Annotated in this window: 56 protein-coding genes and 2 tRNA genes (2 of these 58 cut by a window edge); 40 read left to right on the top strand and 18 right to left on the bottom strand. The window is 60.5% G+C overall.

Features of this window, described 5'->3' with window-relative positions:
• Nucleotides 1-38, top strand: partial view of a nucleotide sugar dehydrogenase gene (locus ACQZ6J_RS22985; RefSeq protein WP_449085739.1) — the final stretch only. 1,249 nt of this gene lie to the left of the window's left edge; only the last 38 of its 1,287 coding nucleotides appear in the window; the start codon falls outside the window, past its left edge; it ends in the stop codon at nt 36-38.
• A 15-nt stretch (nt 39-53) separates the two neighbouring features.
• On the opposite strand, the gene ACQZ6J_RS22980 is transcribed toward ACQZ6J_RS22985, so the two are convergent.
• Complete coding sequence (locus tag ACQZ6J_RS22980) at nt 54-989, bottom strand: UDP-glucose 4-epimerase family protein (RefSeq protein ID WP_449085738.1); 936 nt, start codon at nt 987-989, stop codon at nt 54-56.
• Nucleotides 990-1,177: 188 nt separating this feature from the next.
• Here ACQZ6J_RS22980 and ACQZ6J_RS22975 point away from each other — a divergent pair, with 188 nt between their 5' ends.
• The 10 genes from ACQZ6J_RS22975 (at nt 1,178) to ACQZ6J_RS22930 (ending at nt 16,659) form a co-directional block, all read left to right on the top strand.
• Nucleotides 1,178-1,753, top strand: coding sequence for a sugar transferase (locus ACQZ6J_RS22975; protein ID WP_163987282.1), 576 nt, complete (start codon nt 1,178-1,180; stop codon nt 1,751-1,753).
• 157 nt (nt 1,754-1,910) lie between these two features.
• Complete coding sequence (locus ACQZ6J_RS22970; RefSeq protein ID WP_449085737.1) at nt 1,911-3,296, top strand: O-antigen ligase family protein; 1,386 nt, start codon at nt 1,911-1,913, stop codon at nt 3,294-3,296.
• A 738-nt stretch (nt 3,297-4,034) separates the two neighbouring features.
• Nucleotides 4,035-4,853 (top strand): ABC transporter permease, encoded by an 819-nt coding sequence (locus ACQZ6J_RS22965; protein ID WP_449085736.1) that lies wholly within the window; start codon nt 4,035-4,037, stop codon nt 4,851-4,853.
• Nucleotides 4,854-4,920: 67 nt separating this feature from the next.
• A complete protein-coding gene (locus ACQZ6J_RS22960; protein WP_449085735.1) occupies nt 4,921-6,213 on the top strand; it encodes an ABC transporter ATP-binding protein in 1,293 nt (430 codons plus the stop codon).
• A 25-nt stretch (nt 6,214-6,238) separates the two neighbouring features.
• The gene (locus tag ACQZ6J_RS22955) at nt 6,239-8,491 is read left to right on the top strand and encodes a methyltransferase domain-containing protein (RefSeq protein ID WP_449085734.1); all 2,253 of its coding nucleotides are present in this window, start codon (nt 6,239-6,241) and stop codon (nt 8,489-8,491) included.
• Nucleotides 8,488-12,258: a glycosyltransferase gene (locus tag ACQZ6J_RS22950; protein WP_449085733.1), complete on the top strand. Its 3,771-nt coding sequence runs from the start codon at nt 8,488-8,490 to the stop codon at nt 12,256-12,258. The genes ACQZ6J_RS22955 and ACQZ6J_RS22950 overlap by 4 nt, the downstream gene beginning before the upstream one ends.
• Nucleotides 12,259-12,548: 290 nt before the next feature.
• Nucleotides 12,549-13,541, top strand: a complete 993-nt coding sequence (locus ACQZ6J_RS22945; protein ID WP_449085732.1) for a glycosyltransferase — start codon at nt 12,549-12,551, stop codon at nt 13,539-13,541.
• A 7-nt stretch (nt 13,542-13,548) separates the two neighbouring features.
• Entirely contained in the window at nt 13,549-14,649 is a 1,101-nt protein-coding gene (gene wecB / locus ACQZ6J_RS22940; RefSeq protein ID WP_449085731.1) for a non-hydrolyzing UDP-N-acetylglucosamine 2-epimerase, read from the top strand.
• Entirely contained in the window at nt 14,649-15,761 is a 1,113-nt protein-coding gene (locus ACQZ6J_RS22935) for a hypothetical protein (protein WP_449085730.1), read from the top strand. Before wecB ends, ACQZ6J_RS22935 begins: the two co-directional genes overlap by 1 nt.
• A gap of 67 nt (nt 15,762-15,828) precedes the next feature.
• Nucleotides 15,829-16,659 carry a glycosyltransferase family 2 protein gene (locus ACQZ6J_RS22930; RefSeq protein WP_449085729.1) on the top strand — a complete coding sequence of 277 codons (831 nt, stop codon included), beginning with the start codon at nt 15,829-15,831 and terminating at the stop codon, nt 16,657-16,659.
• A 203-nt stretch (nt 16,660-16,862) separates the two neighbouring features.
• On the opposite strand, the gene rfbC is transcribed toward ACQZ6J_RS22930, so the two are convergent.
• The 7 genes from rfbC to ACQZ6J_RS22895 form a co-directional block, all read right to left on the bottom strand.
• Nucleotides 16,863-17,411, bottom strand: a complete 549-nt coding sequence (gene rfbC / locus ACQZ6J_RS22925) for a dTDP-4-dehydrorhamnose 3,5-epimerase (protein WP_449085728.1) — start codon at nt 17,409-17,411, stop codon at nt 16,863-16,865.
• A gap of 60 nt (nt 17,412-17,471) precedes the next feature.
• A complete protein-coding gene (gene rfbA, locus ACQZ6J_RS22920) occupies nt 17,472-18,359 on the bottom strand; it encodes a glucose-1-phosphate thymidylyltransferase RfbA (RefSeq protein WP_449085727.1) in 888 nt (295 codons plus the stop codon).
• An 82-nt stretch (nt 18,360-18,441) separates the two neighbouring features.
• Nucleotides 18,442-19,344 carry a dTDP-4-dehydrorhamnose reductase gene (gene rfbD / locus ACQZ6J_RS22915; protein ID WP_449085726.1) on the bottom strand — a complete coding sequence of 301 codons (903 nt, stop codon included), beginning with the start codon at nt 19,342-19,344 and terminating at the stop codon, nt 18,442-18,444.
• Nucleotides 19,341-20,408: a dTDP-glucose 4,6-dehydratase gene (gene rfbB / locus ACQZ6J_RS22910; RefSeq protein WP_449085725.1), complete on the bottom strand. Its 1,068-nt coding sequence runs from the start codon at nt 20,406-20,408 to the stop codon at nt 19,341-19,343. The genes rfbD and rfbB overlap by 4 nt, the downstream gene beginning before the upstream one ends.
• 324 nt (nt 20,409-20,732) lie before the next feature.
• Nucleotides 20,733-20,806, bottom strand: a tRNA-Gln gene (locus tag ACQZ6J_RS22905).
• A 237-nt stretch (nt 20,807-21,043) separates the two neighbouring features.
• On the bottom strand, nt 21,044-21,679 hold the full coding sequence (locus ACQZ6J_RS22900) for an NrsF family protein (RefSeq protein WP_449085724.1): 636 nt from the start codon (nt 21,677-21,679) through the stop codon (nt 21,044-21,046).
• Nucleotides 21,666-22,232, bottom strand: coding sequence for a sigma-70 family RNA polymerase sigma factor (locus tag ACQZ6J_RS22895; RefSeq protein WP_163987295.1), 567 nt, complete (start codon nt 22,230-22,232; stop codon nt 21,666-21,668). The genes ACQZ6J_RS22900 and ACQZ6J_RS22895 overlap by 14 nt, the downstream gene beginning before the upstream one ends.
• 303 nt (nt 22,233-22,535) lie before the next feature.
• On the opposite strand from ACQZ6J_RS22895, the gene ACQZ6J_RS22890 reads away from it, so the two are divergent.
• The 6 genes from ACQZ6J_RS22890 (at nt 22,536) to ACQZ6J_RS22865 (ending at nt 26,720) form a co-directional block, all read left to right on the top strand.
• Nucleotides 22,536-22,802 carry a BufA1 family periplasmic bufferin-type metallophore gene (locus ACQZ6J_RS22890; RefSeq protein WP_163987296.1) on the top strand — a complete coding sequence of 89 codons (267 nt, stop codon included), beginning with the start codon at nt 22,536-22,538 and terminating at the stop codon, nt 22,800-22,802.
• A 46-nt stretch (nt 22,803-22,848) separates the two neighbouring features.
• Nucleotides 22,849-23,133: a BufA1 family periplasmic bufferin-type metallophore gene (locus ACQZ6J_RS22885; RefSeq protein WP_163987297.1), complete on the top strand. Its 285-nt coding sequence runs from the start codon at nt 22,849-22,851 to the stop codon at nt 23,131-23,133.
• 86 nt (nt 23,134-23,219) lie between these two features.
• Nucleotides 23,220-24,071: an MNIO family bufferin maturase gene (gene bufB / locus ACQZ6J_RS22880; RefSeq protein ID WP_449085723.1), complete on the top strand. Its 852-nt coding sequence runs from the start codon at nt 23,220-23,222 to the stop codon at nt 24,069-24,071.
• Nucleotides 24,072-24,081: 10 nt separating this feature from the next.
• A complete protein-coding gene (locus ACQZ6J_RS22875; RefSeq protein WP_449085722.1) occupies nt 24,082-24,837 on the top strand; it encodes an HvfC/BufC N-terminal domain-containing protein in 756 nt (251 codons plus the stop codon).
• Nucleotides 24,838-24,855: 18 nt separating this feature from the next.
• Complete coding sequence (locus tag ACQZ6J_RS22870; protein WP_449085721.1) at nt 24,856-25,341, top strand: DoxX family protein; 486 nt, start codon at nt 24,856-24,858, stop codon at nt 25,339-25,341.
• A 455-nt stretch (nt 25,342-25,796) separates the two neighbouring features.
• Nucleotides 25,797-26,720, top strand: coding sequence for a DUF1003 domain-containing protein (locus tag ACQZ6J_RS22865; RefSeq protein WP_163987301.1), 924 nt, complete (start codon nt 25,797-25,799; stop codon nt 26,718-26,720).
• Nucleotides 26,721-26,860: 140 nt separating this feature from the next.
• Here ACQZ6J_RS22865 and ACQZ6J_RS22860 read toward each other — a convergent pair whose 3' ends face one another.
• Nucleotides 26,861-28,042 carry a TCR/Tet family MFS transporter gene (locus ACQZ6J_RS22860; protein ID WP_449085720.1) on the bottom strand — a complete coding sequence of 394 codons (1,182 nt, stop codon included), beginning with the start codon at nt 28,040-28,042 and terminating at the stop codon, nt 26,861-26,863.
• A gap of 75 nt (nt 28,043-28,117) precedes the next feature.
• Between ACQZ6J_RS22860 and ACQZ6J_RS22855 the strand changes: the two genes are divergently transcribed.
• Complete coding sequence (locus tag ACQZ6J_RS22855; RefSeq protein ID WP_449085719.1) at nt 28,118-28,723, top strand: TetR/AcrR family transcriptional regulator C-terminal domain-containing protein; 606 nt, start codon at nt 28,118-28,120, stop codon at nt 28,721-28,723.
• Between the two features lie 36 nt (nt 28,724-28,759).
• On the opposite strand, the gene ACQZ6J_RS22850 is transcribed toward ACQZ6J_RS22855, so the two are convergent.
• Together ACQZ6J_RS22850 and ACQZ6J_RS22845 are read right to left on the bottom strand one after the other, a co-directional pair.
• The gene (locus tag ACQZ6J_RS22850) at nt 28,760-29,545 is read right to left on the bottom strand and encodes a flavin reductase family protein (protein ID WP_449085718.1); all 786 of its coding nucleotides are present in this window, start codon (nt 29,543-29,545) and stop codon (nt 28,760-28,762) included.
• A 34-nt stretch (nt 29,546-29,579) separates the two neighbouring features.
• Entirely contained in the window at nt 29,580-30,950 is a 1,371-nt protein-coding gene (locus ACQZ6J_RS22845; protein WP_163987304.1) for a GGDEF domain-containing protein, read from the bottom strand.
• A gap of 530 nt (nt 30,951-31,480) precedes the next feature.
• Here ACQZ6J_RS22845 and ACQZ6J_RS22840 point away from each other — a divergent pair.
• From ACQZ6J_RS22840 to ACQZ6J_RS22830, 3 genes are read left to right on the top strand one after another with little or no spacing between them, the layout of a single operon-like run.
• Nucleotides 31,481-32,551, top strand: a complete 1,071-nt coding sequence (locus ACQZ6J_RS22840) for an ABC transporter ATP-binding protein (protein WP_449085717.1) — start codon at nt 31,481-31,483, stop codon at nt 32,549-32,551.
• Between the two features lie 32 nt (nt 32,552-32,583).
• A complete protein-coding gene (locus tag ACQZ6J_RS22835; protein WP_449085716.1) occupies nt 32,584-33,543 on the top strand; it encodes an ABC transporter substrate-binding protein in 960 nt (319 codons plus the stop codon).
• A 12-nt stretch (nt 33,544-33,555) separates the two neighbouring features.
• The gene (locus ACQZ6J_RS22830; protein ID WP_449085715.1) at nt 33,556-35,235 is read left to right on the top strand and encodes an ABC transporter permease; all 1,680 of its coding nucleotides are present in this window, start codon (nt 33,556-33,558) and stop codon (nt 35,233-35,235) included.
• 37 nt (nt 35,236-35,272) lie between these two features.
• On the opposite strand, the gene ACQZ6J_RS22825 is transcribed toward ACQZ6J_RS22830, so the two are convergent.
• On the bottom strand, nt 35,273-35,734 hold the full coding sequence (locus ACQZ6J_RS22825) for a winged helix-turn-helix transcriptional regulator (protein ID WP_449085714.1): 462 nt from the start codon (nt 35,732-35,734) through the stop codon (nt 35,273-35,275).
• Nucleotides 35,735-35,890: 156 nt separating this feature from the next.
• Here ACQZ6J_RS22825 and ACQZ6J_RS22820 point away from each other — a divergent pair, with 156 nt between their 5' ends.
• Together ACQZ6J_RS22820 and ACQZ6J_RS22815 are read left to right on the top strand one after the other, a co-directional pair.
• Nucleotides 35,891-36,811, top strand: a complete 921-nt coding sequence (locus ACQZ6J_RS22820; RefSeq protein ID WP_449085713.1) for an alpha/beta fold hydrolase — start codon at nt 35,891-35,893, stop codon at nt 36,809-36,811.
• A 216-nt stretch (nt 36,812-37,027) separates the two neighbouring features.
• Nucleotides 37,028-37,423 carry a cupin domain-containing protein gene (locus ACQZ6J_RS22815; protein WP_449085712.1) on the top strand — a complete coding sequence of 132 codons (396 nt, stop codon included), beginning with the start codon at nt 37,028-37,030 and terminating at the stop codon, nt 37,421-37,423.
• Between the two features lie 441 nt (nt 37,424-37,864).
• Here the strand turns inward: ACQZ6J_RS22815 and ACQZ6J_RS22810 are convergent, their stop codons facing one another.
• Both ACQZ6J_RS22810 and ACQZ6J_RS22805 read right to left on the bottom strand, forming a co-directional pair.
• A complete protein-coding gene (locus ACQZ6J_RS22810; protein ID WP_449085711.1) occupies nt 37,865-38,071 on the bottom strand; it encodes a hypothetical protein in 207 nt (68 codons plus the stop codon).
• Nucleotides 38,072-38,423: 352 nt separating this feature from the next.
• Nucleotides 38,424-38,513: transfer RNA gene (locus ACQZ6J_RS22805), tRNA-Ser, on the bottom strand.
• Nucleotides 38,514-38,820: 307 nt separating this feature from the next.
• Between ACQZ6J_RS22805 and rplU the strand changes: the two genes are divergently transcribed.
• The 11 genes from rplU (at nt 38,821) to modC (ending at nt 48,431) form a co-directional block, all read left to right on the top strand.
• Nucleotides 38,821-39,138: a 50S ribosomal protein L21 gene (gene rplU, locus ACQZ6J_RS22800; protein ID WP_047634068.1), complete on the top strand. Its 318-nt coding sequence runs from the start codon at nt 38,821-38,823 to the stop codon at nt 39,136-39,138.
• Between the two features lie 32 nt (nt 39,139-39,170).
• Nucleotides 39,171-39,440: a 50S ribosomal protein L27 gene (rpmA, locus tag ACQZ6J_RS22795; RefSeq protein ID WP_163987311.1), complete on the top strand. Its 270-nt coding sequence runs from the start codon at nt 39,171-39,173 to the stop codon at nt 39,438-39,440.
• A 129-nt stretch (nt 39,441-39,569) separates the two neighbouring features.
• Complete coding sequence (locus ACQZ6J_RS22790) at nt 39,570-40,205, top strand: GNAT family N-acetyltransferase (RefSeq protein ID WP_163987312.1); 636 nt, start codon at nt 39,570-39,572, stop codon at nt 40,203-40,205.
• Nucleotides 40,202-40,789, top strand: a complete 588-nt coding sequence (locus ACQZ6J_RS22785; protein ID WP_163987313.1) for a GNAT family N-acetyltransferase — start codon at nt 40,202-40,204, stop codon at nt 40,787-40,789. Before ACQZ6J_RS22790 ends, ACQZ6J_RS22785 begins: the two co-directional genes overlap by 4 nt.
• A 267-nt stretch (nt 40,790-41,056) precedes the next feature.
• Nucleotides 41,057-42,157, top strand: a complete 1,101-nt coding sequence (gene obgE / locus ACQZ6J_RS22780; protein WP_449085710.1) for a GTPase ObgE — start codon at nt 41,057-41,059, stop codon at nt 42,155-42,157.
• On the top strand, nt 42,154-43,323 hold the full coding sequence (gene proB / locus ACQZ6J_RS22775) for a glutamate 5-kinase (RefSeq protein ID WP_449085709.1): 1,170 nt from the start codon (nt 42,154-42,156) through the stop codon (nt 43,321-43,323). Before obgE ends, proB begins: the two co-directional genes overlap by 4 nt.
• The gene (locus ACQZ6J_RS22770; RefSeq protein ID WP_449085708.1) at nt 43,316-44,599 is read left to right on the top strand and encodes a glutamate-5-semialdehyde dehydrogenase; all 1,284 of its coding nucleotides are present in this window, start codon (nt 43,316-43,318) and stop codon (nt 44,597-44,599) included. Before proB ends, ACQZ6J_RS22770 begins: the two co-directional genes overlap by 8 nt.
• 37 nt (nt 44,600-44,636) lie before the next feature.
• Nucleotides 44,637-45,218, top strand: a complete 582-nt coding sequence (locus ACQZ6J_RS22765; RefSeq protein WP_246725775.1) for a nicotinate-nucleotide adenylyltransferase — start codon at nt 44,637-44,639, stop codon at nt 45,216-45,218.
• A gap of 557 nt (nt 45,219-45,775) precedes the next feature.
• Nucleotides 45,776-46,573: a molybdate ABC transporter substrate-binding protein gene (modA, locus tag ACQZ6J_RS22760; protein ID WP_449085707.1), complete on the top strand. Its 798-nt coding sequence runs from the start codon at nt 45,776-45,778 to the stop codon at nt 46,571-46,573.
• Between the two features lie 86 nt (nt 46,574-46,659).
• Nucleotides 46,660-47,361, top strand: coding sequence for a molybdate ABC transporter permease subunit (modB, locus tag ACQZ6J_RS22755; protein ID WP_449085706.1), 702 nt, complete (start codon nt 46,660-46,662; stop codon nt 47,359-47,361).
• Nucleotides 47,358-48,431: a molybdenum ABC transporter ATP-binding protein gene (modC, locus tag ACQZ6J_RS22750; RefSeq protein ID WP_449085705.1), complete on the top strand. Its 1,074-nt coding sequence runs from the start codon at nt 47,358-47,360 to the stop codon at nt 48,429-48,431. The genes modB and modC overlap by 4 nt, the downstream gene beginning before the upstream one ends.
• 6 nt (nt 48,432-48,437) lie before the next feature.
• On the opposite strand, the gene ACQZ6J_RS22745 is transcribed toward modC, so the two are convergent.
• Nucleotides 48,438-48,821 (bottom strand): winged helix-turn-helix domain-containing protein, encoded by a 384-nt coding sequence (locus tag ACQZ6J_RS22745; RefSeq protein ID WP_163987321.1) that lies wholly within the window; start codon nt 48,819-48,821, stop codon nt 48,438-48,440.
• Nucleotides 48,822-49,222: 401 nt separating this feature from the next.
• Between ACQZ6J_RS22745 and rsfS the strand changes: the two genes are divergently transcribed.
• From rsfS to ACQZ6J_RS22715, 6 genes are all read left to right on the top strand, one after another.
• Nucleotides 49,223-49,669 carry a ribosome silencing factor gene (rsfS, locus tag ACQZ6J_RS22740; protein ID WP_163987322.1) on the top strand — a complete coding sequence of 149 codons (447 nt, stop codon included), beginning with the start codon at nt 49,223-49,225 and terminating at the stop codon, nt 49,667-49,669.
• A gap of 171 nt (nt 49,670-49,840) precedes the next feature.
• Complete coding sequence (gene rlmH / locus ACQZ6J_RS22735) at nt 49,841-50,323, top strand: 23S rRNA (pseudouridine(1915)-N(3))-methyltransferase RlmH (RefSeq protein WP_449085704.1); 483 nt, start codon at nt 49,841-49,843, stop codon at nt 50,321-50,323.
• 190 nt (nt 50,324-50,513) lie between these two features.
• A complete protein-coding gene (locus tag ACQZ6J_RS22730) occupies nt 50,514-51,953 on the top strand; it encodes a murein hydrolase activator EnvC family protein (RefSeq protein ID WP_449085703.1) in 1,440 nt (479 codons plus the stop codon).
• A complete protein-coding gene (locus tag ACQZ6J_RS22725) occupies nt 51,943-53,271 on the top strand; it encodes a S41 family peptidase (RefSeq protein WP_163987325.1) in 1,329 nt (442 codons plus the stop codon). Before ACQZ6J_RS22730 ends, ACQZ6J_RS22725 begins: the two co-directional genes overlap by 11 nt.
• Before the next feature lie 217 nt (nt 53,272-53,488).
• A complete protein-coding gene (locus tag ACQZ6J_RS22720; protein ID WP_449085702.1) occupies nt 53,489-54,673 on the top strand; it encodes a divergent polysaccharide deacetylase family protein in 1,185 nt (394 codons plus the stop codon).
• A gap of 15 nt (nt 54,674-54,688) precedes the next feature.
• Nucleotides 54,689-55,228 carry an RNA pyrophosphohydrolase gene (locus tag ACQZ6J_RS22715; RefSeq protein ID WP_163987327.1) on the top strand — a complete coding sequence of 180 codons (540 nt, stop codon included), beginning with the start codon at nt 54,689-54,691 and terminating at the stop codon, nt 55,226-55,228.
• A 46-nt stretch (nt 55,229-55,274) separates the two neighbouring features.
• Here ACQZ6J_RS22715 and bfr read toward each other — a convergent pair whose 3' ends face one another.
• The 3 genes from bfr to ACQZ6J_RS22700 form a co-directional block, all read right to left on the bottom strand.
• Nucleotides 55,275-55,760 (bottom strand): bacterioferritin, encoded by a 486-nt coding sequence (gene bfr, locus ACQZ6J_RS22710; RefSeq protein WP_149637944.1) that lies wholly within the window; start codon nt 55,758-55,760, stop codon nt 55,275-55,277.
• The gene (locus tag ACQZ6J_RS22705; RefSeq protein ID WP_163987328.1) at nt 55,726-56,037 is read right to left on the bottom strand and encodes a (2Fe-2S)-binding protein; all 312 of its coding nucleotides are present in this window, start codon (nt 56,035-56,037) and stop codon (nt 55,726-55,728) included. Before ACQZ6J_RS22705 ends, bfr begins: the two co-directional genes overlap by 35 nt.
• 140 nt (nt 56,038-56,177) lie before the next feature.
• Nucleotides 56,178-56,218, bottom strand: partial view of an error-prone DNA polymerase gene (locus tag ACQZ6J_RS22700; RefSeq protein ID WP_449085701.1) — the final stretch only. It continues 3,424 nt past the right edge of the window; only the last 41 of its 3,465 coding nucleotides appear in the window; its start codon lies beyond the right edge, outside the window; its stop codon occupies nt 56,178-56,180.

The raw sequence follows: 56,218 nt of genomic DNA, 5'->3' as shown, positions 1-56,218 counted from the left end.
ATCCCCGGCTGGAGGGCTATTCCGTCTGGAGCCTGTAAGGCTTGCACTCCGGCTCAGTGCGCCTTCGCTCCGGCATCGGCGGCCGTCACCGCCAGTCCCTCGTCGACTGAAAAAGGCGGCGACCAGCCGGTGATCGCCGTGGTTTCGCCGATATCGACCTGAAGCGAGCCAAGGAGCCGTTGCGCGGCGGCACGACGCCCGAAAAGTGCGGCCAGCCCTTCCAGCAGCACCGGCGGCACTGGCAGCATCAAGGCCTTGCGCCCCGACGCCAAGGATAGTTTGGCGATCAGCTGGCCGATGGAAAGATCTTCGCCGTCGCTGACCAGAAACACCCGATGCCCCACGGACGGATGGCTGGCACAGAGCAGCATGAAGTCGACGAGATTGCCGACGAAGACGAGCGACCTGCGGTTTCGAGCCATGCCGAACGGCCACGGAAACGGCCGGCCCGCCCATGACATCAGGCTTGCGAAATTCGCCTTCACGCCGGGGCCGTAGACCAGCGGCGGCCGGATGACGACCACCTCCATGCCGGTTTCCGCGCCGATGGCGAGCAAAGCCTCCTCGGCCTCCAGCTTCGAGCGGCCATAGGCATCCTCGGGATGCGGCGCATCGGAAGCCCTGAACGGCTTTCCCGCCGCCGTCTCCTCGCCATTGACCTTGATCGAGCTCAGGAAGATGAACCGCCTGACGCCGGCGCTGGCGGCCTGTCGCGCCAGATTGGCCGTCGCGTCGACATTGACGGCGCGAAATGCGGCCAGCGGATCGGCGACGCTTTCGTTCATGACATGGACGCGGGCCGCCAGATGCATGACGACATCGACGCCGGCAAGCGCCCCGGACCAGTCCGTATCGCCGTCGATCGCCCCGATGGCGACGAAGCCCGGAGCGGACGCGCGGCTGACCGGCCGATAGTCCGTTTTCCGGCGGGAAAGCTCGGCACACAATGCCTGTCCGACGAAACCCGTCGCACCCGTCACCAGGATCATGCGTCCACCCGCCTCCGCTCTTTCGTGTCCATCATCGTCGCAGACATGCTTTGCACGGGATATCACCCCGGAACAAGGCCGGGGAATCTTGGTGGGGGCAGTTGTGCTTAAATTCGCGATATGAGATGCACTGAGCAACGACGCCCCTCATCGCCGCCCGACCGCTGACGATGCAACGACAAGAGACGATGTTCTATACGATCGCCAAGCGCCTTTTCGATTTCCTCGCCGCTCTTGCCGCGGCCATCGTCTTTTTCATTCCGTTCCTGATCGTCGCCATTGCCGTGCGGCTGACCTCGCGAGGACCGATCCTCTACTGGTCCGATCGGGTCGGCCGGAAAAACAGCATCTTCCGCATGCCCAAATTTCGCAGCATGCGCACCGATACCCCCGCCGTCGCGACGCATCTCCTGAAGGACCCCAGGATCTACCTCACGCCGATCGGCTCCTTCCTGCGCAAATCGAGCCTTGACGAGCTGCCGCAGCTTTGGTGCATCCTGAAGGGGGAGATGAGCATCGTCGGCCCGCGCCCTGCTCTTTTCAACCAGCACGACCTTATCGCCCTGCGCACGGAACGCGGCGTCGACGCGCTTCTGCCCGGTCTGACGGGCTGGGCCCAGGTCAACGGCCGCGACGAACTGCCGATCCCGCAGAAGGTGGCGCTGGACGAGGACTATCTGCGCCGGCGCTCCTTTCTCTTCGATCTCAAGATCATTCTCCTGACCGCGTTGAAAGTGGTTCGACGCGACGGAGTTGCCCATTAGCAAGCATCCGGCAAAATCGACATCGCCGATATGCCGGCATGGGAAAAATGCCGCATTCCTGCCCCTTTGCGACAATAGGGGCCGTCGTGGGGGCCAGGAATGCCGGAAATAAACCGACTATGGACGAAGGCGGACGACGACATTGGACGACTCGCGCATGAACACACCGCATGCTGATCTCGCAGCCGGACCGATCGGCGTCACCAGGGCTGGAAGCAGCATGGCAAAGCCCGTGGCGATCATCGGCGGCCTTCTCTGGCTGATCGTCGCCTCCCCGACCGTCCTCGAGACCGACGCCTACCGCTATGCCACTGCGCTCCTGTCTCTGATCGCACTCGTCTACTATATGAGGGCGCCGGTGCGGCCGCGCACGGACTGGATCGGCTGGCTCTGCATGGGCTGGGCCTTCTATGTCGTGGTCCGTTTCGGCATCACCCTCTGGCTGACGCCGCAGCACGATATCGGCGCCTCGGACTGGCTCTACGCCTTCCCGTTCTTCTTCCCCATCATGGGTGTCGCCCTCCTGCTTTACGAGGAGGTGATGGAAAAGATCGTCGCGGCCTATTTCGCCATGGTCCTCGTCATGCTGATCGCCACGCAGCATTTCCGCGAGGTCTTTGCCGGCGAAACCGTGCGCCCGCTGATCATGAACAATCAGATTCACGGCGCCGTCGCCTGCGGCATGATCGTGATCTTCACCATATTCTGGCTGCTGCACTACGTGACCGAAAAATCCAGCGACCGCCGGATCGCCCGCTACGCCTATGTCGTTTCGCCCTTCATCCTCGCGCTCTGTCTTATCGCCATCTATGGCGCCAAATCGAAGGGTGTCTGGTTGGCGCTCGGCATAACCCTGCCGCTCCTCGCCCTCCTTTCCCTGACCTATCTGCGCATGAAGGCCGGCCTCATTGCCATTGTCGTACTGGCGGCCCTGCTGATCGCCGGCATCTATGGCGTGCGGCACAACCTCGACAAGACGGCCGGCCCGACCGTGTCGGCAGCCGTTTCCATGGTGGAAAACATGGCCGACGGCCATGAAGTGGGCGGCGTGGTATCGAATGCGATCAGCTCCACCAACACGCCGGTATCGATGGACGAGCGCCTGCAGCTCTGGTCCAACAGCTGGGAGGTCTTCTCCTCCGCACCGATCTTCGGCTGGGGCAACCGCTGGCTGGAGCGCTGGGCCGAGACGCGCTACTCCCACGTCCAATACACGCTGCTGCACAATGGCTATCTGGAGATCCTGGTCCGATACGGCCTGTTCGGCGCGGCCGTGATGGGCTTCATGCTCGGTGTCTTCATCCGCGCCGTATGGCGCGCCTGCAAGGCGGGGGTCATCCCCCGCGCCGCATGGCACGCCTATATCGTATGCCTGTTCTTCTTCTCGCTGACCCTGCTCAGCAATTCCAACAACCGCCTGGCCATCGGCGAAAGCCTGGCCATAGCCTCCTCCGCCTTCGCCTGTTGGTGCCACATGCGCACCAAGGGCGAATATCTGGCGGCGGCAAGGCCGGTTTCGCAGGGAGCAGCTGCAGGCGCTTGATCCACTCTCAGCGCCATCAAACGCCATATTTCGTTGATTGCCGGCTGCTGTCTTGCATCCCGATCCTCTGGACTAGCTGTGAAATGATATCCGCACGAACCGAAAAAGCCATGGCGCTGCCTTGCGCGAGCAGGACGGGTTGATGAAGCTGGGGGCGGTTCTAACGGGCAGCATGGGGCAAGCAGCGGTTTCGCTACGGGTGGGCGAGCAACGGACATCGCCATCCCGATCGCCAGACCCGAATGTCCCATATTGGCGGGCGAGGCATCTCCAGGCGATGGATCACCGTCCGCCTCATGCTGATCGCATTCTTGATTCCGCGCGTGGTCTAGGCTATACGCGCCCACGGCCTAGCGCCCGCAATTCCACCCTGGGTAGTTACAGGAAAGCCTTTTTCCAAGGAGAACGGCTGATTTCATGGGTCGAGGATAAGAGGATAAAATACAACCTTGATTCCATAATCGGCTCGTTCAGGGCAAATGGGGGATCTCGCTATGTCTTTGAGACTCTGGCAGTATCTAAAATGTACGAGCCGGAATTCGAGCAATCCCTGAACCACATGGGAAGCACCAACAACGCAAATGGAGTTACGATGGGCACGGGCAGCGCTCGACGGGCCTTGCGCTCAAAAATACCTGGCTTCAGGTCTGCAACGATACCAGCGGCCGCAATGGATGTGTCCGCAGCCTCCCGCGCAAGCGTTTGCGTTGCCCTTGAAGCTCGCAAGGTAGTTCCTTGATGCAACGTTTTTCCCTGTCCCCCCGAGGAATGCTGACGAGCTTTTGGAACAATCGCGGCCTCATTCTTGCGTTGACTGAACGTGAGGTGATTGGACGCTACAAGGGGTCGTTTCTCGGCATCCTGTGGTCTCTGTTCAACCCGCTTTTGATGCTGACAATCTATACCTTCTTCTTCAGCACGGTCTTCAAGGCGCGCTGGCCGGGAGGGAGCGAGTCGAAAACCGAATTTGCTCTGATCCTCTTTTCCGGGCTTCTGATCTTCAATTTCTTCTCTGAAAGCCTCGGACGAGCGCCTTCTCTGATCGTCGGCAATGTCAATTACGTCAAGAAGGTTGTTTTCCCGCTGGAGATAATGGGGTTTGTGCTGGTGGCATCCGCCGGATTCCATTTTCTTGCCAGCATGACGATCTGGCTGTTGTTTTATCTGATTTTTTTCGGTTTGCCTTCCATACAAGCCCTGTATTTCCCGTTGATCCTGATCCCGTTGATTCTCTTGGCCGTCGGGTGCGCCTGGTTCCTCTCCTCACTCGGCGTCTATCTTCGCGACGTGAGCCAGGTCGTTACTGCGGCCATTCCAGCATTGATGTTTCTTTCGCCGGTGTTCTTCCCCATAAGCGCGTTGCCGGAACAGCTCCACCTCGTCTTCCAGCTCAATCCGCTGACCTTCCTCATCGAGGAAGCTCGAGGGGTTTTGATCTGGAAACAAAACCTCCACTGGGGCCATTGGCTTATTCAGACAACTCTTTCCGGCATATTCGCCTGGTTGGGTTACGTCTGGTTTCAGAAGACACGAAAAGGGTTTGCCGATGTCCTCTGACGACATTTCCATAAGCGTCCAGGATCTCGGAAAACGCTACGAGATCTATTCGTCGCCGCGCGAGCGATTGAAACAGTTCATTCTGCCGCCAGTCCAACGCCTGGTCGGCAGGGATGCCGTCGCTCACTATAAAGAGCACTGGGCGTTGAGAGACATTTCGTTCGAGGTGAAGAAAGGCGAAGCCTTTGGCATCGTCGGCCGCAATGGAAGCGGCAAGAGCACGCTGCTGCAGATCATCACGGGAACCCTGGCTCCTACCGTTGGAACAATCACAACCAAAGGTCGCATTGCCGCACTTCTTGAACTTGGCTCGGGCTTCAATCCAGAGTTTTCCGGCCGGGAGAACGTGTATCTCAATGCCATGCTGCTTGGCATGACCCGCGAGCAGGTTGACGAGCGCTTCGACAAGATCGCTGCGTTCGCCGATATCGGCGACTATATGGAGCAGCCGGTCAAAACCTATTCGAGCGGGATGCTGGTCCGCCTTGCATTTGCCGTTCAGGTGCAGATCGACCCGGACATCCTGATCGTGGACGAGGCTCTTGCCGTTGGCGATGCCTTGTTTCAGAAGCGCTGTTTCGCGCGGATCGAGAAATTGCTCTCGGATGGAGTGACGCTGCTTTTTGTGTCTCACGATCAGGAATCCGTTCGGACGCTCACGCACCGAGCCATCCTGTTGAAGAGCGGGCGGGAAGTTCTGACCGGGACGTCGTCGGAAGTCCTGCTTTCCTACCGAAAACTGCTCCACGAAGAAGAGTCCTCCTATTTCTCGCAACTGACCCCAAAGCAGGCCACGGCCTCCGAAAACGAACAGAAGCCGGCGGCTGCGAGCAGCACGGACAAGGGCCATTCCTTACCGGGTCGCAGCGACAGCCTGTCTTTCGGAGACGGAGGCGTCGAGGTGACGGCGGTCAAGACCTTCGATGCGGATGGCGAACCGTGCGCAGTCTTTTACCCGGGGGATCCGGTCAGGATTCGGGTCAGCTGCCGATCCACAATCACAACCGATCACATCAACGTCTCGATACGCATCAGAAATCGCGAAGGCATCAAGATATATTCCTGGGGAACGCTGAACCAGGACATGCAGGTTCTCAACGGCACGCGCGACGGCGACGTATTCTGGAGCAGGGAAATCCGCGAGAACGAGGAGTTCGACGTCTGGCTCGAATGCAGCTGCACGCTTGGTCCTAACTTGTATGAGATCCAGGCCGCGGTTTCCTACGAAGGAAAGCCGGACTACACCGAACAACGCATCCTGCACTGGAAAGACGAAGCGGCATTTTTCCAGACATTAATGCGCCAAAATGAATATGCATTTGGCGGCTTGACCGATTTGCGCATGAAAGCGACGTGGTGACGCCGCGCGGCTCCTCCACCATCATTTGAACCATTGGGAACTACCAGAGAACGATATGCAAGCTCGCTCATCCAACTCCAGACTTGTCGATCTGATTCTTCAGTCTTGTGGCTACGGTAAGCTGTTGGAGTGCGGCAATGGTACGGACTCGCTGCTGCTGCCACTGCTTGAGCGCGGCGTTGATGCCTATGCTGTCGAACAGTCCGAAGCGGATGTGAGCCGCATCAATGCGGTTCTGCCTGGCCGCGGCATCGAAGGCTCTCCTCAGAAACTTCCGTTTCCGGACGAACACTTTGAAACCGTCATCTCGATCGGCTGTCTCGAAAAGCTTGCCGTCGAGGATGTCGCCACCGCTCTTCGCGAACTCTACCGCGTCTCGTCCCGCTTTGTCTTTCTGCGTGTCGCAACTGGACAGAGCCCAGAAGTACCCTCGCTGCGTGTGCGTGAGGACAGGACATGGTGGGAAACCCGCTGCTTTGAAGCCGGCTTTCGCAAGCATCCTTTGTTTTACCAGGTCAACCCTTACGAGTCGCTGAACAACGACGGCGCCGAAATCCTGATACCGCTCGAAAAGGCTCCGGCGGCGGCGCTGCAGCACTATGATTTGATGGTTCTCGCCGAGGAACGCCTGCTGCACACGGACATGCTTCGTGAAACGGGCAGGCGAAGCGACGCGCATTGCATTCGATATCACAGGGCGGCCGAATATATTCGGCCGGGCGACCGCGTGCTCGATGTCGCGTGTGGCCAGGGCTACGGGAGCCATATCCTCTACAGCTCCTCGAAGGCTCGATCGGTGATCGGCATCGATCTCAGCGATTTCAGCATCGACTATGCAAATGCGCATTACGGCCGCTCGAACACCGTCCGGTTCGAAGTTGGCGACGCGCAGGCTCTTTCGCAGATACCCGACAACAGCATCGACTTCATCACCGCATTCGAAACTATCGAGCATGTTCCGGATCCCGATGCCTATCTGACCCAGCTGAAACGCGTCCTCAAGCCATCGGGGCGCCTGATGGTCTGCGCACCGAACAACTGGGTTGACGAAACCGGCAAGGATCCGAACCCCTACCATCTTCATGTCTACACCTGGGAACGGCTGATTGACGAATGCGGAGCGTATTTCCTGCTGGAGAAAGGATTCTTCCAGACCGCCGGCGGTGGGATGCGCTACCACCATTCTCCCCGCAGCTGGGTCGAAGTTCCGCCGAAGAAAGAACGCGAACAGGATGGTGAATGGGTCCTCCTTCTGTGTATGGCCGATCCGGTCGCCGGCAAGGGCGTCACCTATGAAGAAACGGCATGGAGCCAGCCCGACTCGCCGGACTTTAACGTATCCGCCTTTAAACGAGACTACGAGAACCCGTGGCTCGTAAGAGGCATGGTCGCAATCGGCATGCGCGCCGGTTCCGAGACGCTGCTTGCGGACATGCAGCGGCAGGTGCTGGATGCAGCTGACCCAGGCTCGGCTGACTTTGGCAGTGCTCTTTGCGGGCAGATCTATGCTCTGCTGTCTGAGGACGGATACACGGAATCCCGCTTCCGGGAATTGCGGGAGGCCGCTCTTCGCTACGCCGCGATTACAGCGCCGTCACCGCATCAGCGGCGCTGGCAGGTTTCGCTGCTATTTGCCATCGGCGACGTAGCCAGAAAGCATGGAAAAGCCGATCTTGCCAAAGACTTCTATTCCAGATGCGCCGCCATCGATGTCGCTCCCTATAGTCCACTGCTGGCAAACAAGACGCTTGATGCGCTTCACTGGCTGAGCACCTTTGCCCTTTCCGAGGGAAATGCCGTGGAAGCCAGGACGCATTTGGAGAAAAGCGTCTCCGAAGCTCAGCGTCTGGTGTCCGCTTCCTGGCTGAACATCATCGGCACGCCGACAAAACCGCTGCCTTTCGGCTTTCCCGAGGTATCTCAGTTGATGGACAAGGCGGCGCGTGCGGCGTACATGCTGGATTCACTGGACGAATACAACGCAAAGCCGGGTCTTTTCCATTCTGAAGGCCAAGGCTTTTTCGAGCGGCAGCTGAAAGCCGCGAGCGCCAGGATAAAAGAACTGGAGGCAGCGGTCGATACGCTCGCCCGCGAGGTTATCGACACGGAAGCAGCCAGGCAGGAGCTCGGACGTCAGTTCGTCACGCTGGATGCCCATGCACAGCAGCTCGCCCGCAATCTGGCGAGCGCGCGAAATCCGCTACGCTTTCACACTGCGCGAGTTGTTCGTTTCGTCTCGCGTCGAATCTCCGGGCTGACCTCGAAGAACAAGCCATGACCAGAGCTGCAACCACCGGAATCGTCATCGTTTCCTACAACGCTCCCGACGCGCTCGTCGCTACGCTAGCCAGCGTGAGAAGGGCGCATAACGACAGCGCGGTGAAGCTTATTCTGGTGGACAATGCGTCCAATCCCGATGAGCGGAACAAGATACGCGCTGCGATTACGGCCCACATCGAGGAAGTTGGCAGCGACTGGCGATATATAGAGGAGCCGGAAAATCTCGGCTTTTCGGGCGGCAACAATGTCGGCATTCGAGAATTTCTTGCTGACGATACCATAACCCACATCTGCCTGCTCAACAGCGACGTGATCGTCACGGACCACTGGCTCGACAGGATGCTGGCGCACGGAAAGGATATTATCAGTTCCGTCACCAACAAGGCCGATAGCGAGCAATGCATACCGGTCGATTACAATGCCGAGCTCAGCGAATTCATCAACTCCGGCAGCACGAAAATTTCTGAGGCGCCCTATCAGCGGGTCAAGAGCTTCGCTGACCGGCGCTACGATACCTGGCAAGGCAACCTCGTCGAGACGGACGTTACTTTCTTCTGTGTTCTTCTGACAAAGGATGCATGCCAGAAGATCGGGCTTCTGGACGAAACCTTCTTTCCCGGCGGCTTCGAGGATGATGACTATTGTCTGCGTGCGCGGAAGCTGGGCTACGATATCTTTCTCGCGCGCGATGCATTCATTCATCACTGGGGCTCGGCCTCGTTCGGCAAGTTGCAGTATGAGTATTTCAGTGCCCGGGCGGAAAAGAACAAACGCTATCTGGAAGAAAAGCACGGTTTCGTCTGGAGCAGGCGGCCGGAAAGGCCGATCGTATCCTTTTGCATGGATGTAGCATTTGCGCTCCGCAAGCCGGCGACTTCCGCGTGCCGCACGGATCTATCTGCATACACGCGAAATCTCGACCACCAGATAGACTATTTTGAAACTGAGTTCCGAAACCTCTCGGCAGCCTTCAATGCCTATCGCAACCAGGCTCCCGAAGCTTTGTTGAAGCAGGTATCGGCCGCAGCATCGTATGGAAACGTGGCTGCCGCTTGGGCACGAACCAAGGCTGCGATCGCCAAGATCATAAAGAAAGACCAGATCGACGAGAAAACCGTCGCAACGACAATAGCGGACCTGAACCGAATAGCGGATGCGGTTCACAAGCGTGTCGAGTGCAATTTCGCCGTTCATGATTTCATCTCGACTCTCGAGCGCGACGGCAAGGGTGTCGGCGCGGGCCTGCGCCGTCCTTCCAGCGCCGCGCCGATGGGCCGTCCCCTCGGCAGGATTTCCAAGCTCGCCTGGCTTGTGGGGCGAGGCGTCGGCTTTCTGCGACAGCTCGACGGTATCGTGTTCTTCGGAGGATATTTCTACCCTGAGCGACAAAGCGACGGATATTTTCAGCGGATTCAGATCGTCGATCGGCTCTTCCAGGACCGTTGGCGCATTTATGTCGAGAGCGAAGAGCTGACCGGGCGCAACATCTGGTTCGACCGTCCGGAGCCGAACGTTCTGGTGCTCAGAGTTACGGGCAGCAGGAAGCTGAAGATGCTGGTGCGCCTGCTCGCCGCCGCGGCCGTCCTGCGCACGCGCAAGATTTACTTTCACAGCGTCTTGCGCATGTACGACAATCGCTTCGGCAAGTTTTTGCACCTGCCCTTCGTGCGCAAGGCTGTCGATATTCATGGCGTCGTGCCGGAAGAATTCCGCATGCACGACGATTTCTACAGCGCGCTCATATATGACAAGCAGGAGCGACTGGCAGTTCGAAAAGCCGGTATCGTGATCGTCGTCACAAAGGCGATGGAGAACTACCTCCGCCAGAAGTTTCGCGATTCGCTGCGGGCTCGAAGCATTTCGTTTCCGATGTTCCCGACCTTCACGCCAACGACGGCGACACGACCGCTGGATAACGGAAAACCGATCGTCGTATACGCCGGGGGGCTGCATCGCTGGCAACAGGTTCCGAAGATGATCGACGCAATCGTGAAGACCGTCGAACACTGCCAGCATCGTTTCTACACGCCTCAACCCGAAGCCGTGCGGGCGATGCTGCCGACCGATCTGGTAGACTCGGTCGTTGTCGAATCGAAGACGCATGCCGAACTGATGGAGCTCTACCCGGATTGCCATTACGGCTTCATCTTGCGCGAAGACAGCATCGTCAACAAAGTCGCCTGTCCCACCAAGCTCGTCGAATATCTGGCCATGGGGATCGTCCCCATCGTCGATTCCGAGAATATCGGCGATTTCGCGTCGCTCGGCATGCAATACGTCACCTTGTCGGACTTCCTCTCATCCGACTTGCCCGATGAAGAAACCAGAGCCCACATGGCGAGTGAAAACCTGGCCGTCTATGAAAAGCTTCAGGATGTCCGTCAGTCGGGTTCAGAGCAGATCTACGATTTTTTCTCGGCACGACGCACACCTCGTATTCCGCAGCGCATCGCAGCTAAAATAGGTCGCCTTCTTCCAGTCGAGACGAGCGGCGGGCGCGCGGCGCGCCGTCTTTGGCGAAAGGTCTCCCCGGCCATTCGCAGCACCGATACCGAGGCCGCCGCCGTCGCCCTGACCGATTTGACGACAGCCCCTCATGACTGCGATGTTCTGGTTCAAGTCGACAATTTCGAAGCCGGCGGCTTGGAGAATGTCGTTCTTGATTTGAACGATACGCTTGCGAAGGCCAACTATAAAGTCACCCTTCTTGTGCTCGGCAATCGTGGAGCCGCCGTCGACCAGGCGCGCCGCCGTGGTCAGAACGTGATTTGTCAGACATACAGCCCCGCGGCCTATGAAAGGGTCATCGACCACCTGAAGCCAAAACTGATCCTTGCGCACTATTCGACACGGGGATTGACGGCTTGCCAGGATAGGAAGATTCCATTTCTGCAAGTCATCCACAACGTCTACATGTGGTTCAACGAGCAGCAGCGCCGGGAGTTTTCCGACAGCGCAAAACTGACGACGACGTTCATTGCCGTCTCGGACTATGTTCGGGATTATAGCGTTTCGCGGCTTGGCGTCCCCAAGGAAAAATGCGTCGTCATTCCAAACGGCATCGACTTTGCGCCCTTCCACGATTTTTCGCCTTCCGAGGCGCGGGAAAGTCTCCGCCAGAAATACGGAATCGGCAAAGACGATTTCGTCTTCGTCGACATCGGCGCCATCAATCATCAGAAAAACCATCTGGGTACGCTGAAGGCCTTCGAGATTGCCGCCCGTACGTGCGAGAACGCCAAGCTCGCCATATTAGGGCCTGTCTACGAAACTGCCCTTATGGAAGAGATCAACGCCTATATCGCCGCCAACGGCCTTGAGAAAAAAGTCATATACTGTGGCGCTGCCCCGCGTTCGCACGAGCATTTTGCCATGGCTGACGCCTTCGTCAGCGGCGCCTTCTTTGAAGGCGGTCAGCTGATCTTGCTTGAGGCGATACGGTCAAATCTGCCCATCGTAACCAGCAGGGTCGGCTTCGCCTCGTCCTTCGAGACACGGCCAGGAATCGAAGTCGTCGCTCCCGCTCAGGATATTGCCCAGTACCAGGGCGCGATCTGGGAACTAAAGTCGACCAAGGAGTTTGAAGCAGGACTGGCGGACGCAATGATCCGAACCTGGCAAAACCCCGTCCGTCCGAATTTCGACGGTGACGAACTGAGCAGGCTTGAGAAAAATACAAGCTATGAAAAATACAGCATGCTGATCAAGGAACAGCTCGCGAAGGGCGACGTATCTGCCGCTCACCTTCAAGTCCGGACGGCATGATGTCCAATCGACAGAGCAGTGTCCGAAATCTCGTCTATTCCGGCTTCCGGAACGCGTTCTGGGCGCTGCCTGCGCCGCTGCGTCTGCATCTGCACGGCGTACGGCATTCGCTAGTGCGGTGGCTTCGCAAGCGCGGCAGCCAGGGGCGACCGCAGGCCGGCGACTTGAACTGGGAGAACTTTCGCGACGGTCCGCTCGCAGATGGGGGCTATCGCCTGGTCTTCATCATGGAAGCGAGTGTCGACTGGGGAATAACCCTGTATCAACGCCCGCATCATATGGCGCTTGCCTTGGGCAAACTCGGCTGTCTGGTGCTGTATCGAACGACCGGAGACGGCGTCGTAGGCTTTCGCCCCATCGGCAACAATGTCTGGCTTACAAACGATGCCAATATCGAATCGATCAAGGGCGCGGTCCGCTGCTTTTACAGCACCACATTGTTCGCCGGTAAGCAGGATCTTCTCTCCGCAAAAGAGAACGGCCTGGTCGCCTACGAATACATCGATCATATCGATGCTTCCATCTCCGGAGGCACATCCAGTCTCAAGCGGCTATTGCAGCTGAAACAGGCTGCATTCGAAAGCGCCGACCTCATCGTCTCCTCGGCAAAATTGCTGCAGGAAGAGGCCGTTCAGGCTTGTGGCGCTTCCCGCTGCGTTTTCGTGCCCAACGGCGTCGATGTTTCCCATTATCGGGACGAGGCGCATGTCGCCCACGATATTCCGCACACGCTGCAGGCATTCAAACAACGCCATCGCCATATCGTTGGCTATTTCGGGGCTATAGCCCCATGGCTCTGGTACGAACTTGTCGAGGACGTCAGCAATCTGATGCCCGACATCGGTTTCGTTTTCATCGGCCCGGATTACAGTGGCTGCGTGCCGCGGCTGCCGCGAAAAAGCAACGTGCTTTATCTCGGGCCGGTCGACTACAAGAACCTCCCATCCTATGCACGTCTTTTCGATATCTGCTTCATCCCCTTCGTGATGGGCGAGATAGCGCGCGCCACGTCGCCTCTTAAGCTGTTCGAGTATTTTGCCCTGGAGAAGCCGGTGGTCGTGACAAGCGACATGCAGGAATGCATCGTCTATGACGAGGTTTTCTCTGGCAGCAATGCAATTGAGTTTGCTCAAGCCATCGAAAAGGCACTGAATGTTCGGGACGATCCCGCCTTCAAGCAACGTTTGCGCTATCTTGCGGACGCCAACAGGTGGGATATCCGGGCAGAAACCTATGTTTCAAAGATTGAATCCCTGATAGCGAGTGCTCGTTCTGTTTCTTGAGGTTCCTATGAAGAAGAAAGTCGTCTGTGTCGTCGGTACGCGGCCTGAAGCTATCAAGATGGCTCCGGTTATCCTCGCGCTGAAGCAAGAGGCCTGGTCGGATGTGAAAGTTCTGGCAACGGCACAGCATCGGCAAATGCTCGATCAGGTTTTGGATTTCTTCGGCATAAAACCCGATATCGATCTGGACATCATGCGGCCGAACCAGACACTGGCGGGGCTGACGGCTCGTCTCCTTCTGGCCATTGACGAAGTTCTTGAATCGGAAAAGCCCGATGTCGTCCTCGTCCAGGGGGATACGACAACGGTGATGACCGTCGCCCTGGCTTGCTTCTACCGACGCATTCCGATCGGACATGTCGAAGCGGGCCTGCGCACCTGGGATATCCAGAATCCTTTTCCCGAAGAGGCGAATCGCGTCATCGCGGGCAAACTGGCCAAGTGGCATTTTGCGCCAACCGAAGGTTCCCGGCAGAATCTCCTCAAGGAAGGCGTTGCGGAAAGCGATGTGCTCGTGACCGGCAATACCGTCATCGATGCACTGCTCATGACGGCAGCAAAGCCGCTGGAAATGACGGTCACCCTCGATGACAGCAAGCGACTGGTGATGGTGACGTCTCATCGGCGCGAAAACTTCGGAAAGCCGTTCCGAGACATCTGTGCGGCGCTGAAAACCCTGGCGGAGCGCAATCCGGACGTTCAATTCCTCTATCCGGTTCATCCCAATCCGAACGTCAAGGACGTCGCCTACGAGGTTTTGGGGGATGTTCCCAATTTCATCCTGTGTGAACCTCTGGACTATGCGCCTTTCGTGGCTGCGATGAAGCGGGCTTATCTTATTCTGACGGATTCGGGCGGCGTTCAGGAAGAAGCGCCGGCGCTCGGGAAGCCGGTTCTGGTCCTGAGGGACGAAACCGAGCGGCCGGAGGCTGTCGAACAGGGTGTCGTGAAGCTCGTCGGACCGAACTACAACAAGATCGTGCACGAAGCGCAACGGCTGCTGGATGACGCCAACGCATATGGTGAGATGGCGCGAGGCGTATCACCCTACGGCGATGGTCTCGCATCCAATCGTATCGCCGAAACACTGCGGAAGTTTTTCTCTTGATGCGCCTGGTCTACCTGTCGCCGGTACCTTGGGCGAGCTTCGCCCAAAGGCCGCACAAGTTTGCCGAGTGGTTTCACGCTCGTACCGGTGGACAGGTTCTCTGGATCGACCCTTATCCGACGCGTCTTCCCAAGATGGTCGATTTCAAGCGTCGCGCCGCCCCCCAGACAAATAGACCCACAGACCTGCATTCCTGGATAAATGTCATTAGACCGGCGGCGATGCCGATCGAACCCCTGCCGGCGCTGTCCTCACTCAACAGGCTGCTGTGGGCGCCGATATTCTCCCAGGTTAAGGACTTCGTGCAAGATAGCGACACGCTCGTCGCCGTGGGAAAGCCAAGTCTGTTGGCAAATCTTCTGGTCGCACAGCATCCGCATGTGCCGTCTCTATACGATGCCATGGACGAGTTTCCCGCTTTCTACAGCGGCCTCTCGAAAGCCGTGATGACGAGGCGCGAAATAAGCCTTGTCAGGAAATGCCGCCACCTTTGGGTCAGCAGCACGCGGCTGCGACAGCAGTGGAGCAAAATACGCCCCGACCTCAAGTTCGTTCCGAATGGACTTGAGCCGGCTGTGTTTACCGGCCGTTCCAAGACAGTAAACGCAGAACGCAGAAAGATTTTCGGCTACATCGGCACCATCGCAAAATGGTTCGATTGGGACTGGGTCATTAAGCTCGCAACTACGCGACCGGACGATATCGTAAGGTTGATCGGACCTTTGTTTGTGCCTGCGCCGGAGTCGCTTCCCGCCAATATCCAACTTCTGCCTCCATGCGCTCATGAAGAGGCTATGCGCGCCATGGCGGATTTCGATGTCGGCATCATCCCGTTTAAGCGCAGCCCGCTGACTGCTTCGGTGGATCCGATCAAGTACTACGAGTATCGCGCGCTGGCGCTCCCGGTCATTTCGACGGATTTCGGCGAGATGTCATTGCGGCGCGAAGCCGAGGGTACATTTATCAGCCGCGGTCTCGATGATATCGAGGAACTGGCAAGAGGCGCCCTGTTGCATCAGGACTCGCAGGAGTTCGCGCCCGCGTTCATCACCGCGAATAGCTGGTCCCAACGGTTCGACAGTGCGGAATTAATCGCCTCCAACCGTTCATAGGAAGACGGCTCTTCCTATATATCGCGGACAATCTTGCTTTGAGAGTTGCCAGCAGACCGGCTTAACAATGACCGATTTCACTCAAAATCAGCATCAGGATAAAGCGACGCTTCTTTCCGTCTGCATCGTCACCTATAGCCCGGAGTTTGCCGTTCTCGGCGCAACTCTCGAAAGTCTGAGGGTTGCAATCGCTCGGCTTAATGGCAACCATGCGGCCGTAACGATCGTCGACAACTCGCCGGAGGATTCCCTTTCCGGCTGGTTGGCTGATCATTTCCGCGATCTTTCCGTTCGCCTGTTGAGCGGACACGGAAATGTCGGCTTTGCGCGCGCGAACAACATGGCGATGGATGATGTCGGCGATCTTCACCTCATACTCAATCCGGATGTCGTTCTGAGCCCCGACAGTCTCGCAAACGCGGTGGATTTCCTGAAGCAGCACCCTGACTGCGGGCTGGTGACCCCTCTGGCCGTGGGAACAGATGGCACGCGCCAATATCTGTGCAAGCGGTATCCCGCTCTCTTCGATCTCGCATTAAGGGGGTTTGGGCCAAAAAGCTTGCGCCGGCTTTTCAAGAAGCGGCTTGACCATTACCAGATGGCGGACATATCCGACGACGGCGTATTCTGGGACCCGCCGATCATCAGCGGATGCTTCATGCTCTTCCGTGGCGAGATTTTCCGGAAACTTTCCGGTTTCGATCCCAGCTATTTTCTCTATTTCGAGGATTTCGACCTGTCTTTGCGCGCGGGCGGCGTGACGCGCATAGCCTTCCTTCCGACGGTTAAAATCGTCCACGGCGGCGGGGACGCGGCGCGCAAGGGCCTCTGGCACATCAGGCAATTCGTTCGCTCGGGATATACCTTCTATCGGAAATTCGGCCTGAAGCTGCTTTGACGCAATATGGTGGCGAACGTCATTCGTCCCGGCAGCTCTTCCGAGATACTCCGACTGCCGTCTGGCAGAAGGCCGATGATATCCGACACCGGTCGTAGATCGATATCCCGTTCAGCCGGGAGCGGTTCCGGACGGAAAACCGCTGCACACTTTTCCTGGAATTTCTCTAAGCTCTGAACAGTTTGCCCGGGACGGACGCCGCTTCAGGCGAACGTTTCGGCATCGGCGAGCAAGGGCTGGCGCTGGTCCTTCGGCGAGAGAGTCGGCTGCCCTGTGAGGTTCCAGTCGATGCCGATGCGTGGGTCGTCCCAGCGAATACCGCGGTCGCTCTCCGGGGCGTAGTAGTTGGTGGTCTTGTACAGGAACTCGACATGATCGCTCAATGTCAGGAAACCATGGGCAAATCCCTCCGGAATCCACAGCTGGCGCTTGTTGTCGGCCGAGAGAAGAACGCCGACCCATTGTCCGAATGTCGGCGAGGATTGTCTGATGTCGACGGCGACATCATAGACTTCGCCGACGACGACGCGCACCAGCTTGGCCTGGGCATTTGGCGGCAGCTGATAGTGCAGGCCGCGCAGGACGCCCCTTCCCGACCGGCTATGATTGTCCTGCACGAAATCGACGCTTTTGCCGACCGCTGCCTCGAACTTCGCCTTGCTGAAGCTTTCGAAGAAAAAACCTCGGTCATCTGCAAACACCGCGGGCTCGATGATCTTGACGTCGGCAATGGCGGTATCGATGGCTTTCATTCGTCTTCCTGCTCGGATGATTCATATGGAAAGGCGGCGGCGCGGGCGCGCCGTAGCGGCTTAGAATACCTTTTCGCGCAACATGCCCAGAAGATATTGCCCGTAAGCGTTCTTCTTGAGGGGATCCGCCAATGTCTCGACCTGCGATGCGCTGATCCAGCCGCCGCGATAGGCAATCTCCTCGGGGCAGGCAACTTTCAGGCCTTGCCGGTTCTCGATCGTGGCGATGTAGTGGCTCGCCTCCAGCATCGATTCATGCGTGCCGGTATCGAGCCAGGCATAGCCGCGGCCCATGGTCTGCACATCCAGTTGCCCGGCTTCGAGATAATGCGTGTTGACGTCGGTGATCTCCAGCTCGCCGCGCGGCGAGGGCCGGATGGACTTTGCGACGTCAACGACACTCTCGTCGTAGAAATAAAGGCCGGTCACCGCATAGTTGCTCTTCGGCAGCTTCGGCTTTTCCTCCAGGCTGATTGCCCGGCCCTGGCCATCGAACTCGACCACGCCATATCGATGCGGATCCTGCACATGATAGGCAAAGACGGTCGCGCCGGCCTCCTTCCCGTTCGCCTCGTGGAGCAATCGGGTAAAGTCGTGCCCGTAGAAGATATTGTCTCCCAGCACCAGGGCCGACGGCGCGCCATCGAGGAACGCTTCGCCGATCAGGAATGCCTGGGCAAGCCCATCCGGGCTCGGCTGGATCGCATATTCAAGCCTGATCCCCCATTGGCTGCCGTCGCCAAGCAGCTGCTCGAAGCGAGGCGTGTCCTGCGGTGTCGAGATGATCAGGATCTCGCGGATACCCGCCAGCATCAAGGTCGTCAGCGGATAGTAGATCATCGGCTTGTCGTAGATCGGCAGGAGCTGCTTGCTGACCGCAAGCGTCACCGGATAAAGCCGTGTTCCCGATCCACCGGCGAGTATGATCCCTTTGCGTGCTTTCGTCATGGTCCAGCGCCTCGTCTTCAATCCATCTATGTCTGGCCGCTTCGCAAGGGAGGTTCGGGTCTTTACGGAACCCGCAACGCTCTCAATTCGACGCAGGCTGCAATCTTTCAACGACGTCGCTGACGCCCTCCTGCCACGCGGGAAGGACGATACCGAAGCGATCCATCAGCTTTGTGCAATCCAGCCTTGAATTGGCCGGGCGCTTGGCAGGCGTCGGGTATTCCGATGTCGATATTGGCTTGAGCGCATCAAGGGAAAGCGCAAGCTTGAAGTTTCCTGCCGATGCCTGGCGAACGATATGGGCGGCATAACCATACCACGACGTGCTGCCCTGCGCGGTGAGATGATAGGTTCCCGAAAGATCGTCCGGCCCATCCGAACCTGTCAAGCGTTCGATCACCGTGCGCGTCACATCGGCGATCAGAGCCGCCGAGGTCGGCGCGCCTACCTGGTCGGCGACGACATTCAGCGCGCTTCGCTCCTGCGCCAATCGAAGAATGGTCTTCAGGAAATTGCTGCCGTGATGGCCGTAGACCCAGCTCGTCCGCAAAATGGCGTGACGCGCGCCGGATGCGCGCACCGCCTCTTCGCCCCGCCACTTGCTTTCGCCGTAGACGGATTGCGGGTTGACTGCGTCCTCTTCCACATAGGGAACGGCCTTCGTGCCGTCGAAGACATAGTCGGTCGAGTAGTGGATGAGCCAGGCGCCGCTTTCCGCAGCCCAGCGCGCCATGATGCCGGGTGCGGCGGCATTGACCGCCATCGCCAGCTCGGCATCGCTCTCGGCACGATCCACTGCCGTATAGGCGGCAGGGTTCACAATGATATGCGGCCTGTGTTCCCGAAGGGCGGCAAGAATGCTTGCTTCGCTGGCGAGATCCATCTCCGCACGCGTCAGCGCGACAACGGTTCCCAATGGCGCAAGCGAGCGCTGCAGCTCGAAACCGACCTGCCCATTGGCACCGGTCACGAGAATCGCGCTCACAGCTCGACCTCGTATTGCTTGCCGACCCATTCGCGGTAGGCGCCGCTGGTGACGTTGCGCACCCAGTCCTGGTTTTGCAGATACCATTCGATCGTCTTGCGGATGCCGGTCTCGAACGTCTCCCGCGGCTTCCAGCCGAGTTCGCGCTCAAGCTTGCGTGCATCGATCGCATAGCGGCGATCATGGCCGGGCCGGTCCTTGACGAAGGTGATCTGATCGCCGTAGCGGCCGCCATCGGCCTTCGGCCTGAGTTCGTCGAGGATCGCGCAGATGGTATGCACGACATCGAGATTGGGCTTCTCGTTCCAGCCGCCGACATTGTAGGTCTCGCCGACCGCGCCGGCTTCCAGCACGCGGCGAATAGCGCTGCAATGGTCGCGGACATAGAGCCAGTCGCGAATCTGCTGTCCGTCGCCGTAGATCGGCAGGCTCTTGCCCGAAAGCGCATTCAGGATCACCAGCGGGATCAGCTTTTCCGGAAAATGATAAGGTCCGTAATTGTTGCTGCAGTTCGTCGTCAGCACCGGCAGGCCATAGGTGTGGTGCCAGGCGCGGACCAGGTGGTCGGACGCCGCCTTGCTGGCGGAATAAGGGCTGTTCGGCTCATAGCGGTTGAGCTCGTTGAACGGCGCATCGTCCTTGGACAAGGTGCCGTAGACCTCGTCCGTCGAGACATGAAGAAAGCGGAAGGCCTGCTTCTCGCCCTCGGGCAGACCGTCCCAGTAGCCACGCACCGATTCCAGCAGATTGAAGGTGCCGACGATATTCGTCTGAATGAAATCGCCAGGCCCGTGGATGGAACGGTCGACATGGCTCTCGGCCGCGAAATTGATCACCGCGCGCGGCCTGTGCATCGACAGCAGATCGCCCACCAGCTCACAATCGCCGATGTCGCCATGTGTAAAGACATGACGATTGTTGCCCTTCAGCCCCTTCAGCGTATCCAGATTGCCGGCATAGGTCAGCTTGTCGAGATTGACGATCGTTTCCTCTTGCAGTTCAAGCCAGTCGAGGACGAAATTCCCGCCAATGAAACCGGCGCCACCAGAAACCAAAATCGTCATTTAAAGCCCATTTCCACCGTGCCTTATCAACTGCGACGGTTCCACTCACGACAAGCCGATCTCACAACAGCAAGAAGAATCTTACCTCGCAGAGATCCCATGAAATAAAGGAGATATTTCCCGAGTACCTGAATTGTACAAACCAAATAGCCCGAGATACCCCCGAACACAACACAGTAGGCCATACATGGGCGAAGATCGCAATCTTCCCGCGAAACTTCATTTTCAGAAAACACGACAGAGAAGCAAAACCAGATCTCCGCGCAACGAACACGTCGCGGCAGAGCCGGCAAACAATCAACGAATTCAGTGAAAAAGCGGGATTGGCTGGGGAACCTGGACTCGAACCAAGATTAACGGAGTCAGAGTCCGTCGTTCTACCATTGAACTATTCCCCATCGACCGCTGGACATTGTATGTCCGGCGGGGAAAGCATGGCCTCTATAATCGAATTTTCCGCGGATGCAAACACTTTAACGCGGGCAGACGCAATTTTTTGGAGGATCGGCACGGCAAGCGACGGTAGCCCCGAAGTTCGGTGTTTGCGGCGGATATTCCAGACCTTACCGTCATTGCCGTTCCAAAGCCCGATCGAGGAAAGCCCCTCTCCTGCTCGGCGGATGCGGCAGCCGCTTTCACCAGCGCAGAATGCGCTTGCCCAAGACGTATCCCACGGCTGTCACCAGGGCAATCGCGATCGGATACCAGAGCAGCACGAAAAGCGGGCTGTCATCCGTGCAGTTGGAGGCATAGAAGGTCGCGGCGATGCCGCTGGCGGCAAGCCCGGCGACGGCGCCGGCCACGCCCGGCTTTTCCGGCGCGCTATAGCGCAGCGCCAGAAGAAAGCAGGCAAGGGGGCCAATCGACAGTAGCGGAATGAGCGTCAGGCAGAAACGGGCATTATGCCCGATCATCCGCGCACTCCAGCTGTCGGACGGCATGACGGCCATTTCGACGGCAGCGGCCGCAAGCAGCAAGAGAGGTGCCGCCAGGAGCGCCCAGCCCCATACGCGCAACGACATGCCCGGCCGGCCGATGCGAAAGACGACGGCGCAGGCCGTCACGGCAAGCGCGATCGTCACGACGAACTTGAACAGGAAGCGTATGGTTTGCATTGCGGTGTCTATGTCGGCACGAAAGCCGATCATGGCGAAGAACAGACCGCCGCTGATCAGGATGCCCGCGACGACCGCAATGGTCAGGGCCTTGCCGATCCGCATGCGGACCGGCGCGTCCTGCGCCAGAAGATTGATGAGGTCATCGGTTTTCACTGGTTTCACTCCGATAGAGGGCCGCAAGCGCCTTCAGCGCGCGATGCAACGCCACACGCACCGCCCCTTCCGTCATCTTCAGCCGGTCCGCCGTCTCCCGCACGCTGCTTCCCTCGACGGAAATCGAGCGCACGATCGTTTTCTGCGGGTCCTTCAACTGTTCCAACATACGATCGACATCGAACCGATCCATGGAGTCGGTATGCTCTTCCGCCTCGAGAAAATCGATCACGTCATCGATCGGCACACTCACATGTCTCCCACGCCGGCGCAGGCTGTCGATCAGCTTGTTGCGCACGATCGTCGACAGCCAGGGTCCGATCGGGCGCGATGAATCCCATGTGCCGCGCTTCAGATGGATAGCCAGCAGCACTTCCTGAACCACATCCTCGGCCTCGCTCACGGGCGCACCCAGCTGATCGCAGCGCCTTCGCGCCATGGTGCGCAGATGCGGCGTTACCGCGGACAGGAAACGGTGGTAGGCCTGCGCATCGCCGCTGATGGCGGCGCGCATCCAGACTGCCCATTCCTCTTCGCGCGCCGAATGATTCATCCGACATCTCCTCTACGCGGGACCGCAGGAATTCGTTACCGGCAACGGCACTTATTTTTCAAGCCCTTTCTCCTTCCCCGAGGTTATCGAATTCAGGCGCCTTTCGCCCGTGCATGTGTCAGGCGCATATCTTGCCATGCCGGTATATGCAAAAGCCGGATAACCTATCCAGGCCGATAGCCGGCACAGTAAGGTTGAAGCCGTCTCGAAAAATTTCCGATACGGCTGTAACATCTGCCCGCGACGCTCCGTAGACCTTGATGCAAGCCAATGACGGCTCGCATCCATTGAGGAGACAGATCCATGAAGAACAGCATCATCACTCTGGCTATCGCGGGCTCGATCGCATCGGCACTGGCATCCATCGCCGTTCCGGCATCGGCGGCCGACTCCAAGGAAAAATGCTACGGCGTTGCCCTCAAGGGCCAGAACGATTGCGCCGCCGGCAAGCATGATTGCGCCGGCAAGTCGACGATGAACTACGACAAGATGTCCTTCAAGCTCGTTCCCACCGGCAGCTGCGTCTCCATGAAGACCCCGAAGGGCCATGGCTCGCTGACCCCGGCGTGATCGGAAATCGGACCAACGGTCAACCACCTGTGGTAAGGAGTTTCTCATGAGCAAGATGTCCGCACTCGCCTTGGCCGCATCGGTCGCAACCGCGGTGACGCTGGTCGCCGGCGCAACGACCGCCTCGGCCGCAGACGCCAAGGAAAAATGCTACGGCATCGCCCTCAAGGGCCAGAACGATTGCGCCGCCGGCCCCGGCACGACCTGCGCCGGCACATCGAAGGTCGATTATCAGCGCAACTCGTGGAAGCTGGTTCCCGGCGGGACCTGTGAAGCGATCAAGACGCCGAACGGTCACGGCACCCTTGCACAGGGTCCGGCACCGGTCTGACAAGGCAGCGCAAACGCGTGGGCGGCGCATCTTCTCACAGGCGCCGCCCGCCTCCCGAACGGAACATTCTACCCCGGAGGCCCGCAATGAAACCGTCAGAACTTCCCCGTCGCGCCGGCGTCGGCTTCAAGCCCGAGCATTTCGCCGCGATCGATGCCGCCAGCCAGCCGATCGGCTTCTTCGAGGTCCATGCGGAGAACTATATGGGTGCCGGCGGCCCGCCGCATGCCCAGCTCGGCAGGCTTCGCCGGGACTACGCCCTCTCCATCCACGGCGTCGGCCTTTCCATCGGCTCGATGCAGCCGTTGGATACGGACCATCTTGCCCGCCTGAAGATCGTCTGCGACCGCTACGAGCCCGAAAGCTTTTCGGAGCACCTGGCCTGGTCGAGCCACGACACGACCTTTCTCAACGATCTGCTGCCCCTGCCCTACACCGAGGCGACCCTCGCGCAGGTCTGCGCCCATGTCGATCAGGTCCAGACGCTGCTTGGCCGCCGGATGCTGCTGGAGAATCCGGCTACCTATCTGCTCTTCGAGGAAAGCACGATAGAGGAAACGGATTTTCTGGCCGAAGTCGCCAGGCGCACGGGCTGCGGCCTGCTGCTCGACGTCAACAACGTCTTTGTTGCCGCCACCAACCATCGCATGGATCCCGGCGCCTATCTCAAGCGCTTTCCGGTGCAATGGGTGCGCGAAATCCATCTGAGCGGCCATTCGGAAACCATCGACGATTCAGGCGCGCCGCTCCTGATCGACAGCCACGATACGCCGGTGAAAGATCCCGTCTGGGAGCTTTACGAGGAGCTCATCGGCCGCACGGGGCCGATCGCCAGCCTGGTCGAATGGGACAACGACGTGCCGGAATGGCCTGTCCTGAGGGCCGAGGCCGAGGCTGCCGACGCCATCCTGAAACGCGCCGCGCGCCGGGCGGCCTGAGGAGGAGACGATGTCTCTCGCCACTCAAAACGAATTCGCCGCAGCGCTCGTCGATCCCGGCTTGGCCGTGCCCGAAGGGTTGACGGCCTGGAACGGCCCCCGGCCCGAGCGGCGCTTCGCCGTGTATCGCAACAATGTCGCCGTCGGCCTGATCGGTGCGCTCACCTCGCGTTTTCCGGCGGCACAGAGGATCGTCGGGGAGGAATTCTTCGCCGCCATGGCGCATGAATTCATCGGGCTGCATCCGCCGCGATCGCCGCTGCTGCTTGCCTATGGCGATGATTTCCCGGACTTCGTGGAGGCTTTCGAGCCGGCGCGGGAAATCGCCTATCTGCCCGATGTCATGAGATTGGAGGCAGCCCGGGGTCGGGCCTATCACGCCGCCGATGCAATGCCGCTTGATGCCGCTCTGCTGGCGAGCGTCGAACCGGCGGGGCTGGCCGAGCTGGGCCTGGTGCCGCATCCCTCCGCCTCCGTGCTGCGCTCCGCCTACCCGGCCGTCACCATCTGGGCGATGAATACCGGTGAAATCGAGCTCGGCGATATTGCCGACTGGACGGCCGAGGATGCCCTCGTCGTTCGCCCGCAGATGATCGTCGAGGTCCATCGCCTGCCGCCAGGCGGCGCGACCTTTCTGGAGCGACTATTTTCCGGCGACGATCTTGGCCGCGCCTTCGAGGCTGCTCTTGCCGAAGCCGCGGATTTCGATCTTTCCGCCAACCTCGCCGGCGCGTTCACGGCGGGTGCTTTCATGGCCATCCGCTGAACGCCAAGGAGACCCGACATGCAGGACCAGATGATGACGGCCGCTTCGGCCGAACGCGAAACCGTGCCGCAAAGGCTCTATGGCGCCCTGAAACTTCTCGACGGCATTCCGCACGATCTGATCGCGCTTGTCGCGCGGCTGTCGATTGCCGCCGTCTTCTGGCAATCGGGCCAGACCAAGGTCGATGGCTGGCACGTCACCGACAATGCCGTCTATCTCTTCCAGACGGAATATAAGCTGCCGCTGGTCGATCCCTGGATCGCCGCCCATATTGCCGCCTTCAGCGAACATTTCTTTCCCTTCTTGCTCGTCATCGGCCTCGCGAGCCGGCTTTCCGCGCTGGCGCTTCTCGGCATGACGCTGGTGATCGAGATCTTCGTCTATCCCGATGCCTGGCCGACACACGGCACATGGGCGACCTGCTTTCTGGTGATCATCGCCGGCGGACCCGGGCGGATCGCGCTCGACCACCTGATCGCCAGATGGTTCGTCCGCGCATCCTAGGGCCGCGGGGGGAGAGCGCCGAATTCGAACGGCGCTCCGACATAGAGGCTATCCTTTCCGCACATCTGCAAAATCCGCGACAGTAGGCCCGCCGTCCTGTTGTCGCGGTGTAATCGTTTGAAACTTTGATATTTATTCGCGCTATTAAATATATACTGAGACACGGTAGACGGATGTCTCCCAACGTCGATCAAGAGGGCGAGCGATCAACGCGATTGAAGCGAAACGGTCGTCTGCAGGCTTGAACGATCCGACTGACACAAAGAGATTCTGGAACAGTGCATTTCATTTGCCGTTGCTTAGGATAAAGGCGCTAAAAATCCAGAGGCGCGGATGGAAGAACGAAGATTGCGGACGCCTAGCGGCGGCTGCGATTCCGATAGTCTTCTAACAGTCATATTCCTGTTCGCATTATTGGTTAGATGAGCGAAAAACGTCAAAGAAAGCCCCCTTATATGACAGAAGCGAAAACCTTTGATCCGGCGGAAGGCATAGTCGATTTCGATGCGGGCGAGGGCGAAACCCCGACCGTGGTCGAGATGGACGACTATACCAAGAGCCTCGCTCAGGCGAAGGCCAAGTCCGTCAAGCTTATCGACGCCATCACCGGGCAGGTGCTGAAGAAAAAAGATGCGGTCCACGTCGATGACCTTCGCCCCTCGCTGGCGGATTTCATGCGGCTGAAGCATCCCGAACTTCGCGCCGACGACTATATCAGCCGCAAGGTCATGGACGATTATCGCGCCCAGTATATCGCCGAGCTTCTGACCGACGAGCGCGGCGAGCTTTCAACCCTCGAAGACGAGGTGGTCGAGAGCCTGAAGACGCATGATACGCTCGCCGAGAATATTGAAGAGGATTATGAGGATCACCGCTCCATCGGCGACCGGATGGCCGACGGGGTCGCGATATTCGGCGGCAGCTGGACCTTCATCATCTCCTTCTGTCTGTTTCTCGCAGTCTGGATGGCCATCAATCTCCTGATGGGCGAGAGGCAGGCCTTCGACGCCTATCCGTTCATCCTTCTCAATCTGGTCCTCTCGACCATCGCGGCACTGCAGGCGCCGATCATCATGATGAGCCAGCGCCGCCAGGAAGAGAAAGATCGCCTGCGCGCCCTCAACGACTACAAGGTCAACCTGAAGGCCGAATTGGAAATCCGCCATCTGCATGAAAAGGTCGACCATCTCCTCAATCGCCAATGGGAGCGGCTGACCGAGATCCAGCAGATCCAGATCGAGATGATGCTGGAACAGGCCAAGGCCGCCACGCGCGCGATCAAGGCCAACAAGGCGGCGAAGGCAAAGACCGGGGCACTGAAGAGCCTGTTCAGCAAGGTCAAGGACCCCGATCCGGATCCGGACGAATCCTTGAACTGACCCGCGGGTAAGGCGCGATGCCATGGCCCTCGGCCACGGCATCGCCGCATCGTCGGCCATCCAGCGAGCATCTATCGATCACCCCGCCGAGCATTCTTAACGGCGAACCGTCTTGCAGAGAGACAACGCCTTCAGGAGATTCATGCGCCCGCTGCCCGCCGCCTGTTTGCGAGCAGAACCAGCATGCATATGAGCAGCAGCGAAGCGCCGAGAACCCACACTAGCCCCGGAAACACCTCTCTCGACGCGAAATAGATCTCGCTGATCGCCAGCGGTGCTATCATCGAGGCGAGGCTCGTCAGGCTGCCCAGCACACCCTGCAGGCGCCCCTGCTCGTCCGCATCCACCCGTTTTGTCATCAGGGACAGCAGCGCGGGCTGACCGATCCCCCCGAGGCAGAAGAGGGGAAACAGCAGGAAGGCGACGAAGCCGCGCGTGGCAAAAGCAATCGCAATATAGGCCATGCTGTCGCAGATCATTGCGACGACGAGCGCGCTGCGCTCACCCCAGCGTTCGCTCAACGGGCCGGCGACGAAAGCCTGGGCCAAGGCGTGGAAAAAGCCGAAACCGGCGAGAGACAGGCCGACGGTCGCGGTATCCCAGCTGAACTTGTCCTGACCGTAGAGCACCCAGACGGTGCCGCCGACCTCGCCGACGATGCTGAGGACGATGAAGATCGACAGCAGCGGCAGCAACGCCGGAAAGGCACCGATCCAGCGCAACGGCGCCAGCGGATGAAATGCGGCCGGGTCGATCCGCTCCGGCTTTACCGTCCGCGTCTCTGGCAGCACGAGCAGCGTGACGATGAAATTCACCATCACAAGCAGCGCAGCGGCAACGAACGGCGCCCGCACGGAAATCGTGCCCAGCATCCCGCCGACGACCGGCCCGAGAATGAAGCCGACGCCGAAACACGCGCTGAGAAGCCCGAAGGCGCGCGTGCGCCGCTCGGGTGGGGTGATATCGGTGAGGCAGGCGGTCGCCACGGCGGCATTGGCCGCCGTCAGGCCGGCGATACCCCGTCCGAGGAACAGCCACCAGAAGCCCGGCGCCCACGCCATGAAGGCATAGTCGATCATGCCGCCCGCCAGTGAAACGAGCAGCACCGGCCTGCGGCCATAGCGATCGCTCAGCGTCCCGAGGATGGGTGAGGCCAGAAACTGCAACGCGGCATAGAGCGACAGGAACGCGCCATAGCGCCAGCTGAGATCCGTCGTATGCGCGACGCTGCGGAGAAGCTCCGGCAGGATCGGCATGACCAGGCCCGTGCCGGCAGCATCGAGAACGACGACAGCCAGAATCGTCCAAAGCATCTTGTTCATAGCAGAAAACTTATCGTTGATAAGGAACTTTATCGGCGATAAATTATCTGCGGGAGACTGTCAATCGGAGACGCAATGAAAATCGATCGGGATCAGATCGTCGATGCGGCGCTGACCATCTTGAACGAGGTCGGTATCGACAAGTTGTCGACGCGGCTGATCGCGCAACGCCTCGGGGTTCAGCAGCCGGCGCTCTACTGGCATTTCAAGGGCAAGCAAGCCTTGCTGGCGGCCATGAACACCGAAATGCTGAAACGAAGCCATACCCGCAACATGCCCTTGGCTGGGGAGAGCTGGCAGGAATTCCTGCGCGCCAATGCCCGCAGCTTCCGCTCTGCCTTGCTGGCCTGGCGCGACGGCGCGCGCGTTCACGCGGGAACGGAAGCTGATCCCTCGCATCTCGACGCTATCGAATCTCAGCTTGAATGCTTGCTCGCCGCCGGCTTCGATCCCGGAAGAGCTCTGGAAATTCAGATTGCGATTGGCCGCTATGTGGTGGGATGCGTGCTCGAAGAACAGGCGGATGGCGCCGATCCTTCGGACCAAGCCGCGCTCGACGCTGCGGCTGAACGCCATCCCAATCTTGCCAGAGCCCTGGCATTCTACCGCGCCAGCGGTCACGAGGCCCTTTTTGAAGCTGGCCTGGAGCTGCTGATCGGCGGCGCTGGAGCCGCCGGATGACGTGGCGTTCGCTGCGGCGGCTTTATCCGGACTGCATCATCTTTCGGCCTTGAAGGTACGGCCGAGATCCGGTCCCGTACCGAAGTAATGTCGAAACACGTATAGCAGCGGGCTCCAGCGACTTGTGTCGATATGGTTGGTGCCGGCGATCACGATATCCCTGTGCGCGTGAACGCGAACGACCTTCGCTTCGACGATCCAGAATGCCTCCGGACGCTCCAAGGGCCATTCCGCACCGGGAGAATGCGCCGCCACGACCTCCGCTTCGAATTGAATCGGGCATTCGGCGATACGCGGCGGCCGAACGAGATCGGCTGCCTGAGGTGTCAGGCCCGCCACGTCGAATTTGTCGGCCTCGAAACGATAGCCGTTTTTCTCCTTATGCGGAGGAACCGGGTCGCGACCGGTTGTCGGAGCGATCGCCTCGATCTTCGGCCACAGGTCCGGCGACGGAAAATTCAACACCAGCTGCCGCTCGCGCATGAGATTTTCCCGGCCCTTGCTTGTCGATGTCAAACCCAGAACCATACGGTCGAAGAGGCTCCAGACGGAGGGCATGGGAGAAATATTCGTCGTGCCGTCAGAATTGAGGCTCGTAATCAGCGCCACGGGCGTACCGACATAGAGCACGCTGGGCTTGATCTCGATGTGTTCGTGGTCGCCTTCACCTGCAGCTAATTCGGTCTTGTTCGTCAACATCGCAAACTCTCCTCTGAGAGTTCCAGTGTAGTCGATCGGAACCCGCAACAGTTCGGCAACGAACGAACTGTTGCGGCGGCGCTCGAAACGATCGGCGTCAGCCAGCCGTACGCTGCCGGGCATGAGGTCAAGCCCGGCGATGCTCCCCTCATCTTCGTCAGGATTCCGGCGCCAGCGTCACCCTGTTCCGGCCGCCTTCCTTTGCCTCGTACACGGCCTTGTCGGCACGCGCGAGGATGCGCTCGTAGTCGAGCTCGCCCTTGAAGGCGGCAACGCCGATGCTGGCGGTGACGGCAAATTTGCCGCCATCGGCAAGCGGGATCGACAGTTTCGCTATTTCCGAGCGGATCTTCTCGGCAACCTGGAGGCCCATCGCCTCGTCGCACTCGACAAGCACGATCAGCATCTCCTCGCCGCCATAGCGGAAGACGAAATCGGTCTGGCGAACGGTTTCGGTGATCGCGGCAGCGACGGACCTGAGCGCCAGGTCGCCGACCTTGTGGCCATGCGTGTCGTTGATGGTCTTGAAGTGATCGATATCCAGCAGCAAGACGCAGAAGCCGGCGGCGGCGGACACCTTCTGCAGCTGTATCTCACGCATCATCACGGACGGCATGAACCGGCGCGTCAGCAGCTGCGTCAAGGGATCGCGGCCGCTTTCAACCTCGATATGCGCCTCGAAGATACTGTTCAGCAGGAACTTTATCGCAGACAGCTCCTCTTCGATCCTCCCCGCGGCATCGCTGATCTGCGACCTGTCGCCAAAGCTGACGCGCTCCAGCGCCGGGACGAGCTCATTGTCGATGCGGTTGACGAGCTGCTTGATGAGTTCGAGTTTCGGCTGGCGCTCGAACAGAATATGCGCCTTGTGGTTCAACCACAGGCCGAACTCGCTTTTCCAGAGCCGAGGGAGCTCGCTGGAAGCGGCGTTCTGATAAAAGGCGGCCAGGATACCGTGGCCCCATTCCATCAGCGCGGCCCTTTGCCGTTCCCGTTCCATCCCGAGGTTCTGGCCCAGCAGGTGCAGGCGATAGGCTTCGTTCACCCGCGCATTGGAAGCGACGCCCTTCTGATAGCTGGCTTCGCGGACTTCCAGGGCAATATCGAACAGCCCGATGACGAAGGTCATCGCATCGACAAGCTGCTGCCGGGAGACATCGGCCTCGGCCAGATGCCGTAAAAACCAGAGCTTGATCTTGCGGATCGACCGCGAGACGGCGTGCGGAGGAAAACCGATGCGCGCCATCGTGTCGCCCAGGCTATCCTGCTCGGAGAAAAATATCTCGCCCGAAGTGGCATTCGGATCGACGAGCTTCTTCATCCATTCCAGGAACCGGTCGGTGAATGCGGTCAGGTTGGTGCTCTCCCCGATCAGGGATGCCAGGTCCGGATCTCCTTCCAGATAGGCTCTATAACGCTGCTTCAACTCGTCTTCATAGTCATGGACGATCGAATAGACGATCTGGTGCGTTTCCGTCGACGTCTGCTCGACGAGACTGTTCCATTCCCGCGCGATACGTTCAGGCATTACGGTGCTTTCTCGGCTCAAAGATCGATTCCCTGATGTTGTGCCATTCGATCGGCCCCCTGCCCTTGAGACCGGAGTTCCGAAGCACACTCATCGCAACGAATTCTACCTCCGTCTCGAAGCCGCAAAGGAGTTCAAGAATCGACGGGCAAGATAACCTGCCGCCGGATTTCCACCCGAGCAATTCGATTGCAGATCGAAGCGAACTGGAATTGAACAACCGAGTCGGGTCGCTCAATAACCCATTGAAGGGAAGAGTAAACCCCTTTAGTCATACTAAATGGGAATGGCTGTATTGCCGATCTAATCGATCAAAAGCTTATTATTAGTAAAATAGCGGTCATCGAAGGCCGCTATGGTCTGCGATCAACTTGCGCAGGCCGCGGATGTATCTGTCCTCCTTTGCGCGATGATTGTCGTGCCATCCGCCTCCATCGCGGCATGCAGTAAATTCGTCACACCATTGTCACGCAGTTGTCATGCGGCGCCTCTACTCAGGCTTGTAGTTTTTCGAAACGCTGAATTTTTAGATGACAAGTGACGCAAACCGAATCCAGGCTGCCGTTTCGGCAACGGGATTGGAACTTCATTACGACAAGACGATCGTTCTGGGCGGTATCGATCTGTCGCTTGCCAGGGGACAGACGCTCGCGCTGCTCGGCCCGTCCGGCTGCGGCAAGACGACCCTTCTGCGTCTGGTCGCCGGCCTTCTCGCTCCGACCAGGGGCAGGATCAGCATTTCCGGTCAGGTGGTTGCCGATGCGGCGACGGGGACTTTTGTGCCGCCGGAGAAGCGCAATCTCGGCATGGTCTTTCAGGATTATGCCCTCTGGCCGCACCTGACGGTCGGCGGCAACGTCTCCTTTCCGCTCGAAATGCGCGGCGTCCCGAAGGCGGAACGCGAAAAGCGCACTATGCGGGCGCTGGAACGCGTCGGCCTTGCCGCCCTTGCGCAGCGACGCCCGAGCGATCTTTCAGGCGGCCAGCAGCAGCGTGTCGCGATTGCCCGCGCCATCGTCGCCGAGCCGCAGCTGATCCTGTTCGACGAGCCGCTCTCCAACCTCGATCGCGAACTGCGCGAAAACATGGTCGGCGAGCTTGCCGCGCTCATCGCCACGCTCGGCCTGACGGCGATCTACGTCACGCACGATCACAGCGAAGCCCTGACGCTGGCCGACGAAGTCGCCATCATGCGGTCAGGCGAAATTGCCCAGCTCGCCTCGCCGGATATCCTGATCGAAAGCCCGGCCTCGCCCGAGGTCGCCGAGTTCCTGCGGCTCGGCAGCACGGCCGACCTGGAATGGCGCGACAATGGCTGGCGGCTGGCGGGAAGCCCGCATGTGCTGTCGGAGGCGGCGCGGCCCGGCCAGCAGAAAGCCAGAATTCTCATCCCCACGCGCGCCATTTCGCTTGGCGAGACCGCATGGCCGAATCTGCCGGCGACAGCCCTGCGTTCGCATTTCCGGGGAGACGGCCATCTCGTCACCGCCGTGCCGCACGGCACGAACGGCGTCGAGCTTCAGGTTCTGAGCCCGGTCAAAATTCGCCCCGGAGAGCAGATCGGTCTTTCGGTCGATGCCAACAGCATCCTGTGGTTCTAGCAGGACCATCACGAAGCCATAGAGAGGAAATCATGTTTAAATCGTTGAAAACAATAGCAATTGTTGCGCTATCGACCGCCCTGCTGGGCGGCGTCGCCCATGCCGATATCACCGTCTACACCGCCGGCCCGCAGAACCTCATCGACAAGCTTTCCGCCGGCTTCACCGCCCAGACCGGCATCAAGGTCAATGTCTTTCAGGCAACGACCGGCAAGGTCATGGCCCGCATCGAGGCCGAAGCCGCCAATCCGGCCGTCGACGTGCTAATCTCGGCATCCTGGGATACGGCGACCGATTTCGCCAAGCGCGGCTGGCTGGTTTCCTATACCAGCCCGAACGCTGAAAAGGTTCCGGCATTCCTGAAGTCGGACACCGCGGTCGCCCAGGGCATTTCGGCTCTCGGCATCGCCTGGAACACCAAGAGCGGCACGCCTGAGCCAAAGGAATGGGCCGATCTCGCCAAGCCCGAGTTCAAGGATCTCGTCAATATTCCCGATCCCGCCCAGTCCGGCTCCTCTTTCGAACTGACGGCAGCCCTCGCCGGCAAGGATAATTACAAGCTCTTCAAGGATCTCAAGGACAACGGCGCCATCATCGCCGGCGCCAATGCCGAAGCGCTGAACCCGGTGCTGCAGGGCGCCAAGGCCGCCGTCTTCGGCGCGGTCGACTACATCACCTTGGCCGCCAAGGCCAAGGGCGAAAGCATCGACGTCATCTTCCCGCAGTCCGGCACCGTCATCGCGCCGCGCCCGGTCATGATCCTGAACTGGTCCAAGCATCAGGAAGAAGCCAAGAAGTTCGTCGACTACATGCTGTCCGATGAAGGGCAGAAGCTCGTCGCCGACACGTATCTGATGCCGGCCCGCTCCGATATCCCCGCTTCGCGTCCGCTGATGAGCGATCTGAAGCTGCTCGATTACGACGTCAACGCCGTCTACGGCAAGCGCAAGGAAATCCTGAAGCAGATCGGCGATCTGTTCGGCGGCAAGTAAGGCTTCATGAGAATGAGTGCGAAGGGAACAGGCGCTCCGATGCCGGCAGCTTGGCTCGCAGCCCTGGGGCTGGTCATCATCGTCGCCTTTCCTTTCGTCGCCGTCGTGCTGCAGGCGGTCTTTCCCTCTCTGGGGCAAGGCTCGTTTGCAGCGCCCTTCTCGGCCATCGGCAAAACGCTGGCCGACGAAGCGCTGATCGGCATGACGGCGAATACGATCATTCTTGGCTGCGCCGTCGTTTTCGCCTCGGCACTGATCGCAATCCCCTTGGGCGTGCTGCGCGCGCTTTATCGCATTCCCTTCGCGCCGCTATGGGACGTGCTGCTGCTGACGCCGTTCATGATCCCGCCCTATATCGCCACGCTCGGCTGGATCATGACGCTGCAGCCGCGCGGCTATCTCCAGCAGATCGCCGGTTTCAATTTGGCCCCAACCCTCTTCTCGCTCGCAGGCATGACCGTGGTCATGACCTTCAACACCTTTCCGGTCGTCTATTTCGCCGTCTCGCGCACAGTCGAGGCCGTGGGCGCCCGCTATGCCGATGTCGGCCGCGTCTTCGGCGCCTCGCCGGCACGCGCCTTCTGGCGCATCACGCTGCCGCTGTCCGCCCCCGGCCTTGCCGCCAGCCTGCTGCTGGTGTTCGCCGCCGCGATCGAGGAATACGGCACACCGGCAGCACTCGGCCGCCGCGCCGGTTTCCAGGTTCTCGTGACGGGTATCGACACGCGCATCGGCGATTGGCCGATCGATCTGCCGGGTGCGGCCGTCCTGTCGCTGACCCTCGTCGTCATCTCGCTGATCGCCTTCCTCATCCAGCGCCGGATCCTGTCGCGACGCTCCTACCAGACGGTGAGCGGCAAGCCGCAGAACAAGGACAAGCGCCCACTCGGAGCAATGACGGCACCGGTCCTGCTGGCCTTCGGCATCGTCTCCTTCCTTGCGACCGGCGTGCCCATGCTTGCGATCCTCGCAACCGCCCTCTCGAAAACGATCTCGCGCGGCCTCGTCATCGACAATCTCGGCCTCGACAATTTCGCAGCCGTCTTCGGCAACAGCGCCGGCGCCCTCGCCGCCCTTGGCAATAGCCTGGCGCTCGGCGTCGGCACCGCCGTCATCACCGGCCTGATCGGCGTTGCGGCCGCCTATACCGTCGTGAAGACGAAAATGCGCGGCCGCATGCTGATCGACATCATGACCGTGCTGCCCAATGCCCTGCCCGGCATCGTCGTCGCCGTCGGCCTGATTCTCGTCTGGAACATGCCCGGCCTGCCGTTCACGCCCTACAATACCGCCCTCATCCTGCTGCTCGCCTATTGCTGCATCCTGCTGCCGCAGACGGCGCGCTATTCGTCCGCCGCCTTCCAGCAGATCGGCGACAACCTCGAGGCCGCCGCCCGCGTTTCCGGCGCCGGCACGCTGACGGTCTTCCGCCGCATCCTGCTGCCGCTGGTGCTGCCAAGCTTGGCATCGGCCATGCTGCTCGTCTTCGCGCTCGCCTCGCGCGAACTCGTCGCCTCGATCGTTCTCGCGCCCGTCGGCATGCAGACCATCGCCACCTTCATCTGGCGGCAATTCGAGCAGGGCTCCATCGGCCTCGGCATGGCCATGGCCTTCGTGACCATCATCCTGACGACGCTGATCCCGCTTCTCTTTCTTGCGCTCCTGCGCCGAAGCGGTCTGGTCGCCGAATAAGCAGCGAACGACGCCCGCCGGGACTTTGCCGGCTAACTTATCTGCTCCCGTTTTCCGGCGGCGCCACGACCACCGTGTCCTCCGCCATCAGCATGCGCCCATCCTGGGCATGCAGCTCCAGCCGCCGCACCGGTTGATTGGTCTTCCGGTCGACCAGCATCACATGCGGCTCATCCGGCTGGAAGAAGAAATCCTCGCCCCATTGGCGAAGCGCGACCAGCAGCGGAAACAGGCCGAGCCCCTTCTGGGTCAGCACATATTCCTGATAGGGGCTGCCGTCCGATGCCGGCACGGTATCGAGGATGCCGTGAGCGACGAGATTGCGCAGCCGGGCCGAAAGGATGTTCTTGGCAAGGCCGAGACTCTTCTGAAATTCTCCGAAACGGCGCAGGCCATCGAAGGCATCGCGGACGATCAGCAGCGACCACCAGTCGCCGATCGCATCCAGCGGCCGCGCAACCCCGCACAGGGAATCCTTGTGGCTTACTCTCTTGGCCATCCGACCTGCCCTCGCTTCCTTCCGATCTTTGCCGGCGCCTCATCCCACCGTGAACAAGTGCCCGCCGAGCCGGCTCAACATAGCGGTTGCAAATTAAAACCACAAGAACTACAGAAATCATGGTTTCAAATTAAAACCACATATGGAGAGCAACCTATGATTCCTTCGGATGCGACATTCGCCGGCACCTTTCCCTTCGCGCCGCATTTCACGGAAGCACCGGGTTTCCGGATGCATTACGTCGATGAAGGACCGCGTGATGGCGAGGTCGTCCTCTGCCTGCACGGCGAGCCGACCTGGGGCTATCTGTTTCGCCATCTCATTTCGACATTGAGCCGCACATACCGCGTCGTCGTTCCCGACCATATGGGCTTCGGCAAGAGCGAAACGCCCGCCGGCCGCAGCTATTGGCTGCAGGACCATGTCGCAAATCTCGAAGCCTTCGTGCTCGCGCTCGACCTTACCGGCATCACCCTTGTCATGCATGATTTCGGCGGCCCCGTCGGCATGGGCTTTGCCGCCCGCCACCCCGATCGCATCCGCCGTATCGTCTCGGCCAACGGGCCGACACCCTTCGGCCAGCCAGACCTCTTCGACCGGCTGGTGGCGAACGCAGCCGTATCGCCGTGGTTCCAATGGATCGCCAGGGCCGCGGCAGACGGCACACTTGAGCCCGTGCTCGGCAATCTCGGCTTCAACATTCTCAGCACGCTCAAGCTCAACGGCTTCGAGAACAACGCCATCATCACCGACACCTGGATCGATGCCTACGGCGCTCCCTTCGCAACGCAGGCCGATTGTCTCGGCGCGCTCGGCTGGGCCGGGGGCTTTGCAATCGACGCCCATCGCTTCGAAACACCCACCCCGGCGGCCGACCGCACCATCCGCGGCAAGCCGGCTCTGGCAATATGGGGCGAGGCGGACAGGACGCTCCATGCCGGGCATTTCCTGCCGCTCTTCTCCGCCATCTTCCCCTCCGGCCACATCGAGCGGCTTGCGGGCGTCGGACACTATTGTCTCGAAGATGCCCCGGATGCGATCTCGGAGCTGATCTCCGATTTTCTTCGGCGGACCTGAGCCCCGCATTCTGCAACAAGACCGAATCGAAACGCGGGAATGGGAAGGCCGTCCCGTTCCCGCGCGCAGCCATCTCCCTTCGATATTGCCTTTCATCGGAACAGGTCCCGGCAAACGGCATGCCGGCGGGCGCCGCGTCCAAGGCCAGCCCGATTGACATTCCCTGCCGTTGTGACACCGTTCTGGACCGTTGCTGACACACTGTTTCGAGGCGAAATGACCAAGCGATCGCAAGCTGTCATCACCACTGCAGAAGAACGCCCCCGCGACGGATGGAACGATCCGGTCCACGGCCGCATATCCTGGCATACGCTGCTCAGCAGCGACATCACCCCCACCGACAGCATGAGCGCCGGTATCGCCGAACTTGGGCCCGGCGACGAACTCAAGCCGCATCGGCATGATCCGTCGGAAATCTATTTCATCGTCGAGGGATCCGGTATCGTGCGGATCGACGGCGAGGAGACGACGGTCAGGGCCGGCACGACGGTCTTCATCCCCGGCAACGCCGAACACGGCATCCGCAACGAATCAGGCGCTATCCTGAAATTCTTCTACGTCTTCCCGATGGGGTCGTTTGCGGATGTGGTCTATCGCTTCCCGGAGAACTGACGGCGCCGCCGGCCCATCGGGGGATATATGCGGAATCGGGGCGGCCCGAGCCGCCCTTTCGTTAAAACCATCGGGCGCTGTAAGCTGACTTCCCACGCTTCATCGAACCCCGGTCACGTTCACCCCTGCTTGTGCTGGTCACGGTGTTGCGTTGCGTGCCGGCTGCCAGCTGGGCCAGACCACCGGTCTTGACCGTGGACCGCTCGGTTTCCGGCTCAGACGGCAAGGCTGCGAACGCGCCCATGACGAATGTGACAGGCGCCAATACGGCAACGATGTTTTCCTCGAAAGCCTCCTTGGTTCGAACCGCGCTGGATAGGCGCGGGAACCTGGCGTGGAGGCGTCAGCAGCCGATAAACATGGGACACATGCCCTATTTCGGCACGACGAAGGCCTGCCAAATCATGGCTCGGTTTGACATGCCGAGGCCACGGCCGCCGATCAGGCACCGTTGATGATCGGCATCAAACGATCAATTGTTACCGCCTTGGCGCGGTATCCTGCGATGATGACCACCACCCGATCGACCATCATGACGGTATCCGGGACGATGCCCGGAATATTGAGGCCTGCCCGGACGATTATAATGGCGGCGATCACCGCGGTAGCGATAGGAATTATAGCGATATCCGGGCCGATAGTGGTCACGGCTGCCGATGATCACACCGCCGCCGCTATAATAACCACTGCTATATCCCTCATATCCGTAAGACCCGCCACCCTCGACGCAGCTCGATAGAGACAAGCCGGCGAGACCAAGAACAGCAGCCACAAGCAGAGATTTCAGTTGCATGGACATTCCTCCTACGCAGGGATGTAGATAAACCTATCCTGCCGTCAATGGAACGAGAATCACGCAACCCCAACCTGATTAGGACAAAAGACCCCCAGTATCATCATGGTCGTCCACGCATGGCCGGGAAACAAACGGAACTTGAGGGTCGCGGTTGTCGGAAAATCAGGGAATATACGGCGATATTGGCCTGTCACAGAAAGCATATGGCGGAGAGGGTGGGATTTGAACCCACGATGCCCTTGCAGGCATGCCGCATTTCGAGTGCGGTGCATTCGACCACTCTGCCACCTCTCCGGTTATGCTGGTCGGCGCTTGTTCGGCGCGGGCTGTCTCATAGCGAGAGACGGGAAGGATGGCAAGGGCGAATATGAAAGCTTTTCATCCTTTTGCCTTGACAGATCAGGGACGCTTATATATCCCGTGCGGCGCAATAGGTGTGGATAAGTCCGCGCCTGGCCAGCCCGGCCTTTTGGCGGGGCTTCACCGGCAGAATTTTTTGAGGGCCTGAGGCCTTTGGAATCCCTGCTAAGTTTCGACTGATAAAAAGACGGCCGCTCGTCCTTGAGGCGAGAGAGCCGGAACGAACATGAAAGGATAAAAAATGTTCGCAGTCATCAAGACCGGCGGTAAGCAGTATCGCGTGGCAGCCAACGACGTGCTGACCATCGAGAAGCTCGAAGTCACCGCCGGCGGCACCGTAGAATTCACCGAAGTCCTCGTTATCGGCGAAGGCGCCGACGCTGCGATTGGTGCTCCCTTCGTTCAGGGCGCTTCCGTCAAGGCCGAAGTGGTCGAGCACAACCGCGGCAAGAAGGTCATCGCCTTCAAGAAGCGCCGTCGTCAGAACTCGAAGCGTTCGCGCGGCCATCGCCAGCACCACACTGTTGTCCGCATCACGGACATCGTGGCTGCCAAGTAAGTAACGGGATCAGGGTTTAAAGGAGAACTCCAATGGCACACAAAAAAGCTGGCGGTTCCTCGCGCAACGGTCGCGATTCCGAATCCAAGCGCCTTGGCGTGAAGAAGTTCGGCGGCGAAACCGTCATCGCAGGCAACATTATCGTGCGTCAGCGCGGTACGCAGTGGCATCCGGGCACCAATGTCGGTCTCGGCAAGGATCACACGATTTTTGCGCTTACGGCAGGCAACGTGAATTACCGTACGAAGGCCAACGGCCGCGTATACGTATCTGTAATGCCAAAAGCGGAAGCAGCGGAATAAGCCGGTAGCGCTCTAAAACAGCCGGCGTCTCATCGACCCGGCTGACCGCATCAGGTTCAGACCAGAAAAAAGGGGAGATGGGACGCCATCTCCCCTTTTTCTTTACCCTCAACCAAGGAGGACTGAACCATGCAAGGCGAATTGTTAAGGGAAGACCAATCACGGTCTCCCGAAGAACGGCTGAGGCCGGATAGGTTAAGGACCGATTGCCCCGTCTTACTGTCGGAAAGGCTCGTTCTGCGCGCGCCCCACGAAGAAGACATCGACGCCCTTGCCCATCTCGCCAACAACGCCAATGTCGCTACTATGGTATCGCGTATGCCGCACCCGTATACGACCAATGATGCCGCCGATTTCGTGCGACGCACGAAACTTGGCGAGATTGGCAAGTGCGTCTATGCGATTACGAAAGCCGAAAATGGCGCCTTTCTCGGATGCTGCGGCGTCGAGCCGACGGCCGACCCCCGCACCGTCGAGATCGGCTACTGGCTGGGCGAACCCCACTGGAACCAGGGCTACACGACGGAAGCCGCGCACGCCCTGATCGACATGGTCTTCCGCACGCGCGAAAACGTCGCCCAGATCGACGCCCGGTGCCGGGTCATGAACGTCGCTTCGAGACGGGTCGTCCAGAAGTGCGGCTTCCAGTTCCAGGGGTCCGGTCTTGCCGCGTCCCTGGCGCTCGGCGGCACCGTGCCGGTCGAGTGGTACAGGCTCGACCGCAAGACCTGGATATCGTTGCGCAGCTGGGGAGGCTTGAGATGAACGCGCTCGCCCTCACCAGCCGCAACGCCAGGATCCTGATGCCCGGCCCGACGCCTGTCATCCAGACCGGTCGGCTGACCCTGCGCCCGCACAGGCTCGGCGATGCGGACGCGATTGCGGAATCGCTCTCCGATTTTGCCGTCACCCGCATGCTGGCCCGCGTGCCCGCGCCATACGATCGGCAGGATGCGCTGGACTGGCTGGTCGAGCACACCTCCGGTCTGGGCATGGATTGGGAACTTGCCATCACCGAGCGGGATGATGCCCATGTCGGCTGCGTCGGCATCGAGCTCCGCCACGGCCGCTGGCACCTCGGTTACTGGCTGAACCGCTACTACTGGCGGCAAGGCATCATGACCGAAGCGGTCAAGGCCGCGCTCGAACGCTTTGCCCGCCGCATGCCCGAAGTCGCCGTCCACTCCGGCGCCTTCGCCGACAATCCGGCATCGCTCAAGCTGCAGCAGAAGCTCGGCTTCGAGATCACCGGTTGCTCGGAGATCTACAGCTTCGCCCGCAACACCATGGTTCCGCATATCGAAACCGTGTTGAGGCCGGGCGCGCTGCGGCTCTCGCAGGCGGCATGAAGCCCTGAAAATCAGCCATCGCCGGTCCTGCCGGCGATGGCGCCACGCCAATCGCGCTGTTCTTGATGTTATGACACGTCGGCTGCACGATATTCTTTGACCTTAGCCCGAAGCGCCTATATCGAAGGCGCATGACGGGTAAATGGCCGGCCGATGCGTCCGTATGGATGCGCAAAGGACGGCTGAAATCGATAAAGAGCGCATAGGCTTTTCCCAGTCCCATTCGATGCGAAGGGATATGCGCCGACACCGGGTGACGGACGTAAGATGAAATTTCTCGATGAAGCAAAAGTCTATATTCGCTCAGGCGACGGCGGCGCGGGCAGCGTCTCCTTCCGGCGCGAGAAGTTCATCGAATTCGGCGGGCCGGATGGCGGCGATGGCGGCCGCGGCGGCGATGTCTGGGTCGAAGCCGTCAACGGCCTCAACACGCTGATCGACTTCCGTTATCAGCAGCATTTCAAGGCCACGATCGGCACGCACGGCATGGGCAAGAACCGCGCCGGCGCCAAGGGCGAAGACGTGACGCTGAAGGTGCCAGTCGGCACGCAGATCTTCGAGGAAGACGGGGAAACCCTGATCTGCGACATCACGCAGGAAGGCCAGCGCTTCCGCCTCGCCGCCGGCGGCAATGGCGGCTTCGGCAACGCCTATTTCAAATCCTCGGTCAATCAGGCGCCGGACTGGGCCAATCCCGGCCTGCCGGGCGAAGAAAAGACCATCTGGCTGCGGCTGAAGCTCATCGCCGACGCCGGCCTCGTCGGCCTGCCGAATGCCGGCAAGTCCACCTTTCTCGCAGCCGTTAGCCGTGCCCGGCCGAAGATAGCCAACTATCCGTTCACGACGCTGCATCCCAACCTCGGCGTCGCCACCATCGACGGCCAGGAATTCATTCTTGCCGACATTCCCGGCCTGATCGAAGGCGCGCATGAGGGCGTCGGCATCGGCGACCGCTTCCTCGGCCATGTCGAGCGCACGCGCGTGCTGCTGCATCTGGTCTCCGCCCAGGAAGAAAAGGTCGGCAAGGCCTACAAGACCGTGAAGCACGAGCTTGAAGCCTACGGCAACAGCATTCCCGACAAGCCTGAAATCGTGGCGCTGTCGCAGATCGATGTCGTGGACGAGGAAACGCTGAAGAAGAAGACGCGCGAGCTCGCGCGGGCCTGCGGCACGACGCCGTTCCAGATTTCCGCCGTCACCGGCCGGGGCATGACCGAAGTGCTGCGCGCGCTGCGCGATGTCATTGTCGAAGCCAATGCAGGCGAAGCGGACAAGCCGGCAAAGACGCACAAGCTGCGACACCGCGACATGCAGCTTTCCGACGATGCGGGCGAAGATGAAGGCGAGGACGAGGATCATCAGGGATGACCGCCCGCAAGCCGCTCGACCGCTACCGCCGCATCGTCATCAAGATCGGCTCCGCCCTTCTCGTCGATCGCAAGACCGGCTTGAAGAAATCCTGGCTCGACGGCATGTGCGCCGACATCGCCGCATTGAAGGCCAAGGGCATTGATGTCCTCGTCGTCTCCTCGGGCGCCATCGCGCTCGGGCGCTCGGTGCTCGACCTGCCTTCCGGCGCGCTGAAGCTGGAGGAAAGCCAGGCCGCCGCGGCGGTCGGGCAGATCTCGCTCGCCCGCGCCTGGTCCGAGAGCCTGTCGCATGACGATATCGTTGCCGGCCAGATCCTGCTGACGCTCGGCGACACCGAAGAGCGCCGCCGTTACCTCAACGCCCGCGCCACCATCAATCAGCTTTTGAAGATCGGCGCCGTGCCGATCATCAACGAGAACGACACGGTCGCCACCAGCGAAATCCGCTATGGCGACAATGACCGCCTCGCCGCCCGCGTCGCCACCATGACCGGCGCCGACCTTCTGGTGCTGCTGTCGGACATCGACGGGCTCTATACCGCCCCGCCGCATCTCGATCCGCAGGCGAAATTCCTCGATTCGATCGCGGAGATCACGCCCGAGATCGAGGCCATGGCCGGCGCCGCCGCCTCGGAACTGTCGCGCGGCGGCATGCGCACCAAGATCGATGCCGGCAAGATCGCCACCGGCGCGGGCTGCGCCATGATTATCGCTTCCGGCAAGACCGACCGGCCGCTGAATGCCATCGAGAATGGCGCCCGCTCCTCTTGGTTCGCGCCGTCGGGCACGCCCGTCACCGCCCGCAAGACCTGGATTGCCGGGCAGCTGCAGCCAGCCGGCGAACTGCATGTCGATGATGGCGCCGTCACGGCGCTTGGCGCCGGCAAGAGCCTTTTGCCGGCCGGCGTGCGCAAGGTCGTCGGTCATTTCGGTCGCGGCGATACCGTCGCCGTCGTGGGCCCTTCCGGCCGTGAGATCGCCCGCGGCCTTGCCGGCTACGATGCCGAAGAGGCCCGCCAGATCACCGGCCGCAAGTCGGCGGAGATCGAGGCCATCCTCGGCTATGCCGGCCGCGCCGCCATGGTGCATCGCGACGACCTCGTCATGACCGCTTCCGTCAAGACGAAGGCCGAGAAGTTGAAGAAGGATGAAGCCCATGCTTGATACCGTCGCACAAAGCCCCGACATCGATGCGTTGATGAACGATATCGGCCGCAAGGCCCGGGCTGCGTCGCGACCGTTGGCCTTCGCCTCCACCGAGAGCAAGAACAAGGCCTTGAGCGCCATGGCGGACGCCATTCTGGCGCGCAAGGATCACATTCTTGCCGAGAACGCCAAGGATTTGAAGGATGTCGAGGGCACCGATATGCTCGCCTCCTTCGTCGATCGCCTGACGCTGAACGACAAACGGGTCGCCGAGATGGCAGAGGGTATTCGCGCCATCGCAGCACTTGCGGACCCGGTGGGCGAGGTCATCGCCGCCTGGGATCGTCCGAACGGGCTGAAGATCGAGCGCGTCCGCACGCCGCTCGGCGTCATCGGTGTCATCTTCGAAAGCCGGCCGAATGTCACTGCCGATGCCGGCGCGCTGTGCCTGAAGGCGGGTAATGCCGTCATCCTGCGCTGCGGCAGCGATTCGCGCCGCTCCTCGCAGGCGATCCACGAATGCCTGGTCGAGGGGTTGAAGGCGGCAGGCCTGCCCGAGCATGCCATCCAGCTCGTTCCCGTCAGCGACCGCGCTGCCGTCGGCGCCATGCTGCGCGGCCTGGAAGGCAATATCGACGTCATCGTGCCGCGCGGCGGCAAAAGCCTGGTCGCCCGCGTGCAGACCGAGGCCCGCGTGCCGGTCTTTGCCCATCTCGAAGGTCTTTGCCACATCTACGTCGATGCCTCGGCCGATCTCGACATGGCGAAAGCCATCGTCGTCAACGCCAAGATGCGCCGCACAGGCATCTGCGGCGCGGCCGAGACGCTTCTGGTCGACAGAAAGGTCGCCTCCACGCATCTGAAACCGCTGCTCGACAACCTCGTCGAAGCAGGCTGCGAAATCCGCGGCTCCGCCGAGGTGCTGAAACTCAATCCCGGCCTCAAACCGGCGACGGAGGAAGACTGGACGACGGAATATCTGGCGGCCATCATTTCCGTTGCTCTCGTCGACGGCATTTCCGGCGCGATCGATCATATCGGCAAATATTCGTCCAACCATACCGAGGCCGTCATCGCCGAGGATCCCGCGGTGGTCGAGCGCTTCTTCACCGAGATCGACTCGGCGATCCTGCTGCACAATGCCTCGACGCAATTTGCCGATGGCGGCGAATTCGGCATGGGCGCGGAAATCGGCATCGCCACCGGCAAGATGCATGCCCGCGGCCCGGTCGGCGTCGAACAGCTGACCTCCTTCAAATATCGCGTTCGCGGCAACGGACAGATACGGCCCTGACGTGCTGAAAGAAGAGGTCGATCAACGCTATCTGCGCATGCCCCATGCCGAGCGCGGCATGGTGGTCGGTCTTTTCGGCGGCTCGTTCAATCCGCCGCATCGCGGCCATGCGCTCGTGGCCGAGATCGCCATACGCAGGCTCGGCCTCGACCAGCTCTGGTGGATGGTCACGCCGGGCAATCCGCTGAAGAACCACAATCACCTTGCGCCGCTCGCCGAACGCATCGCGCTCAGCGAGCAGATGCTCCACAATCCGCGCATCAAGGTGACGGCATTCGAGCAGGCGCTCGGCATGAGCTACACGGCCAATACGCTGGCGCGCGTGAAGGCGCGCAACAGCCATGTCCACTTCATCTGGATCATGGGTGCCGACAGCCTCAATACGTTTCATCGCTGGCAGAAATGGGAAGAGATTGCCCGCACCTTCCCGATCGCCGTCATCGACCGGCCGGGATCGACGCTATCCTACCTCTCCGCCAAGATGGCAAAGACATTCCATTACGCGCGCGTCGACGAGGATGACGCCCGCGTGCTGTGGAAGAAGCGCGCACCCGCCTGGACCTTCATCCATGGACCACGCTCGGCGCTCAGCTCGACGGCCTTGCGCGCCGCACAATAACCGGATCGAATTTTTGGGATGATTGGAAAATAAAAAGCCCGACGGGGGAGGAGGATCCGTCGGGCTTTTGAACCTGATCAGCAACTGGGAGGAGGATAGTTGCTGATCCATATCGAACGGCATTGGGAGGAGGAGATCGCCGTTCGATGTTTATGTTTTAGCAGATTTTACCGATTGATAAATGGCCGATTGCGCAATGCAGCAATGCAATCAGAGCATAGCTTCAAAAATTTTCTGCCCAAAAAACGCTTATTTCAGGAAAAGGCAATCTTTGCCTTTTGCTATCACAGCTAAACTTAGCGCTGAATAGTCCGCAATTCCACGGTTTGTAACGTTACGTTTCGCTTCGTGAGCGTTCGCCAATCAAGTGGGCGAATCCAGCCATGCGTTATCGTGAAGGCAACGACCCGTTCATATGCAGCGCGATATCGAAAGTCCATAAAATTCGTAGGGTTACGCTGCGGGATCACGATGTATTTTTGCAGATACATCCCTAGCCAAGCTTCGCGCATCGTTATATCTCTCGAAATATGTCGACATCTTTGGGGAGAAATAAGATGGCCACCAGCCGCCGCAGATGGATCAAGCTTGCAACCGCCGCACTATCAGCCGCATGGCTCGGCCTCTCGGTTATGCCGGCACCGGCCTTCGCCGCCGACAAGATCGTCGTCTTTGCCGCCGCCAGCATGAAGAATGCGCTCGACAATGCCGATGCCGCCTTCACCAAGGAAACCGGCAAGGAAGTCACCGTCTCCTATGCGGCGAGCGGCCCGCTCGCCAAGCAGCTCGAAAACGGCGCGCCGGCCGATGTCTTCATCTCCGCCGACACCAACTGGATGGATTATGTCGCTCAGCGGAAGCTGATCAAGGACGACAGCCGCGTCAACCTCCTCGGCAACAAGCTCGTCCTCGTCGCCGCCAAGGACAAGGCCAAGCCGGTCGAGATCAAGCACGGCTTCGACCTGGCCGGATTGCTCGGCGACAGCCGCCTGGCGATCGGCCAGCCGGAATCGGTGCCGGCAGGCAAGTACGGCAAGACGGCGCTGGAAAAGCTCGGCGTCTGGGCTTCGGTTGAAAAGAAGGTCGCCGGCGCTGAAAGCGTGCGTGCCGCGCTTGCGCTGGTTTCGCGCGGCGAGGCGCCCTACGGCATCGTCTATCAGACCGATGTCTCGGCCGATCCGGGCGTTGCCGTCGTCGGCACGTTCCCGGCCGACAGCCATCCGCCGATCGTCTATCCGTTCGCCATCACTGCCACCAGCAAGAACCCGGACGTACAAGCCTATTTCGACTATCTGAAATCGGCTAAGGCTGTTCCGTTCTTCGAGCATGAGGGCTTCACGATCCTGAAGCAGTGAGCGTCGTCACCGCACGTCAGGCATGACAGTTCAACCATCAGGCTCGCCGACCAGTGGCGGGCCTGAGACGTTTTAAGGGGCAGGGTTTGGACGCATTGGGTTTGAGCAGCGATGAATGGACGGCCATAGAGCTGAGCCTGCGCGTTTCCGTCGTCGCCATGCTGGTGAGCCTGCCCTTCGGCATCGCGGCCGCCTATCTTCTTGCGCGCGGCCGCTTCTGGGGCAAGTCGCTCCTCAACGGCGTCATCCACCTGCCACTGATCCTGCCGCCTGTCGTCACCGGTTTCATCCTTCTCATTCTCTTCGGCCGCAAGGGGCCCATCGGCTCGCTGCTCGACCAGTATCTCGGCCTCGTCTTCTCCTTCCGCTGGACGGGCGCCGCGCTCGCCTGCGGCGTGATGGGCTTTCCGCTGATGGTGAGGAGCATTCGCCTGTCGATCGAGGCGGTCGATCGCAAGCTGGAGGAAGCCGCCGGCACGCTGGGAGCCAGCCCAGCCTGGACTTTCATCACCGTCACCCTGCCGCTGATCCTGCCCGGCGTGATCGCCGGCATGATCCTGTCCTTCGCCAAGGCCATGGGCGAATTCGGCGCCACCGTCACCTTCGTTTCCAATATTCCCGGCGAAACCCAAACCCTGTCTTCGGCCATCTACACCTTTACCCAGGTTCCGGGCGGCGATGCCGGGGCGATGCGGCTGACCATCGTCGCCATCGTGATTTCCATGGCGGCGCTGCTCGCCTCGGAATTCCTCGCCTATCTCGCCGGCCGGAGGGTGGATTTCGAATGACGCTCTCGGTCGATATCCGCCATCGCCTCGGTGCCTTTTCGCTGGAGGCCTCGTTTACCTCCGAGGGCGGGGTGACGGCCCTTTTCGGCCGCTCCGGCTCCGGCAAGACGTCGATCGTCCGCATCATCGCCGGCCTCACCCGGCCCGATCATGGCCGCGTCAGCCTCGACGACACGGTACTTGCCGACACCGCCAGACAGATCTTCGTTCCCCGTCACCGCCGCCGCTTCGGCTATGTCTTTCAGGAAGCACGCCTTTTTCCGCATTTCTCGGTACGGCAGAACCTCAATTACGGCCGCTGGTTCGCCCCCCGGAACGAGCGTAGCGAAAGCTTCAACGGCGTCGTCGATCTGCTTGGCATCGAGAAGCTGCTCGACCGCCGGCCGGCAAAACTCTCCGGCGGCGAAAAGCAGCGCGTCGCGATCGGCCGCGCATTGCTTTCCTCGCCACGGCTTTTGCTGATGGACGAGCCGCTCGCCGCACTCGACGAGGCGCGCAAGGCGGAAATCCTTCCCTATCTCGAACGGCTGCGCGACGAGACCAGGATTCCCATCATCTATGTCAGCCACTCCATCGCCGAGGTGGCGCGTCTGGCAAGCCGCGTCGTCGTCATGCGTGACGGCAAGGTCGAGACGATCGGCGCTGCCGTCGATATCTTCAGCCAGCTGTCCGGTCCATTGGCAACCGACCGTCGCGAAGCCGGCGTGCTGCTGGAAGGCCGCGTCGAGTCGATGGACGACCGGCATCGTCTGACCGTCGTCGCCCTGAAGACGGCAAAACTCGTCGTGCCGGGTCAGGCCGCCGCGATCGGCAAGACCGTACGCGTCCATATTCCCGCCCGCGATGTCATGCTGGCGACAGCGCGGCCCGAGGGTCTCAGCGCCCTCAACATTCTCGATGGCGTAGTGCGCGACATAGGCGCGGCCGCCGATGGTACCGCGGAAGTCAGGGTCGATTGCGGCGGCGACATCGTCACCGCCCGCATCACGCAGTTATCGGCAGAGCGTCTTGGATTGAAGGCCGGCCTGCCGATCCATGCGGTCATCAAGACGGTGGCGCTGGAGCAGTAGAACCGGTCAAGCCTTCTTGGACGAACCGTCCGCCGGGTTACGGTTGGCTTCGAGCCAGTTCAGATCGTCGGCGATGGCGGCGCGCAGGGTCGTTTCCATGTCGCGGAAGCGCCGCAGCAACTCCTCGCCGAACGGGGTCAGAGCAGCCCCGCCGCCCTTCTGGCCGCCACGCTGCGATTCGACGACCGGCTCTCTGAACATGTGGTTCAATTCGCTGATGAGCATCCACGCCCGGCGATAGGACATATCCATGGCGCGGCCGGCGGCCGAGATCGAGCCGGTCTCCTGAATATGTTCGAGAAGCTCCATCTTGCCGCGCCCCAGCCGGTCCTGCCCGGAAAAACTGATGCGGAGGATGGGCTTCAACGATGGCTGCGGAGCGTCTGTCATGGCACCTGTGGCGGTTTGGTCCTCATGGTGTATACGCGGCCTTCGCCTGGCTGTACATGCCACAGGAAATGGCTTGTTGCGAGCCGGTTGTCCCGCGATCTTCATCCCGGAATAGAGCAGGCCCAAACCTGATATCGCTCGGCAAAATATGCGCTCGCCTGCGAAATTCACGATCGGGCCCCTGACCGCACCTCTGGCCGCAACCTCATTCTTCTCGACCAAGCGGTCCTGTGAAGGCCGGTCCGATGGCCCCCGAAGAGGCATTCCACCCATATCTGGTGCGAAAATCCCGGTTTCGGACACAAATCCTTGTCTTGTGCGCCATCTCGACACCGCCTGCGTCTTGAAACCTTAATGCTTTGATGCCTATCTTTGTAGCGTGATCGACTCAGATCGCGTATGTGCCTGTTCTGTTACTCAAGGAAGGAAGAGCACTGACAACAGTACACGCCAAGGGAAGAACGCCTGTCGTTATCCCGAAGAGCCCGGAACGTGGCGCTGATGCCGCTGCCCGCGCCCTGCAAGCCGTCCTCGCAAGCCTCGAGGACTCCAAGGCCGAAAATATCGTCACCATCGACATTGCTGGCAAGTCTGCGCTTGGAGACTACATGGTCGTCGTCTCCGGTCGATCGAGCCGCCATGTCCTGGCGATTGCCGACCATCTCACGACCGATCTCAAGGACGAGGGCTTCGGCAACGCCCGCGTCGAAGGTCTCGATGGCGGCGACTGGGTGTTGATCGACACCGGCGACATCATCATCCATGTCTTCCGACCGGAGATTCGCGAGTTCTACAACATCGAAAAGATGTGGGCCGCACCCGATCTCGACGAAGGCACGCTGCACTAACCGAGCGACGGCATTCCGAGGAAAAGCGCGCAGCGGTTTTCCGTCCGGAATGCGGAAATGCTCCAGGGGGCTTTCCCGGCCCCGGTTGGCAGCCTCACATCGCCGGACATGATTGTCCGGCAAGAGTTTTGTTTTGTGCCGCCATAAAGGCGGATAGGCTTGGGAGCGGGAATGCGGATAGGTCTTTTTGCGGTGGGACGGTTGAAAGCCGGCCCTGAAAAGGATCTTGCGGCTCGCTATCTCGACCGTTTCGCCAAGGCCGGGCCGGCCATCGGCCTGGAAATGGCGCGCATGACCGAGGTCGCCGAAAGCCGCGCCTCCAACAGCGAGACCCGCAAGCGCGAAGAGGCGGGCCTGCTGCAGAAGGCACATCCGGACGGCGGCGTCCTCATCCTTCTCGACGAACGCGGCAAGGCGCTGGACAGCGAAGCCTTCGCCACCATGCTTGGGACGTTCCGCGATCAGGGCAAGCGCGACCTGACGATCGCCATCGGCGGTGCCGACGGCCTCGACCCCTCGCTGTACGACAAGGCCGACATGACCGTTTGCCTCGGCAAGCTGACCTGGCCGCACCAGCTGGTGCGCATCCTCATCGCCGAGCAGCTCTACCGCGCCGTCACCATCCTCTCCGGCCATCCCTACCATCGGGTATAGGCGCCTCGGCACGGCTTCGAAAACAGTTTGGCTTTCGGTCTTTTTGCGTTAACGAAACGCTCACACAGGCGTGTTTTGATTCCCGCCTCGAAAATGACGATGCTTCCTAGCTGATCGCGGCAAATCAGCCTATTTTTACGCGATCCGAAGGGACCAGGCCCGAACCGACTGGATGAGAAAAGCCCCGCCCATGCTTTCGCGTCTCGTGCTGCCAGCTTTGGCGGCATGTCTCGGTGCGGGCGCTTACATGGCCGGCCCCTTCTCGTTGAAGGACGTGGCGCTGGCGCAGGAGACCGATGCCGCCACGCCGCAAGGGCCCGACGACCGTCCTTCGACAACGGCATCGACCCCGCCTGCGCAACAGGCAGCCGATCCGGCGGCGGATCTCGCCCGCAAGCGCGATGAAACACGCACGCAACTCGACGAGCTTTCCAGGACGATCAGCCTGTCCTCCGACAAGACCAAGGAACTGGAAGACAGCATCGCTTCGCTCGACAAGAGTACGTCCAGCCTGCGTCAGGCACTGATCGACAGCGCGGCCCGCCGCAAGGAGCTGGACCGCAAGATCCAGCAAAGCGAAAAGACGCTGACGGATCTTGCCGTCAAGGAAGACAAGATCCGCGCCTCCCTGCACGATCGCCGCGCCCTTCTGGCCGAAGTGCTGGGCGCGCTGGAGCGCATGGGACGCAACCCGCCGCCGGCGCTGCTGGTGACGCCGGACGATGCGCTCGCCTCGGTGCGCAGCGCCATTCTTCTCGGCGCCGTCGTGCCGGGAATGCGCAAGGAGACCGACAAGCTCGTCGCCGATCTTACGGATCTCAGCAAGCTGCATGCCGATGCCGCCGCCGAAAAGGCCAGCTTCACCGACACCATGACCAACAGTCTGGAGGAGGAGCGGCGCATGGATCTGCTGATTGCGGAGAATGACAAGCATAGCAAGGAGAATGCCTCGCAGCTCGAGACGGAGCGCAAGCGCGCCGAGGAACTGGCGGGCCAGGCAACCAGCCTGGAAGGGCTCGTCGCCTCGCTGGAAAGCCAGATCGGCTCGGTGCGCGATGCCGCCGCTGCCGCCCGCGCCGAGGAGGCGCGCCGGGCGCAGATGACCGAACAGCAGCGCGAGCAGGCGAAAGCCCTGGCCGAAAACGGCGTGCCCGATAAAAACCGCATTACGCCCGCATATCCCTTTTCGGACCTTAAACAGAAGTTGGAGCTGCCCGTGGCGGGCGATATTCTCCGCCATTTCGGCGACGACGACGGTACCGGCCATACCGCGATGGGACTGACCGTCGCGACCGGTCCGGATGCGCTCGTGACGGCTCCCGCCGATGGCACGGTCGTCTATGCCGGCGCGTTTCGCAGCTACGGACAAATGATCATTCTGGACACGGGCGACGGCTATCACATGGTGCTGTCGGGGATGGACGCGATCAAGACGCGCCCGGGCAGATTCGTCTTCGCCGGCGAGCCGCTCGCCACGATGGGCCAAAAAAGAGTCGCGAGCGCGACCGCATTGGCGCTGGAAACGGATCGGCCAACGCTTTACATTGAATTCCGAAAAGATGGGAAGCCGGTCGATTCTCGGCCCTGGTGGACCTCCAAAGACACTGGAAAGGCACGCAATGATACGTAGGGCTTCTCTTGTTCTCGTTGGCGCATTGATGGGTGCGACCGCGATGAGCGTTATCTACTCGGCGGTAGCGCCGGCGGAAGCCGCTGGCACTTCCACCTACAAGGAGTTGTCGATTTTCGGCGACGTCTTTGAGCGCGTCCGAGCCCAGTATGTAACGCCGCCGCAGGAAGACAAGCTCATCGAAGCCGCCATCAACGGCATGCTGACCTCGTTGGACCCGCATTCGAGCTACATGAATGCCAAGGACGCGGAAGACATGCGCACCCAGACGAAGGGTGAATTCGGCGGTCTTGGCATCGAAGTGACGATGGACAACGATCTCGTCAAGGTCATCACCCCGATCGACGATACGCCCGCCGCCAAGGCGGGTGTGCTTGCAGGCGACTATATCACCGCGATCGACGGCCAGTCCGTTCGCGGGCTGAAGCTGGAAGACGCCGTCAACAAGATGAAGGGCGAAGTCAAGACGCCGGTCAAATTGACCTTGATGCGCAAGGGCGTCGACAAGCCGATCGAACTTACGGTCGTTCGCGACGTGATCGCCATTGCTGCCGTCAAGTCGCGCGAGGAAGGCGGCGACGTCGGCTACATCCGCATCATCTCCTTCACCGAAAAGACGACGCCGGACCTCGAAGCCGCGATCGCCAAGATCAAGAAGGACATTCCGGCCGACAAGTTGAAGGGCTATGTCCTCGACCTGCGCCTCAATCCGGGCGGCCTGCTCGACCAGGCGATCAACGTTGCCGACGACGTGCTTGAGCGTGGCGAGATCGTTTCGACCCGCGGCCGCAATCCGGACGAAACCCGCCGCTTCAACGCCACCCCAGGCGATCTGACCGATGGCAAGCCGATCATCGTTCTGATCAACGGCGGCTCGGCTTCGGCTTCGGAAATCGTGGCCGGTGCGCTTCAGGATCTGCGTCGCGCCACCGTCCTCGGCACCCAGTCGTTCGGCAAGGGCTCCGTTCAGACGATCATCCCGCTCGGTGACGGCAACGGCGCGCTTCGCCTGACGACGGCGCTCTACTATACGCCGTCGGGCCGCTCGATCCAGGGCACGGGCATCACGCCTGATGTCAAGGTCGACCAGCCGCTGCCGGACGATCTGAAGGGCAAGCTGACGACGGAAGGCGAATCCAGCCTGCCGGGCCACATCAAGGGTCAGAGCGAAACCGACAAGGGCTCGGGCTCCTCGGCCTACATGCCGCCGGACCCGAAGGACGACATCCAGCTCAACTATGCGCTCGACCTGCTGCGCGGCGCCAAGACGGATCCGTCCTTCCCGCCGAACCCGGAAAAGGCAGTTTCCTCCAAGTAAGGAGATCGCGCCGGGCTGGAAACAGACCCGGCGCTTTCACAACCGGGGGCGGAGCAACGCGTATCGTTCCGCTCTCTCCGGCCGAATGAGTTCGGCCCTGTTCAAAACAGTTTCGTTCATGTTTTAGCACTTTGAGTGCTGCGGGCATTCTTTTCGCTTCGGCGAGAGCGGAACGCTCGAGGCCGACACAATTTTCCGCTTGGGGTGGATAGGAACTTTGGGAACGGATTTGCATGCACCGTTGGGACAGAATCGCGGCCCCGGCCGGCCGCGCCGCCCACCACCCTTTGGGCGCATTCTCGGCGGTTTCTGCCTGATCGCGATCGCGGGCTTTTCCCTTTATTCGGCGCTTATGCGCGACGACCTGCGAAAGACCCAGCCGGTCGAGACGGCAAAGAAAGAAGATCCGGCGCCGCCGGCCGAAGCAAAGCCGGCGCCAGACAGCCAGGCGGGCCTGACCCAGGTCGATCCGCAGTCCGGCGCCAACACCACCCGCGTCGTTACCGGCGACGGTTCCGTCGTCACCATGTTCAGCCCGGGCAACCGCGACGGCAGCGGCCCGGTATTGATCAACGCCAACCAGGTGGGCCAGGACCCGCGCATGGCGGCAACGCCGAACGACAGCCTCCTGGAAGACTCGCCCTTCGGCAAGCTGCCGATCGTCTCACCGAGCGGCCTGAGGCCGATGGATCAATATGCGCGGCCGTGGTCCGGTGCCCGCGGCACCCGCGTCGCCATCGTCGTCAGCGGCCTCGGCCTCAGCCAGACAGGCACGCAGCGCGCCATCGAGAAGCTGCCGGAGGAGATCACGCTCGCCTTCGCCGCCAGCGGCAACAGCCTGCAGCGCTGGATGCAGGAAGCAAGGCGCGGCGGCCACGAGATCCTGATCCAGGTGCCTTTCGAGCCCTTCGACTATCCCAGCAACAATCCGGGACCGGAGACGCTGCTGACCTCGCTATCGGCCGCGAAGAACATCGACAACCTGCACAAGGCCATGGGCAAGATCACCAACTATACCGGCGTGATGAACTATCTCGGCGGCCGCTTCCTGGCCAATCCCGGCGCGATGGAGCCGATACTGCGCGACGTCGGCAAACGCGGCCTGCTGTTCCTCGACGATGGTTCTTCCGCGCAGTCGCAATCCGGAACGCTCTCCAAGGCACTGGAGGTTCCGCATGCCTTTGCCGATGTTCAGCTTGACGGAGAGCTGCAGCAGGACGCGATCATGAAGAAGCTCGACGAGCTGGAGCGCATCGCCCGCCGCAACGGTTCCGCGATCGGCGTCGCCTCCGCCTTCGACGAAAGCGTCGACGCCATCAGCAAATGGAGTGAGGAAGCCGCCATGCGCGGCATCGAAATCGTGGCGGTCTCGGCGCTTGCCGACGACCCGAAACATCCCTGACCGCTGGAGAGAAAGATGAGCACGCCCCACGCGCCCGTGAGAGCCGAAGACCTGCCTTACCGCCCCTGCGTCGGTATCATGATCCTGAACCGGGATGGCCTCGTCTGGGCCGGCCGACGCATTCCGATCGGCAATTCCGAATATGACGGCTCGCCGCAGCTCTGGCAGATGCCGCAGGGCGGCATAGACGAGGGCGAGGATTCGCTGAAAGCCGCCTATCGCGAGCTCTACGAGGAAACGGGTATGAAAACCGTGACCCTGCTGGCCGAGGCGAAGGACTGGATCAATTACGATCTACCGCCGCAGCTGATCGGCATTGGCCTGAAGGGAAAATATCGCGGCCAGACGCAGCGCTGGTTCGCCTTTCGCTTCGACGGCGACGAGAGCGAGATCGCCATCAATCCGCCGCCGGGCGGCCACGAGCCGGAGTTCGATGCTTGGGAATGGAAGCCCATGGCAACGCTACCGGGCCTGATCGTCGCCTTTAAACGATCGGTCTACGAGCAGGTCGTTTCCGAATTCAGCCATCTGGCCGGCCTGAAGGCCGAAGACTAAGCGGGAAAGGCCGGCCGCCCGAGCGGCCGGTTCCATGGAGCATCGATTATTCTGCGGAATCGGCGGAATCAGCGTTGAGCTGGCCGTACTTGGCTTCGCCGATCTTTCCGAGAAGGTCGAGCTGGGTTTCCAGGAAGTCGATGTGACCTTCCTCGTCCGCCAGCAGCTCTTCGAACAGCTTCATCGAAACATAGTCGCCGGCGTCATGACAGATGTCGCGCGACTTCTTGTAGGCCGTGCGGGCGTCGTATTCGCCGGCAAGATCGGCCTCCAGCACTTCCTTGACGTTCTGGCCGATGCGCAGCGGCGCCAGCGTCTGGAGGTTGGGGTGACCTTCAAGGAAGATGATGCGTGCAACGAGACGATCGGCGTGCTGCATCTCCTCGATGGATTCCGCACGCTCCTTCTTGGCGAGCTTCGTGTAGCCCCAGTCCTCGAGGAGTCGATAGTGAACCCAATACTGATTGACTGCGCCAAGCTCGAGGAACAGCGCCTCGTTAAGCCGCTCGATGACTTTTTTGTCGCCTTTCAATGTCCGCTCTCCTGTTTTCTTCGTGGAATTTTTTCAGGCGGGACATGAAATCAAATATTTCGGCTTCCGTCGAGTGGCGACGGGCGTGATATTCTTCGGTTGTCTGTATAATGATATCAACGACATTCGGGAAACAGCCGCAGCAACGGCCGCGCTTTTCCATGGCGTGATAGACCTTGGCGGGGACGATGAGCTGCCAACAGTCCTGATCAAGGAGTTCAGTGATGACGTCCCGGATTTCCCTGTCAGTGATGTAATTACAGCTACAAACCAGCATTCTTCGTTCAGCCCGTCAAACATGACATTTGCTGTCTTGTTATCTGCTAAAGAAGACGCCCTTTGTCAAGAAAGAAACGATTCGAATTAATGCGCCCGTGCGGCCGGCGCTGATCGTCTCCGGATACGAAGGCCGCAATCTCAATGGAAATTGCGCCCCCGCGGCATGACTTGCGCCGGTT

It is taken from the genome of Rhizobium sp. A37_96, assembly GCF_053521765.1.
This window is presented reverse-complemented; position numbering and strand designations above follow the sequence as displayed.

What these genes read in the sequence shown, in the direction of transcription:
- ACQZ6J_RS22980 (WP_449085738.1), bottom strand. Translation starts at nt 989, where the DNA reads ATGATCCTGGTGACGGGTGCGACGGGTTTCGTCGGACAGGCATTGTGT.
- ACQZ6J_RS22975 (WP_163987282.1), top strand. Translation starts at nt 1,178, where the DNA reads ATGTTCTATACGATCGCCAAGCGCCTTTTCGATTTCCTCGCCGCTCTT.
- ACQZ6J_RS22970 (WP_449085737.1), top strand. Translation starts at nt 1,911, where the DNA reads ATGAACACACCGCATGCTGATCTCGCAGCCGGACCGATCGGCGTCACC.
- ACQZ6J_RS22965 (WP_449085736.1), top strand. Translation starts at nt 4,035, where the DNA reads ATGCAACGTTTTTCCCTGTCCCCCCGAGGAATGCTGACGAGCTTTTGG.
- ACQZ6J_RS22950 (WP_449085733.1), top strand. Translation starts at nt 8,488, where the DNA reads ATGACCAGAGCTGCAACCACCGGAATCGTCATCGTTTCCTACAACGCT.
- wecB (WP_449085731.1), top strand. Translation starts at nt 13,549, where the DNA reads ATGAAGAAGAAAGTCGTCTGTGTCGTCGGTACGCGGCCTGAAGCTATC.
- ACQZ6J_RS22935 (WP_449085730.1), top strand. Translation starts at nt 14,649, where the DNA reads ATGCGCCTGGTCTACCTGTCGCCGGTACCTTGGGCGAGCTTCGCCCAA.
- ACQZ6J_RS22930 (WP_449085729.1), top strand. Translation starts at nt 15,829, where the DNA reads ATGACCGATTTCACTCAAAATCAGCATCAGGATAAAGCGACGCTTCTT.
- rfbC (WP_449085728.1), bottom strand. Translation starts at nt 17,411, where the DNA reads ATGAAAGCCATCGATACCGCCATTGCCGACGTCAAGATCATCGAGCCC.
- rfbA (WP_449085727.1), bottom strand. Translation starts at nt 18,359, where the DNA reads ATGACGAAAGCACGCAAAGGGATCATACTCGCCGGTGGATCGGGAACA.
- rfbB (WP_449085725.1), bottom strand. Translation starts at nt 20,408, where the DNA reads ATGACGATTTTGGTTTCTGGTGGCGCCGGTTTCATTGGCGGGAATTTC.
- ACQZ6J_RS22895 (WP_163987295.1), bottom strand. Translation starts at nt 22,232, where the DNA reads ATGAATCATTCGGCGCGCGAAGAGGAATGGGCAGTCTGGATGCGCGCC.
- ACQZ6J_RS22890 (WP_163987296.1), top strand. Translation starts at nt 22,536, where the DNA reads ATGAAGAACAGCATCATCACTCTGGCTATCGCGGGCTCGATCGCATCG.
- ACQZ6J_RS22885 (WP_163987297.1), top strand. Translation starts at nt 22,849, where the DNA reads ATGAGCAAGATGTCCGCACTCGCCTTGGCCGCATCGGTCGCAACCGCG.
- bufB (WP_449085723.1), top strand. Translation starts at nt 23,220, where the DNA reads ATGAAACCGTCAGAACTTCCCCGTCGCGCCGGCGTCGGCTTCAAGCCC.
- ACQZ6J_RS22875 (WP_449085722.1), top strand. Translation starts at nt 24,082, where the DNA reads ATGTCTCTCGCCACTCAAAACGAATTCGCCGCAGCGCTCGTCGATCCC.
- ACQZ6J_RS22870 (WP_449085721.1), top strand. Translation starts at nt 24,856, where the DNA reads ATGCAGGACCAGATGATGACGGCCGCTTCGGCCGAACGCGAAACCGTG.
- ACQZ6J_RS22865 (WP_163987301.1), top strand. Translation starts at nt 25,797, where the DNA reads ATGACAGAAGCGAAAACCTTTGATCCGGCGGAAGGCATAGTCGATTTC.
- ACQZ6J_RS22860 (WP_449085720.1), bottom strand. Translation starts at nt 28,042, where the DNA reads ATGAACAAGATGCTTTGGACGATTCTGGCTGTCGTCGTTCTCGATGCT.
- ACQZ6J_RS22855 (WP_449085719.1), top strand. Translation starts at nt 28,118, where the DNA reads ATGAAAATCGATCGGGATCAGATCGTCGATGCGGCGCTGACCATCTTG.
- ACQZ6J_RS22850 (WP_449085718.1), bottom strand. Translation starts at nt 29,545, where the DNA reads ATGCCCGGCAGCGTACGGCTGGCTGACGCCGATCGTTTCGAGCGCCGC.
- ACQZ6J_RS22845 (WP_163987304.1), bottom strand. Translation starts at nt 30,950, where the DNA reads ATGCCTGAACGTATCGCGCGGGAATGGAACAGTCTCGTCGAGCAGACG.
- ACQZ6J_RS22840 (WP_449085717.1), top strand. Translation starts at nt 31,481, where the DNA reads ATGACAAGTGACGCAAACCGAATCCAGGCTGCCGTTTCGGCAACGGGA.
- ACQZ6J_RS22835 (WP_449085716.1), top strand. Translation starts at nt 32,584, where the DNA reads ATGTTTAAATCGTTGAAAACAATAGCAATTGTTGCGCTATCGACCGCC.
- ACQZ6J_RS22830 (WP_449085715.1), top strand. Translation starts at nt 33,556, where the DNA reads ATGAGTGCGAAGGGAACAGGCGCTCCGATGCCGGCAGCTTGGCTCGCA.
- ACQZ6J_RS22825 (WP_449085714.1), bottom strand. Translation starts at nt 35,734, where the DNA reads ATGGCCAAGAGAGTAAGCCACAAGGATTCCCTGTGCGGGGTTGCGCGG.
- ACQZ6J_RS22820 (WP_449085713.1), top strand. Translation starts at nt 35,891, where the DNA reads ATGATTCCTTCGGATGCGACATTCGCCGGCACCTTTCCCTTCGCGCCG.
- ACQZ6J_RS22815 (WP_449085712.1), top strand. Translation starts at nt 37,028, where the DNA reads ATGACCAAGCGATCGCAAGCTGTCATCACCACTGCAGAAGAACGCCCC.
- rplU (WP_047634068.1), top strand. Translation starts at nt 38,821, where the DNA reads ATGTTCGCAGTCATCAAGACCGGCGGTAAGCAGTATCGCGTGGCAGCC.
- rpmA (WP_163987311.1), top strand. Translation starts at nt 39,171, where the DNA reads ATGGCACACAAAAAAGCTGGCGGTTCCTCGCGCAACGGTCGCGATTCC.
- ACQZ6J_RS22790 (WP_163987312.1), top strand. Translation starts at nt 39,570, where the DNA reads ATGCAAGGCGAATTGTTAAGGGAAGACCAATCACGGTCTCCCGAAGAA.
- ACQZ6J_RS22785 (WP_163987313.1), top strand. Translation starts at nt 40,202, where the DNA reads ATGAACGCGCTCGCCCTCACCAGCCGCAACGCCAGGATCCTGATGCCC.
- obgE (WP_449085710.1), top strand. Translation starts at nt 41,057, where the DNA reads ATGAAATTTCTCGATGAAGCAAAAGTCTATATTCGCTCAGGCGACGGC.
- proB (WP_449085709.1), top strand. Translation starts at nt 42,154, where the DNA reads ATGACCGCCCGCAAGCCGCTCGACCGCTACCGCCGCATCGTCATCAAG.
- ACQZ6J_RS22770 (WP_449085708.1), top strand. Translation starts at nt 43,316, where the DNA reads ATGCTTGATACCGTCGCACAAAGCCCCGACATCGATGCGTTGATGAAC.
- ACQZ6J_RS22765 (WP_246725775.1), top strand. Translation starts at nt 44,637, where the DNA reads ATGCCCCATGCCGAGCGCGGCATGGTGGTCGGTCTTTTCGGCGGCTCG.
- modA (WP_449085707.1), top strand. Translation starts at nt 45,776, where the DNA reads ATGGCCACCAGCCGCCGCAGATGGATCAAGCTTGCAACCGCCGCACTA.
- modC (WP_449085705.1), top strand. Translation starts at nt 47,358, where the DNA reads ATGACGCTCTCGGTCGATATCCGCCATCGCCTCGGTGCCTTTTCGCTG.
- ACQZ6J_RS22745 (WP_163987321.1), bottom strand. Translation starts at nt 48,821, where the DNA reads ATGACAGACGCTCCGCAGCCATCGTTGAAGCCCATCCTCCGCATCAGT.
- rlmH (WP_449085704.1), top strand. Translation starts at nt 49,841, where the DNA reads ATGCGGATAGGTCTTTTTGCGGTGGGACGGTTGAAAGCCGGCCCTGAA.
- ACQZ6J_RS22730 (WP_449085703.1), top strand. Translation starts at nt 50,514, where the DNA reads ATGCTTTCGCGTCTCGTGCTGCCAGCTTTGGCGGCATGTCTCGGTGCG.
- ACQZ6J_RS22725 (WP_163987325.1), top strand. Translation starts at nt 51,943, where the DNA reads ATGATACGTAGGGCTTCTCTTGTTCTCGTTGGCGCATTGATGGGTGCG.
- ACQZ6J_RS22715 (WP_163987327.1), top strand. Translation starts at nt 54,689, where the DNA reads ATGAGCACGCCCCACGCGCCCGTGAGAGCCGAAGACCTGCCTTACCGC.
- ACQZ6J_RS22705 (WP_163987328.1), bottom strand. Translation starts at nt 56,037, where the DNA reads ATGCTGGTTTGTAGCTGTAATTACATCACTGACAGGGAAATCCGGGAC.